We start from the raw sequence: 55,762 nt of genomic DNA on the forward strand, positions 1-55,762 counted from the left end.
CACCACCACCGGCAGCGTCATCGCCGCCAGCAGCGTCCCAGCGCCACCCCCGCGCAGTACTATGCGAGCCGCTTGAGTTTCATGCGCTCTTCCGAACTCTCATATCCAAGCCGCGCGAGCGAATCGTGGGCCTGCGTTCGGCTGGACAAATTCGCCATTTGGAGTAGCCTTTCTCAGACACGGCAACATGTTAGCGGAGGTTCTCCGTGGAACATCGCGGCGTAAGCTTCTCGATCGTTGAAATGAGCTACCCGGCTGGTTGGAAGTGGACTGTCGGAAGGGGCCGAACAGTGTCGGTCGGTGTCTGTGCGACGAGGCTCGACGCGATCCGTCAGGCTCGCACCTTCATCGACGCGATCATGGACTGGGCTGCCTAGGCTCAAGTCAAAATGCTCGCCTTCGCCGACGGCAGGTCGAGCAATCTTGCCAGCACGAACGCAGCAGCCGGCATTGCCGCAAGCTGGAGCGGCACGCCTCACCAAAATGCCCGGCCGCTCGCTCTTCACCTCGCGCGAAACAAGTAGATGCCGAGCTTGATCAGCACCGTCAGCAAGCGCGAATGCGCAAAGCATGTGATGATTGTTCGGAAGACTTGCCGAGATTGCAGGTCGTGCATCAGGTAAGCCAGTCGATCTTACTCTTTGGGCCGCGCCTCAAAGTCTTTTCGACGAAGGCGAGGACGGGTGTAAGCTGTTTCACAGCAGCCGGCTTGCTGCACTCTTAGGATCGTTCTGCACTTCTACGTTCTTGCGCGGCTCGTCCGTACAAGATGTCGCTCTCTGTTGAAACAACGAGGAGCATGAAGATGAAGACGTTTCTTGCAACGAAATCTCCATTTCTGATCGTCGCCACTCTTGCAGTCTGCATCGGCACTGCGCGTGCCGATGTCATCATGGACTGGAACGCGAAAGCAGATGCGATTGCCGCTGAAAAGAAGGTCCTGCCTGTGCCGCAGGCCCGGACAATGTCGATGCTGCACGTTGCCATGTTCGAGGCCGTCAACGCGATCGACAGGCGATACACTCCATACAAGCTGGATCTCGTGGCAGACCGCTCTACGTCCAAGGAAGCCGCAGCGTCGACTGCGGCTTACAACATTCTACTGACGATCTATCCGGACCAGAAAGCTGCCCTCGATGCGGCATTGATTGCATCGCTTTCCGGCATTCCGGACACGGAGGGAAAGGCGACCGGAATCGAGCTTGGAAAGATGGCCGCTTCCGGTGTGATAGCATTGCGCAGGGATGACGGCAGTGACGTCCAGGAGACTTATCGTCCCTATACAGCCCCGGGGGCCTATGTGCCGACCGTGGTGCCGATCGGCTCGACGGCTGGAAGAATGACCCCTTGGGTCATGACATCGGTCTCACAATTCCGTCCAGCGCCACCACCGGCGCTCGATTCCGAGACCTGGACCAGAGACGTCAACGAAATTCGGGAGCTCGGCGCTCGCAACAGCACCACCCGAACGGCAGAGCAGACCGGGATCGGACGAGTCTGGTTTCTGGTCGGGCCTCCCAGCTTCAATCCAATCGTCCGGCAGGTCGCCTTGGCCAAGCACATGGACGTCGTTGACTGCGCTCGTCTCTTCGCCCTCGCGGAGATCGCGGGGAACGACGCAATCCTTGCCGTCCTTGATGCGAAGTATCACTACAATTTTTGGCGGCCAATGACGGCCATACGCAACGCGGACATCACGCAGAACCCGATGACGCCACGCGAACCGTCCTGGTTGCCGCTGGGTGAAACGCCGATGCATCCCGAATACCCCTGCGCCCACTGCATCGTATCGGCGGCGGTTTCCACGGTTCTCCGGTCCATCGCCGGCGACGAGGTCGGAGAGCTAACGATGACCAGCCCCACTGCGCCGGGGGTGACTCGTAAATGGACCAAGCTCCAGGATTATAGCGATGAGGTCGCAAATTCCCGCATCTATGCCGGTTTCCATTACCGTTTCTCGACGGAGGTCGGAAAGGAAATGGGCCGTAAGATCGGTGACTTGACTATCGGGACGCAGCTTCGCGGGCTGGAAGCGCGAGCTGAACCGAAGCAGTAAGCCGGCGTGCAGGTAAACCGCGAACACACAGAGGTCGAGAAGCGCTCGACATCGAGGCATCCAGGCTTGAGATAGCGGAACAAGTCGACGTTCGAACATGGTGGGCAGGCAGCCAGTGCTCTGCCCACTTATTTGGTGGCTTGCTGCCCGCTCTGAAGCAAATCGAACCTCATCGTCCGTCAGGAGATCATCGCCTTGATCTGCGCCGTATCCGCAAACTCGATCAGCTCCGCGATCTTGCCGTCCTGAAATGTGAACAGGTCCACGATCTCGGTGCTGACCGCTTTCCCGGTCGGGTGGTATCGCACGGTGACGCGGGAGTGGATGGCGACGCGATCACCGTCGACCAGCTCGGCGAGGATCTCGCGGCCTTCGAAGCCGAAGCCCTTGGTGAATTGGCCGAAAGCTTCGCGCAGGGTCGGGTGGCCCTGCATGCGTCCTGTCAATTCGAGCGCACTCTTGTCGCCCATCAGAGTGAACGCGCCCTCGGGATGAAAGGCCGTCACCAGGCTATCGGTGTCGCCGCCGTCGCGCGCGGCGTAGCCGGCTCTGATCAATGCGAGCATGTCTTCGCGGTTCGCCATGTGCCCCTCCCTGCAATGTGTATCACGCCAGTCTAGCCACCTTTGCGTGCAAAGGCAAAAAGATCGCGCGGCTCCAGCGCGACGAAGCAGGACGGTTCGTCTTCGTTCCCCGATTGTGGAAGAAAACGGTGGCCAGCAGCGCCGGACCTTTTCATAGCCTCAGGTGTTTGTAGCTGCGGCAGGACAGACAACGCTGAGGGAGCTGAGCTATGAACGGTATCATCTATATCATCGGGCTAATCGTCGTAATTGCCGCGGTGCTCTCGTTCTTCGGCCTGCGCTGATTGGCAATTCGGCGGGGAAGCCGTGCGGCGTCGCCCCCCAAGCTTCCGACGCCTAGCCCGTCACCACCCACACCACCACCGGCAACGTCACCGCCGCCAGCAGCGTCCCCAGTGCCACCGGGTTCACCAGCCGCTGACACTGCACGGCAAAAATGTACGCATTCGCCCCGGTCGGCATCGCCGCGAGCAGCACGATGACCCCGGCAGCCACCGGCGGCAGTCGAGCAGCTTGGCCAGCACGAACGCGGCTGCCGGCATCGCCGCCAGCTTCAGCGCGCACATCACCAGGATGCTCAGCTCCTTGCCCTTCACCTCGAAAGCGGGGCAGGTTGATGCCAAGCGATTAGTGTGGCTCGAAGCGGGGCCTATCCGCAACGTTGCTCAAAACCAGCTTTGTCCGCCGCCACCGTAGCTCCTCCATTCGCAATGCGCTATCGGTAGCGAGCCAATGACGTTTGATGGACAAGCAAGCAGGCGGAAAAGATCGTGAGTTTTTTCGAGCGTCTCAAGACAGCCGCGTCCACTGAGTGGCGGGCCTATACGGAGCATCCCTTCACGAACGGATTGGCGGACGGCTCGCTCCCTGAAGCTGCGTTTCGTCACTACCTCGTTCAGGACTATTTGTTCCTCATCGAGTTTGCTCGCGCCTACGCGCTCGCGGTGTACAAGTCGCCCAGGCTTGCCGACATGCGTGAAGCCACGGCCGGCCTGTCGGCCATCCTCGATGTCGAGATGAACCTGCATGTGAAGCTCTGTGCCGAATGGGGCCTGTCCCCGAGCGACCTTGAACGAGCCCCTCCGGCGGCCGAGATGCTGGCCTATACGCGCTACGTGTTGGACGCGGGAATGCGCGGCGATCTGCTGGCGCTCAAGGTCGCGCTTGCGCCTTGCGTGATCGGATACGCGGAGATCGCAACGCGGCTCGCCTCGCGGCCCGGTGCGGATGCTGCGACGAACGCCTATCGGGTCTGGATCGACGAATATGCCGGCGCGCCATACCAGGAGGTCGCTGCCAGGGCGCAGGCGCACATGGAGCATCTCGCCGACCTCTACGCCACGCCGGCCCGCGAGGCCGAGCTGATTGCGATCTTCAAGGAAGCCACCCGCCTGGAGGCCGACTTCTGGGAGATGGCCTGGCGCGCCGGCCAGGCTGTCGCATAGCGGTGTCGGCAAACGACAGGCCGCCTACTTCCCTCCCGCCACCACCCACACCACCACCGGCAACGTCAGCGCCGCCAGCAGGGTGCCGAGCGCCACCGCGCCCGACACCGGGTTTACCAGGCGTTGATACTGCACCGCGAAGATGTAGGCGTTTGCGCCGGTCGGCATCGCCGCGAACAGCACGACGACGCCCGCGGCGATGGGTGGCAGGTCGAGCAGTCTGGCCAGCACGAACGCCGCGGCCGGCATGGCGAGCAGCTTGAGCGCGCACATCACCAGGATGCTCAGCTTCTCGCCCTTCACCTCGAAGCGGAACAGGTTGATGCCGAGCGCGATCAGCGCCGCCGGCGAGCCCGCCTGCGCCAGCAGCTCGATCGTCTTGTCGACGACGGGGGTGAGGCCGAGTCCGGCAAGGCGCCAGACCACGCCGAAGCCGATCGCCAGCATCAGCGGGTTGCGTGCTAGGTCGGCGATCACGGGCCAGATGATCGCGAGCGGTGAGCCCGTCTGCTTGCGGCTGACCAGCTCCATCTGCAGGATGCCGCAGAGCCAGAGCAGCGGCGTGTTCACCGACAGAATCAGCGCCATGGGTCCCGCCGCCTCGTTGCCGAGCGCGGAGAGCACGAGGGGAATGCCGAGCATCACGATGTTGCCGTAGACCGAGCCGATCGCGAACACGACGCCGTCCTCGCTGCTGCCGCGCCGCCCGCGCAGGAGTGCGGAGATCATGAGCGCCGCGATCCAGGTCAGCGCCAGCGCGCCGTAATAGGCGCCCCACATTCGCCAGGGGCCGACGTCGGAAAATTCCGAGATGACGATGGTGCGGAACAGAAGCGCAGGGATCGCGATGCTGAAGGCGAACTCGCTGATGCCCTTGTGTGCGCCCTCCGAGACGAAGCGAAACAGCACAGCGGCGTAGCCGGCCGCGATCAGCGCGAACACCGGCGCGACGATCAGCAAGGTGGCCATGCGCTGCTACGATCCCAGCTCGATGATCCGCCGCGCCATCCGCACATTGGCATAGTCGATCATCTTGCCATCCAGCGTCACCGCGCCCTGGCCCTGCGCCTCGGCCCGCTCCATCGCCTCGACCACCCGCCGCGCCTGGGCCAGCTCCTCGTCCGAGGGCGTGAACGCGCGCAGCGTCGGCTCGATCTGGTCGGGATGGATCACCTGCTTGCCGTCAAAGCCCATCGCCGCGGCCTTCTGCGTGCTGGCCTCAGTCAGCCTAGCATCGCGGAACGCGCCGCAGGGGCCATCGATCGCCCGCAGGCCGTGCGCGCGGGCGGCTACCAGCAGGCGCATCATGGGATAGGCGAACAGGTCGAGCGGCGCTGTGGCGTAGCCGCTTTGCCCGGAGCCGACGTGGCGATAGCCGTCCGGCGAGATGCCGATGTCGGCGGTGCGGGCGCCGAGCGAGGCTGCGAGGTCGCCGACGCCGAGATGCAGCGCGGCCACGCTGTCGTGGCACGCGGCGAGGGCATCGACATTGACGAGGCCGAGCGCGGTCTCGATCAGCAGCTCCAGCGTAACAGGTGCGGCGCGATCGGACGCGGCTGCGCGCAAGCGATCGGCCATGGCGACGATGTCGCTCACGCGCTCCGCCTTCGGCACGATCACAGCATCCAACCGGGACAGGGCCGCCAGAGCGCGGATCTCCTCTGCGATGAACGGGCTGTCGACGGCATTGAGCCTGACCGCGACGTGCTTGCTGCCCCAGTCGAGCGAGGATAGCGCGCGGGCGGCCTCCGCCAGCGCAACGCCCTTCTCGGCGGGCGGCACGGCGTCTTCGAGATCCATGAACACCGCGTCCGCCGATGATGCCGCCGCCTTGGCGACGAGACGGGCGCGATGCGCGGGAACGGCGAGATAGGCCCGCGTCGGCCGGAGCGAGACCATTGTCACGCCTCCTTGCTGAGGCCGAGTTCGCCGAGGATCGACGCGTTGTGCTCGCCGACATCTGGCACCGGATCCATGCGCGGCGTCACGCCGGGAATGGTGAGTGCGGGCAGGAAGCTCATCACCGGTCCGCAGGGCGAGCCGACGCTTTGCACCCGCGCGCGGGCATGCAGCTGCTCATGCTGCAGGAAGGCCTCGACCGAGTTCAGATGCGCATTGGCGATCGCGGCTTCGTCCAGCAGCCGCAGCACCTCCTCGCTGGTCATGGCTGCAAAGCGCTGCTCGATATGCGCTTGCAGCTCGTCGCGGTTCTGCATGCGCAGCGGATTGGTGCGGAACTTCGGATGATCGGCGAGGTCGGCATCGCCGAGCACGATGCGGCACAGCGAGCGCCATTCCCGGTCGTTCTGGATGCCGAAGAAGACGGTCGTTCCGTCGCCGACCCGGAACGGGCCGTAAGGCGCGATCGTCGCGTGCCTGGCGCCGGTGCGCGGCAGCGGCCGGCCGGTACTCTCAGTGTAGAACGCGGGATAGCTCATCCAGTCCGTGATGGAATCGAACAGCGAGGCCTGGAACGCCGTACCCTTGCCGGTCCGCTCGCGGGCGTACAGCGCCATCAGCACGCCGTTGAGGATGTACATGCCGGTAGCGATATCGACCACGGAAAGCCCGACCTTGGCCGGCTCCGCCTCGGTGCCGTTGATGGCGAGCACGCCGGCCTCGCACTGCACCAAGAGATCATAGGCCTTCTTGCCGCTGTAGGGGCCATCAGTGCCATAGCCGGAGACGTCGCAGGCGATGAGGCGCGGAAATCTGCGCAGCAGCGAAGCGGCATCGAGGCCGAGCCGCTCCGCCGCGCCGGGCGCGAGGTTCTGGATGAACACGTCGGCCCGCGGCAGCAGGGCGTCGAGCACCTTGCGGCCCTCGGGACTCTTGATGTCGATCGCAAGGCTTTCCTTGGAACGGTTGGTCCAGACGAACTGGCTCGACATGCCGTTCATGACGTGATCGTAGTCGCGGCAGAAATCGCCGCTGCCCGGCCGCTCGATTTTGATCACCCGCGCGCCCCAATCCGCCAGGTGCCGGCTCGCCAGCGGCGCCGCCATCGCCTGCTCCAGCGAAACCACCGTCACACCCGACAGCGGCAGCTCCGCTTCATTCCCCGTCATGTCGCCTTCACTCCCGCTAGCTTTTGATCGGCGCAGGAGAACGAGCCGGCCACCCACGCGCATTTTTGACGGTGCCATCATGCCCCTGTTTTGCCCGACGAGTCAAATTTGACTTCGAAAAATCCTAAGATTGGGGATGCCGAGTGTTTGCAGTGACTTGGCTACTGTGCATGGGGTTGTTTTCGCGATTTGTGTTTGGAAGGCCAGGCTCTCCCCGCCCACTGCTGTAATCCCCGCCTTCGCGGGGATGACAGCGGTGGAGATGGCGGCCACCCCGCCCTGTTGCCGAGACCGCACAGCTCCGACCTTTCGCACTCCCCCTCGGTTGCCAACGAACCGCCGTTCACCCACTATTCCCTCCTGTTCGACATTTGGGGGAATCGATGCCGGCGTTTCGCTTCAAGACATCCGTGGCGGTTGCAGCCCTGTCGCTTGCCCTCGCCGTCCTGGCGCTGCCGCGCGCCGGTTTCGCCTACACCCAGGAGGAACAGCAGGCTTGCACGCCGGATGCGATGCGGCTGTGCGGCGAGTTCGTTCCCAACGTCGATGCCATCACCGCCTGCATGATCAAGAAGAAGGCGCAGCTCTCGCCGCCATGCGCAGTGTTCTTCCGCCGCGGACCGGCGCCGGCCGAGCAGCGGGCCGGCAAGCCGACCAGCATCGCGCCCAAGAAGGCGTCCACGACCGCAAAGAAGAGCGCCAAGCCGGCGGCGAAGAAAAAATCCAGCCAAGGCTGAGCCCCCAGCACCTAAAGGCTGAGCGCCCAGCGGCCAAGGGGCTGAGCGCCGGGCGGCGCTGTTCCTGTTTTGAAACTCAGAAGGCGCGCCATCGCGCCTTGCTCGTTCCGGCCCCGACATCGGCTTGGTGACGACTTGCGGACTCGTTTTGTTCGCACGGCGCCGGAAGGCTTGCGTCGATTGACGGGCGCGCACGCCCGAAAAAAGCCCGCGGGAAGGTTTGCGCGGCAAGGTTGCAGTCCGCTTTGCCCCGCGCGTTGCTCAAAAAGCGCACAGACGGCTGGCACGAGCGGCATTGCGATGCGGCTCGTGTCTGCCTCCTGCGGAGCAGTGTGACTCAAAAGCCAACACGTCTTGTTATTTCGTGGCTGTCGCGCAGCTCCCGACAAATTTTTCTTTCACGAATCAGCGCGCTGATTCATTTTCGCAGCCTGGGGTCAATCTGGAGGCCGAAGGTATGAACGTTATTGTTTTTGCATCACGTAAAGGCGGTTCGGGCAAGAGTACCCTCGCCGCGCATCTTGCCGCGCAAATCAAGGCGAGCAAGCAGGTCATGCTGGTGGACGCGGATCCGCAAGGCTCGCTCACGCTGTGGCACAAGCTGCGCGGCACCAACGAGCCGCCGATCAAGGCTGCCGTCAACTCCGTCAGCGGCATCGTCTCCGCGGCCAAGCGCGACGGTTATGAATGGGTGTTGATCGACACGCCGCCGAATCTGTCGGCCGTCGTCGACGACGCGATCAAGAACGCCACCATGGTGGTCATCCCGGCGCGTCCCGGCGTGTTCGACGTCAACGCCGTGCAGGAAACCATCCAGATGTGCCGCGCCGCGCGCAAGCCCTACGCGGTCGTGCTCAACGGTGCCCCGGCCAAGCGCGACGAAGCCGAAAGCCCGATCGTCACCATCGCCCGCGAAGCACTGGCGAAATTCCGCGCTCCGGTGTGGGGCGGCCAGATCACCAATCGTTCGGATTTGCTGATGGCGCTCAGCCACGGCGAAGGCGCGCGCGAGTATCAGGCCGAGAGCCGTGCGGCTCAGGAAATCGCCAGGCTCTGGGCGGCGATCGAGCGTTCGGTGAAGGCTATCCGCGGCACCGCATCGGCCTCCGGCGCAATGCACAAGCAGGCAGCTTAATTTTCATTGGTCATTCCGAACGGCGAAAAACGCGCGGGAATGTCCGCGCGTTTTGCGCTTCTAAGCTTGTCCTCACGCCACCATCAGCATGTAGAACACGATGACCGGCGACAGGGTCAGGATCACCGACCAGATGCCGACGGCCCAGAGAATATCCTCGGTGCTGAAGCCCTGCTGTTCGGCGTCGAAATGCGACGCCATTTCATTCTGACTATTCACAAACGCCCCCGCGATTTCTTCGCTTATGGGCGTCAGTGATAGCTGCGATGTTTTAAGATCCGGATCGCATCTGCCCGTGCATTTTGAACACAGGTGCTACCACGGATTAACCATCCCGCGCGCGCAGCTTCAGCCGACCAGCCAGACGCGAAACAGCAGCACCGGCATCAGGCCGAGCATCACGGCCCAGAACCCGAACGACGAGACGACGAGAATTCCCTTCAAGAGATCGGCGGGCGCGAACTGGCTCGCGGCCGTAGGCCGGGTGCGATACCCCATGGTCATTTCCCCTTCGGTAACTTTGGACACAACGATAGGCGCAGTCACGTAAACGAGACGTGGATACGGATTGCGGCAGCTGCGAAGGCCGTTGGGGCGCGGTTAACCACGGTGCCGCGCGCTCCCACCGCCGTCATTCCGGGGCGCGACGAAAGTCGCGAACCCGGAATCCATCGGGCGGTTGAGTTGGCAGATTGATGGATTCCGGGTTCGCGCTGCGCGCGCCCCGGAATGACACGGAGGTGGCGTGAAGAGAAAGCCGCTACGCCGCGATCGTCATCCGTCGCTCGATCTCGCGATCGATCGTTGCCGCGAGCTCGCTGCTCACTTCCACCATCGGCAGGCGCACCTCGGGGCTGTCGATCAGGCCGCATCGCCATAGCCAGTACTTTGCCGGCGCGGGGCTCGGCTCGGCAAACAACAGCCGCGTCAGCCCGGCGACCTCGTGCCAGCGCGCCAGAGCCGCATCGTGGTTGCCGCGCTTGTGCTCGCTATAGATCGCCGCGAAGGTCGCGGTCTCGACATGGGCTGACAGCACGATGCCGCCATCGGCGCCGTCACTGAGTGCCTCGAAGTAATTGGCGTCCTCGCCGGTGAGCACGCGAAAACCCTTCGGCCGGTCGCGCAAGAGCGCGATCGATTGCTCCCGGCTCGCGCCGCAATCCTTCAGCCCGACGATGTTCTTGTGCTCGGCCAGCCGCAGCATGGTCTGGTTGGTGATGTTGACGGCGCAGCGATAGGGAATGTTGTAGAGCGCCATCGGCCAGGCCGCACGGTCGGCGAGCGTCTCGAAATGCGCCAGCAGGCCGCGCTGCGACGGCCGCACATAATAGGGGCTGGCGATCAGGTAGCCGTCGATCGGCCAGTCCGCGGTCTCGTCGAGCCGCTCCTGCAGACGCGAGGTGTCCGCGCCCGACAGTCCGAGGCAGATCGGCAGGTTGCGGCCGGCGGCCGCCATCTCCTCGCGCACCACGGCGACGAGACGTTCGAGCTCTGCCGCGCGCAGCGTCATGCCTTCACCGGAGGTCGCGCCCAGGATGAGGCCGTCGATGCCGTGCGTGCCGTAGTGCCGGGTCAGCCGCCGCAGCGACCTCTCGTCCAGCGCGCCGTCCTGGAACGGCGTCACCAGCGGCAACCACAGCCCGTGCAAGTGATCTCGTAGTGCGGTCATGTTTCCATCTCCTTCTCGGGAAAAATGCCTGAGACGGAGGGCACATGAAAAAACCCCGTCCAGACGGCGGGGTTTTCGGAATTGGCTCGCGATGACGAAGTCAGCTTAGCGCGCGCAATATTCCGAGGCCCCCGGATGGGGGCCTTTTTTCAAAACGATTGCGCACGACTTCGTGATCATGGGCGAATGATGCGGGGTATGCGCGGAACTGTCAACACACGCGGAGAGCGAAGCACATTTTGACGAAAAAAAGCCGGACCCGAGGGCCCGGCTTAGGTATTGGCCACGTGAGGCCGACACAATCACCTTCCAAGAGGGATTACTGAACTCCCGCGCCACTGGAGGAGGGGGACAAATGCGCAACGCGAAGGCTCAGCGTGCAAACATTATGGGCTTGCCGAGTGCCCTGCAGCAACAGCCGAGGCCGCATGTCAGTCATGCGGAAATCAGGACGGCCAGCGTTGCGCCTTGCTCACCACGAAGTCACGGAACACCTGCACGCGCGCGACCGTCTTCAACTCCTCGGGATAGACGAAGTAGGTGTCGAGCTGGATCGAGTCCGACTCGCCGAACAGCTGCACGAGCTTGCTCTGCTCTTCGACCAGGTAATCGGGCAGGGCGGCGATGCCGAGGCCCTGCGCGCAGGCGCGCACGAGACCGAGGATGTTGTTGACCTTGAAATAGGCCTCGCGCGGACCCGAGCCGTTGCGCCCGGCCTCGATCAGCCAGTTGCGGTTCTGCAGGTGCGGCGCGAAGTTGCCGTCCGAGAGCGTGATGATGCGGTGGGAGTCGAGCTCCTCCAGCGTGCGCGGCGTGCCGAAGCGCTTGATGTATTCCGGCGAGCAATAGGCGTGGAAGCCCATCGCGAACAGCTTGCGCTGGATCAGATCCGGCTGCGTCGGCTTGCGGGTGCGGATCGCGACATCAGCCTCGCGCATCGACAGATCGAGCTCCTCGTCGGTGACGATCAGCGAGATGCGGATCTCCGGATAGAGCGCGGTGAATTCGCCGAGCCGCGGGATCAGCCAGTTGATGCCGACGCCGGGCGTGGTGGTGATCTTGAGATCGCCGCTCGGCCGTTCGCGGCTGTCGGTGAGCTTGGCGCGCGCCGCCTGCAGCTGCATGAACACGTCATGCGCGGTGCGGAACAACAGGTCGCCCTGCTCGGTGAGGATCAGGCCGCGGGCGTGGCGGTGGAACAGCGAGACCGAGAGCTCCTGCTCCAGCGCCGAGACCTGGCGCGACACCGCCGATTGCGACAGGCCGAGCTGCTCGCCCGCATGCGTGAAGCTGCCCGCTTCCGCCGCGGCGTGAAACACCTTCAGCTTGTCCCAGTCCATATCCGTAAATCCGTCGCGTGTTCGGGGCATGATTCTATTCCGCTGCCGCGCGCTCGCTGGCGCGAAGGGCCAAGAAACGTTCGGCTTCGAGTGCGGCCATGCAGCCGAGGCCGGCGGCCGTCACGGCCTGGCGATAGGTTTCGTCGGCGACGTCGCCGGCGGCGAACAAGCCGGGCACCGAGGTCGCGGTCGAGTTCGGGGCGACCTCGATATAGCCGGAGGGTTTCAGCTTGACCTGATCCTTGACGAGTTCGGTCGCCGGCGCATGCCCGATGGCGATGAAGATGCCGTCGGCCTTCACGTCCGTGAGCGCGCCGGTCTTGACGTTCTTGAGCCGGACGTGGGTGACCTTGTTGGGGTTCTCCGTGCCGCAGATCTCGTCGACCGCGGCGTCCCAGATCACCTTGATCTTCGGATGCTTGAACAGGCGCTCCTGCAGGATGCGCTCGGCCCGGAAATGATCGCGACGATGCACGATCGTGACCTGCGAGGCATGGTTGGTGAGGTACAGGGCTTCCTCGACCGCGGTGTTACCGCCGCCGACCACGATCACCTCCTTGCCACGGTAGAAGAAGCCGTCGCAGGTGGCGCAGGCCGACACGCCGCCGCCCTGGAACTTGGCTTCCGACGGCAGCCCGAGCCAGCGCGCCTGCGCGCCGGTGGCCAGGATCACGGTCTCGGCGAGATAGACGTCGCCAGAGTCGCAGGTGAGGCGGAACGGCCGGTGCGCCGTCTCCAGCTTGGTGACCAGGTCGGAGACGATCTTGGTGCCGACATGGACCGCCTGCTTCTCCATCTGCTCCATCAGCCAGGGGCCCTGGATCACGTCGGCGAAGCCCGGATAGTTCTCGACGTCGGTCGTGATGGTGAGCTGGCCGCCGGGCTGGATGCCCTGGATCAGGATCGGCTCAAGCATGGCGCGCGCGGCGTAGATCGCGGCAGTGTAGCCAGCCGGGCCGGAGCCGATGATGACGACCTTTGCATGAACAGGAGCGGACATTTCGATGGACGCCTTTCACGGGGGATTTGCAGCGCGAGCGCGGAATGTGCCGGGAGGCCTAGCGGAGGCGCTGAAATATCAGAGCTAATCTAAGCAATCTGGCGAGCCATGCAAGAATTGCATTCCCTATCGGCGGATTTTTCCAACAGGGAACGAAAGTCGATTGCGCTGCACGCGCAATAAAATTGCGCTGGCGGTGCGGGTTGGGTTATGAGGATTCCGACAAATCACCGGATACCGCCGCAAAGGCCAGGAGTTCCAATCACGTGTCGCGGAACCTAGACGAGATCGACCTCAAGATTCTCACCGAGGTCCAGGCCGACGGTCGAATCACCAATGTCGAGCTGGCCAAGCGCGTCGGCATCTCGCCGCCCCCCTGTCTGCGCCGCGTCAGGGCGCTGGAGGAGGAGGGTTACATCCACGGTTATCGCGGCCTCCTGGACGCACGCAAGCTGGGCTTCGACGTCACCGTTTTCGCCGCCGTGCACCTGTCCAGCCAGGCCGAAGCGGATTTGCGCGCGTTCGAGGAATTCGTCCGCGCCGAGCCCCTGGTGCGGGAATGCTGGATGCTGTCCGGCGAGGTCGATTTCATCCTGAAATGCGTCGCACCCGACATGGCGACCTTCCAGGATTTCGTCACGCACCTCACCGCGGCCCCGCATGTCCGCAACGTGCGCACGTCATTGGTGCTGCACAATTCGAAGCACGAGGCGGCGGTGCCGCTCGAGGTTAAGGGGCGACGGTAGGGGTCTTCTCCCTCTCCTCGTTCTTACGGGAAGAGGGAATACCAGTCCACGGTCCTCTCCGTCATTGCGAGCGGAGCGACGCAATCCAGAGCTTCGCCGCAGAGGCAGTCTGGATTGCTTCGCTCCGCTCGCAATGACGTGTGATGAGAGCGTGTGTCCGCCACAACTCCAGCAACATGCCAAAACAGAAGGCCGCGCATGGCGCGGCCTTCTCGAAACGTCGGCAGGCGCAGCGGCAAGTCCTTACCGCCACTCCACCTTGGTGATCTCGTACGCCTTGGCGCCGCCCGGCGTGTTGACCTCGACCGTGGCGCCCTTCTTCTTGCCGATCAATGCGCGTGCGAGCGGCGAGGTGATCGAGATCCGGCCCTTCTTGGCGTCCGCCTCGACCTCGCCGACGATCTGCCACACCGTCTTCTTCTCGGTGTCCTCATCGACCAGCGTCACGGTGGCGCCGAACTTGATGGTGTCGCCGGAGAGCTTGGAGATGTCGATGATGTCGGCGCGCGCGAGCTTGTCCTCGAGCTCGGCGATGCGACCCTCATTGTGCGACTGCTCTTCCTTCGCGGCATGATATTCCGCGTTCTCCGACAGGTCTCCGTGCGAGCGCGCCTCGGCGATATGCTCGATGATCCGCGGACGGTCCACGGACTGGCGCTGCTTCAATTCTTCCCCGAGCGCGACAAAGCCGGCCTGGGTCATCGGAACCTTTTCCATCGTCTCTCTCGTCCTTCGATCGTGCGCCCCAGAATGCGGATGGGCGCCGCAACCTTGATTCGTCAGTTCTCCAGAGCCCAAAGAGGGGCTTCCGGACCTTGACAGATATGGGCTTTAGCGCCGGAACAGAACTGCCACCTGGCCGGACAGTTCCTCCGGCCATTGTGGCTTCATTGCCAATCACTTAGCGGAAGCTTCGCTGCCGCTAGCGATCAGGTTTCCGAAAAGTAGCTCTGCAGGGTACGAACCTCAAGGTCCCCGCCCAAATAGGCGCGGATGCCCTGCGCGGCCGCCACGGCCCCGGAAAGAGTGGTGTAATATGGCACTTTATGCAAGAGGGCCGCGCGCCGCAGCGAGCGGCTGTCGGCCAGCGCCTGCGGGCCTTCGGTGGTGTTGAAGACGAGCTGGACGTCGCCATTGGTGATGGCATCGACGATGTGCGGCCGCCCTTCCAGCACCTTGTTCACCTTCTCGGTCGGGATGCCCTGGTCGGTCAGGAAGCGCGCCGTGCCCGAGGTCGCCAGCACCTTGAAGCCGAGCGAATGCAATTCGCGCACGGCATCCGCGATGCGCGTCTTGTCGCTTTCGCGCACCGAGACGAACACAGTGCCCTTGCGCGGCACCCGCGTGCCGCCGCCGAGCTGACTCTTGGCGAAGGCGACCGCAAACGAGCGGTCGATGCCCATGACCTCGCCGGTCGAGCGCATCTCGGGGCCGAGCACGGTATCGACGCCGGGGAAGCGTGCGAACGGGAAGACCGATTCCTTGACGCCGACGTGCTTGAGCGCCGCCTTCTTCAGGTTGAAATCGGCGAGCTTCTCGCCGGCCATGATGCGCGCGGCGATCTTGGCGACCGGCGTGCCGATCACCTTCGCGACGAACGGCACGGTGCGCGAGGCGCGCGGATTGACCTCGAGCACGTAGATCTCGCCGTCCTTGATCGCGTATTGCACGTTCATCAGGCCGATGACGTCGAGGCCGAGCGCGAGCTCGCGGGTCTGCCGCTCCAGCTCCTCGATCATCTTCGCATCGAGCGAGTGCGGCGGCAGCGAGCAGGCGCTGTCGCCGGAATGGATGCCGGCTTCCTCGATGTGCTCCATGATGCCGACGATGAAGGTGTCCTTGCCGTCGCAAAGGCAGTCGACGTCGATTTCCGTGGCGTCCGACAGATAGCGGTCGAACAGCAGCGGATTCTTGCCGAGCACGGTGTTGATCTGCCCGGTCTTGTCGTTCGGATAGCGTGCCTTGACGTCGGCCGGCACCAGCTCCGGCAGCGTGCCGAGCAGATAATCGTTGAGCTGGTTCTCCTCGCGGATGATCTGCATCGCGCGGCCGCCGAGCACGTAGGACGGGCGCACCACCAGCGGCAGGCCGAGATCGGCGGAGACGAGGCGGGCCTGCTCGACCGAATAGGCGATGCCGTTCTTCGGCTGCTTGAGGCGAAGCTTGTCGAGCACGCGCTTGAAGCGGTCGCGGTCCTCGGCGAGGTCGATGGCGTCGGGCGAGGTGCCGAGGATCGGCACTTCGGCGGCTTCCAGCGCGCGCGCCAGCTTCAGCGGCGTCTGGCCGCCGAACTGCACGATCACGCCGTGCAGCGTGCCCCTGCTGCGCTCCTTGGCGATGATCTCCAGCACGTCCTCGGCGGTGAGCGGCTCGAAATAGAGCCGGTCGGCTGTGTCGTAGTCGGTCGACACCGTCTCCGGATTGCAGTTGACCATGATGGATTCGTAGCCGGCGTCGTGCAGCGCGAAGCAGGCGTGACAGCAGCAATAGTCGAACTCGATGCCCTGGCCGATGCGGTTGGGACCGCCGCCGAGAATGATGACCTTCTTCTTGTCGGACGGCGCGCTCTCGTCCGCGGGCAGGCCGGCGAACGGCGCCTCATAGGTCGAATACATGTAGGCGGTCGGCGAGGCGAACTCGGCCGCGCAGGTGTCGATGCGCTTGTATACCGGGTGAACGCCGAGCGCGTGGCGCTTCGCCTTGACTTCGGCCTCGGTCGTCTCGGCCAGCACGGCGAGCCGCGCGTCGGAGAAGCCCATGGCCTTCAGCGTGCGCATGCCGAAGGCGTTGCCAGGCAGGCCGTTCTTCCTGACCTTCTCCTCCATCTCGACGATGCCGCGCATCTCGGCGAGGAACCACGGATCGATCTTGCAGGAGTTGAAGATGTCCTCGTTCGACCAGCCGAGCCGCATGGCCTGGGCGACCTGGAGGATTCGGTTCGGCGTCGGAGTGCCGAGCGCGGCGCGGATCGCGTTCTTGTCGTCGTCGCGGCCGAGGCCCTCGATCTCGATCTCGTCGAGGCCGGTCAATCCCGTCTCGAGCCCGCGCAGCGCCTTTTGCAGGCTTTCCTGGAAGGTGCGGCCGATCGCCATGACCTCGCCGACCGATTTCATCGAGGTGGTCAGCGTGGTCGAGGCGCCCGGGAATTTCTCGAAGGCAAAACGCGGCACCTTGGTGACGACATAGTCGATGGTCGGCTCGAACGAGGCCGGCGTCGCGCCGCCGGTAATGTCGTTGGCGATCTCGTCGAGCGTGTAGCCGACCGCGAGCTTGGCGGCGACCTTGGCGATCGGAAAACCGGTGGCCTTCGAGGCCAGCGCGGAGGAGCGCGACACGCGCGGATTCATCTCGATGACGACCATGCGGCCGTCTTCGGGATTGACGCCGAACTGAACGTTGGAGCCGCCGGTCTCGACCCCGATCTCGCGCAGCACCGCCAGCGAGGCGTCGCGCATGATCTGGTATTCCTTGTCGGTCAGCGTCAGCGCCGGCGCCACCGTGATGGAATCGCCGGTGTGCACGCCCATCGGATCGAGGTTCTCGATCGAGCAGACGATGATGCAATTGTCTTTCTTGTCGCGCACCACCTCCATCTCGTACTCTTTCCAGCCGAGCACGGATTCCTCGATCAGCACTTCGTTGGTGGGAGACGCGTCAAGGCCGCGCTCGATGATGTCGAGGAACTCTTCCTTGTTGTAGGCGATGCCGCCGCCGGTGCCGCCCATCGTGAAGGAGGGCCGGATGATCGCAGGGAGGCCGATCTCGGACAGCGCCATCATGGCCTGGCCGAAGGCGTATTCCTGGTAACGCTTGCGACGCTCGCTCTCGCCGAGCGTCCATTGCCGGTCGAGCTCTTCGAGCGCGGCGCCCGACAGCTTCTCGCGTTCGGCCTGGTATTTCTCGCGGAACGACTTCTTCAGCTCGGAGGCGTTGGCGAGCCGAGACTTCGGCGTCTCGAGCCCGATCTTGGTCATGGCCTCGCGGAACAGCTGGCGGTCTTCGGCCTTGTCGATGGCATCGGCGGTGGCGCCGATCATCTCGACGTCGAACTTCTCCAATGTGCCCTGGCGGCGCAGCGACAGCGCGCAGTTCAGCGCGGTCTGCCCGCCCATGGTCGGCAGCAGCGCGAAGCCGCCGGGGACGACGTGACGTTCCTTCTCGATGATCTTGGCGACGATCTCGGGCGTGATCGGCTCGATATAGGTCGCATCGGCCAATTCCGGGTCGGTCATGATGGTGGCCGGGTTGGAATTGACGAGGACGATGCGATAGCCCTCTTCCTTCAGCGTCTTCACCGCCTGGGTGCCCGAATAGTCGAACTCGCAGGCCTGGCCGATCACGATGGGACCGGCGCCGATGATCAGGATGGTCGAGATGTCGGTTCGTTTGGGCATCACCGCTCACGGGCTGGGATCTGGGCACAAAAAAAGGGCGCGCTTGCCGCGCGTCCCCATTTGGCGAGAGCGCGGGGTCTCCCTCGCGCGCGGGTGGGTCTTAGACCAGTTTTTGGAGCGGCGAAACCCCGAAAAACACCCATCAACCGCCAATTTTCAGGGGGTTGGGACAAACTGCCGAGCGCGCCCGGCTTCGCACTTCGGGCTTCGCCGCGGCAGCCTTCGCCACGACGGGCTTGCCGAGCCGAAGCTGGCGGAGCCAGCGAAGGCTGGAGACCCGGCCTGGATTTGAACCAGGATGAAGAGCGATGCACCGCCCCCGCGTAGACATTTCCGCCACCGGGCCATCAGGATTATTCCCGATCGGCGTGCGCCAGGCCACCTCAGCTGATCGTTATGCTTAACGGACCAGAGGCGGCCTCGCGATGAAGGTCATACGCCAGCGGTTGTGCCCGATATTGCTGTGGGCGCGCTGGACCGCGAAGCCCGCCGCCTTCAGCTTGGCCGTGATCTCGTCCTCGCTGTAGCGCTGCAGTCCGATCTTCGAGCGCAGCTGGCGATAATCCGACAGCGCGGTGCTGATCAGCCCGATCAGCGCGTCCTTCAGAAATCCGTGACGCAGGCCGAACCCGAGCAGCGCCATCACATCCCTGACCATGCCGACATTGGGCTGTAGAATGTCGCCCAGCACCAGCTTGCCGGAGGGTTTCAGGATGCGGCGGGTGTTCAATAGCGCCGCATCGAGCTCGTCCGGCGTCATGTATTGTGCGACCGAGTTCATCACGACGAGATCGATCGACTGATCCTGCATCTTGCGGACGTCCTCGAGCGAGCGGACGCGGATCTTGGTGTTTGGGGCAAACCGCGCGATTAGCCGGCCGCGCACGCCCGGCGCGGGCTCGGCCAGGATCAGCATGCCGCAGGCGGCCGCCACCTGGGTCGCCGACAGCGCTTCGCCGCAGGCATAGTCCAGCACCGTCGCATCGGGCGAGGGGATGTAGCCGATGATGTCCCGCGCAATGATCTGGAAGTGCAGGTCGCGATGCAGCTTGCTGACATAGATCGTATGCGTCGAGTCGTAATAATCGATCCAATCGTCCATGGTATTCGAAGGTCCCGGCCAACGGTTCCGGAAGAGGAACCGGCGCTGCCCGCCTTGCGTTAGGGGTGCGGCGGCGCGCCGTCAATGTCCGCGTCCTAACAGGAAGGTCTCCCGTGAGCAAAAACAACAAGGTCTCGCCCGAACTCGATACCCCCACCGATCTGTCGCCCGACGGGGTCAAGAAAGTCTCTGAGGCGCTCAACGTTCTTCTGGCCGACGCGTTCGCGCTTTATCTCAAGACCAAGAATTTCCACTGGCATATCAGCGGGCGCCACTTCCGCGATTACCACCTGCTGCTCGACGAGCAGTCCGACCAGATCTTCGCCACCACCGACCAGCTCGCCGAGCGCGTCCGCAAGATCGGCGGCACCACGCTGAAGTCGATCGGCCAGGTCGCAAAGCTCCAGACCATCAAGGACAACAACGAGGACTACGTCCCGCCGCGCGAGATGCTGCGCGAGCTGATGCAGGACAACAAGCACGTCGCAGCCGCGATGCGCAAGGCGCACGACGTCTGCGACGAGGCCGGCGACGTCGCCAGCGCCAGCATTCTGGAGAACTTCATCGACGAGACCGAGCGCCGCACCTGGTTCCTGTTCGAAGCCACCCGGCAGGAAGGCGCCAACGAAGCGTAGGCCGAGCTTTCGTGGCTTTCGTAGGGTGGGCAAAGGCGCGCTCTTCGCGCGCCGTGCCCACCGTTTATCCTTCGGATTGATTGTTGGTGGGCACGCTTCGCTTTGCCCACCCTACCGCATCGCGCTCGTCGTTACCGCCACAGCCTCATCAATGCCCCGTCCTTCCCAGTTACGGGATCGGCCGGCGGCAGCGCCACTTGCGGAATCGTCTTCAGCGCTTTCGCATGGTTCTCCGGCGTTGCGCGCGTGATCTCCATCTTGGCGCCTGGCGGATAGGCGCCGATCACGCAGAAATCAGCGCTGGCCTTGATGCATTGATGTCCGGTGCCGGCGGGCAGGATCGCAACGTCGCCGGCCTTGATGTCCAGCTCCTGACCGTGATCGCCGCCGAAACGCACGCGGGCGCTGCCGCGCGCGACGCCGAGCACCTCATGCACCGTCGCATGATAGTGCAGATAGTCGTAGACGCCGTTGCGCCACGTCCCGCCCCAGCCGTTCGCTTCGAACAGATTCTCGATGGTCTCTTCCGGGCGCTTTGGGTCGAGCTTCACCGCGCCCTGGTAGACCAGGAACGGAAGGATGTTGTTCGGCACGAGCCCGTCATCCTCGAAAACAATGGCGAGCGGCTCGGCCTTGTCGCGGACGACGGACATGGCTGTGCTCCTGTGTCAGGGTAGCAGGAATCAACGAGAGGAGTGAGGCGGCGTTCCTGGGTTTGTCATTCCGGGGCGACGCGCAGCGTCGAGCCCGGAATCCATCGCGCTGCAGAGTCCGTTGCCAGATGGATTCCGGGCTCGCGCTGCGCGCGCCCGGAATGACGAAAAGCCCGGGGCGAGCCCGGGCTTTTGTCGTGAAGTATTCGTGATGAACGGGTCTTACGCGCTCTTCCTCTGCCGCATCAGATCGGCGAAGCGCTGGAACAGGTAATGCGAGTCGCGCGGGCCGGGCGAAGCCTCCGGGTGGTACTGCACCGAGAACACCGGCTTGCCGTCGAGCTGGATGCCGCAGTTGGACCCATCGAACAAGGAAATGTGGGTCTGCGTCGCGCCCTTCGGCAGCGTCGTCTCGTCCACGGCAAAGCCGTGGTTCATCGAGGTGATCTCGACCTTGCCGGTGGTCTCGTCCTTCACCGGGTGATTGGCGCCGTGATGGCCCTGATGCATCTTCTTGGTCTTGGCGCCGACGGCAAGGCCCAGCATCTGGTGACCGAGGCAGATGCCGAAAGTCGGCGTGCCCGACTTGATCACGTCGCGGATCACGGGCACGGCATATTTGCCGGTCGCGGCCGGATCGCCCGGACCGTTGGACAGGAACACGCCATCCGGCTTCATTGCCAGGATGTCCTCGGACGATGTCGTCGCCGGCACCACCGTCACCTTGCAACCGACGCCGGCGAGCAGGCGCAGGATGTTGCGCTTGATGCCGTAGTCGATGGCGACGACGTTGAACTCGGGCTTGTCCTGCCTGCCAAAGCCCTTGTCCCAGGCCCAGGGCGTCTCGTCCCAGGTGAAGCGCTGGCCGCTCGTGACCATCGGCACGAGATCCATGCCCTCGAGCCCCGGCCATTCGCGCGCCTCTTCCTTGAGGCCATGCAGATCGAACTCGCCGGTCCTGGAATGCGCGATCACGGCGTTGGGCATGCCCTTGGAGCGGATCAGCGCGGTCAGCGCGCGGGTGTCGATGCCGGAGAGACCGATGATGCCGCGCGCCTTGAGCCAGGCGTCGAGATGCTTGGTGGCGCGGTAGTTCGAGGGATTGGTGATCGCGGTGCGCAGGATCACGCCGCGCGCGCCGGGCGTCGCGGCCATGTTCACCGTCTCGATGTCGTCGTCGTTGGTGCCGACATTGCCGATATGCGGGAAAGTGAAGGTGATGAGCTGGCCGGCATAGGAAGGATCGGTCAGGATCTCCTCGTAGCCGGTCATCGCGGTGTTGAAGCAGACCTCGCCGACGGCGTGGCCCTCGGCGCCGAGACCAAAGCCCTCCAGCACCGTGCCGTCGGCAAGCACGAGGAGCGCGGTCGGTTTGTGGTCCGGCCAGGCGGGATCGTTGTCATGTTGTGTCATGAGCCCGCTTCATAAGCCCCCCGCGTGTGCACGTCAAAGCGAGAGAGGGCCGATTCACATGCGTTTTTGCATATTTGACAGGCCTCTTCCCACCCTTAAGCTCGGCCGCACAATTTCCGGCAATTTCCTGGGCTTGCGAGGCAATAATGGATCAGACAACCCCAATTGTGCTGGTTCCGGGGCTGGCGTCCTCGGCCCGGATCTATGCGCCCGTGATCCCCGCGCTCTGGCGTTTCGGGCCGGTGACGGTCGCCAACCACATCCGCGACGACAGCATGGCGGCGATCGCCCGCCGCATCCTCGCCGAGGCGCCGCCGCGCTTCGCCCTCGCCGGCCATTCCATGGGTGGCTACATCGCCTTCGAGATCATGCGCCAGGCCAGCGAGCGCGTGACAAAGCTCGCGCTGATCAACACGCAGGCGCGGCCCGACACGCCGGAGGCGACCGCACGCCGCCGTGCCCAGATGGCGCGGGCCAGACGCGGCGAGCTGCGCGCCGTGCGCGAGGAGAGCTTTCCGGAGCTCGTGCATCCGTCCCGGCGTGACGATGCCGGGATTCTCGCGCTCGTGCATGCGCAGGACGAGGACGTCGGCATCGAAGGCTATCTGCGGCAGCAGACCGCGATCATCGCACGGGCGGATTCGCGGCCATTGTTGGCGACGATCACATGCCCGACGCTGGTGCTGACGGGCGATGCCGACAACACCATCCCCAATGCCTTCTCCAAGGAGATGGCCGAGGGCATCGCCGGCGCCAGGCTCGTGATCCTCAATCGCTGCGGACACCTGCCGCAAGCCGAACAGCCGGAGGCGACGGTGCGGGCGCTGACCGAATGGCTGGAGAGCCAGGTTGTGCGAGGGCCGCAAAGGGCCTAGATCAGGCGTCTATATCGAAGGGATCACGGTCATGCTGCGCGACGACATCAACAATGCGGTCAAGGAGGCCATGAAGGCCAAGGACGAGCGCAAGCTGTCCACGCTGCGCATGGTCAACTCCACCATCAAGAACGCCGACATCGACGCGCGCGGCAGCGGCAAGCCGCCGCTGTCGGACGCCGACATCCTCGCGGTGCTGCAGAAGATGATCAAGCAGCGCCAGGAGGCGGTCGAGCTCTACGACAAGGGGGGTCGCGCCGAGCTTGCCGCGCAGGAGCGCGAGGAGATCGCGGTGATCTCGGCGTATCTGCCGAAGCAGATGTCCGAGGACGACGTGAAGAAGGCGATCGCGGATGCGATTGCCGAGACGGGCGCGGGCGGCATGAAGGACATGGGCAAGGTGATCGCCGTGCTGCGCGCGAAATACGCAGGACAGATGGATTTCGGCAAGGCGAGCGGCTTGGTGAAGGCGGCACTGTCCAGTTGAGCTGTCATTCCGGGGCGACGCGAAGCGTCGAGCCCGGAATCCATCGCGCTGCTGAATCCGTTGCTCAATGGATTCCGGGTTCGCGCTACGCGCGCCCCGGAATGACAAGAAAAGAGGGGAGGCATGATGACTGGCGCCGTCAACCCATTTCGCATCGCCATCGGCGACGACATCCTCGCCGACCTGAAGTCGCGCCTTGCCCGCACGCGCTGGCCGGATGCCGAGCTGGTCGACGACTGGAGCCAGGGGGCGCCGCTGAAATGGATCCAGGAGATCTGCGTCTATTGGGCCAACGAGTATGACTGGCGCTCGCGCGAGACAAAGCTCAATCGCTTCGCGCAGTTCACCACCGAGATCGACGGGCTCGACATCCACTTCATTCATGCGCGCTCGAAGGAGCCTTCGGCGCTGCCATTGATCATCACCCATGGCTGGCCCGGCTCCATCGTCGAGTTCCAGAAGGTGATCGCGCCGCTCACCGATCCCGCCGCGCATGGCGGCGATCCCGCCGATGCCTTTCACGTGATCTGTCCCTCGCTGCCGGGTTTCGGCTTCTCGGGCAAGCCAAGGACCACGGGCTGGGGAGTCGATCGCATCGCCGCGACCTGGGCCAAGCTGATGGACCGCCTGGGCTACGCGCGTTATGGCGCGCAAGGCGGCGACTGGGGCTCGGCGGTGACGACCTCGCTCGGAGCGCAGGACCCCACTCATTGCGCCGGCATCCACATCACGCTCGCCTTCAACGCGGCACCGAAGGTCGAGGGCGAGCCGACGCCAGAGGAGAAGCGGGCGCTGGCCGGCCTCAAGCATTATGTCGATCTCGATTCCGGCTATTCCAAGCAGCAATCGACGCGGCCGCAGACGCTGGGCTATGGCCTGACGGATTCGCCGAGCGGGCAAGCGGCCTGGATCCTGGAAAAGTTCTGGGCCTGGACCGATTGCAATGGCCACCCCGAAAACATCTTCAACAAGGACGAGCTGCTCGACAACGTCATGCTCTATTGGGCGACGCAGACGGCGACCTCGTCGGCGCGGCTCTATTGGGAGAGCTTTGGCAAGCGCCGCACCACGCCGGTGGTGAAGGTGCCGACGGGCGTCGCGGTGTTTCCAAAGGAGATCATCACGCCGGTGCGGCGCTGGATGGAGCCGAACTTCCATGCCATCACGTATTGGAGCGAGATGGAGAAGGGCGGCCACTTCGCCGCCTTCGAGCAGCCGGAGCTGTTCGTGCAGGACGTCAGGAAGTTCTTCGCGACGGTGCGGTGATCCACCGCTGTCATTCCGGGGCGCCCGCAGGGCGAGCCCGGAATCCATCGGGCCGCAGCAAATGGGGTATGATGGATTCCGGGCTCGATGCTTCGCATCGCCCCGGAATGACGGAGAGATGGACTGTCTCGGCCGTCACGCCCGGGCTTGTCCCGGGCGTCCACGGCCTTAGACTGACCGCCAAGAAGAACGTGGAAACGCCAAGCCCATGCTCACCGAAGCCGCAAGCTACGACGAACTCGTCCGCAACTTCCGTTGGGATATCCCCGCGCGCTTCAACATCGCGGAAGCGTGCTGCGATCGCCATGCCGACGGCACCGGCCGGCTTGCGCTGATCTATGTCGACGACACCGGCGCCACCAGCCGCACCACCTTCGACGAGATCGCGGAGATGTCGCGCCGTTTCGCCAATGTGCTGAAGGCGGACGGGCTTGTCCGCGGCGACCGCGTCGCGGTGTTCCTGTCGCAGTCGCTGGAACTGCCGATCGTGCACATGGCGGCGTTTCGCTCCGGCCTGATCTCGATCCCGCTGTTCGCCCTGTTCGGCGAGGACGCGCTGGAATTCCGTCTGTCGAATTCGCAAGCCAAGGCGATCGTCACCGACGAAGCCGGCTGGGAAAAGCTGTCCAAGATCCGCGACCGCCTGCCGGAGCTGAGCAACGTCTACATCGTCGGCGCACGCGTGCCCGCCGGCACGACATCGTTCTGGGATGCGGTGAAGGCCGCTTCGCCCCACTTTACGCGCGCGGACACCTCGGCCGACGATCCCGCCCTGATCATCTACACATCGGGCACGACGGGTAACCCGAAGGGCGCGCTGCATGCGCATCGTGTCGTGCTCGGCCATCTGCCGAACGTGGAGATGTGCCACAACTTCTTGCCCAGGTCCGGCGATCTCATGTGGACGCCGGCGGATTGGGCCTGGATCGGCGGGCTCATCAACGGTCTGCTCGCGTTCTGGTACCACGGCATTCCCCTGGTCGGCCATCGCGCGCGGAAATTCGAGCCGCAAGCGGCGATGCAGATGATGGCCGATCTTGCCGTCCGCAACGTCTTCCTGCCGCCGACGGCGCTGAAGCTGATGCGGCAGGCCGGCGTCAAGCATTCCGGCGTCAAGCTGCGCAGCATCTTCACCGGCGGTGAATCGCTCGGGGGTGAATTGCTCGGCTGGGTGCGCGAGACGTTTGCTGTCGACGCGCATGAGGTGTTCGGCCAGACCGAGTGCAATCTCGTGATCGGCAGCAACGCGAACCTGTTTCCGATCCGCCCGGGTTCGATGGGCAAGGCAACGCCCGGCTTCGATGTCCGCATCGTCAACGACAAGGGCGAGGAATTGCCGCGGGGTCAGCGCGGCATCATCGGCGTGCGCCAGCCGTGCCCCGTCACCATGCTTGAATATTGGCGCAACAAGGAGGCGACCGCGAAGAAATATGCCGGCGACTTCCTGCTCACCGGCGATCTCGGCGTGCAGGACGAGGACGGCTATTTCTGGTACGTCAGCCGCGAGGACGACGTCATCACCACCGCCGGCTATCGCGTCGGGCCTTCCGAGATCGAGCACACGCTGATGAAACATCCGTCGGTGGCGATGGCTGCGGTGGTCGGCATTCCCGATCCGATCCGCACCGAATCGATCAAGGCCTGGATCGTGCTGCGTCCGGGCTTTACCGGCAGCGACGCGCTGGCGCGCGAGATCCAGGACTTCGTCAAGGTGCAGCTCGCCGCGCACGAATATCCGCGCTTCGTCGAATTCACGGAGACGCTGCCGATGACGGCGACGGGCAAGGTGCTGCGGCGCGAGCTGCGGGCCAAAGGCTGACTTCTTACAAGGGCTGGCTTCCGACCATGGCAAAGACGTCTCAAGCCGCGGGGCTTCACCGCGCCTCGCTTGCAAAGCTGCACGAGCTCGATACGGCGCTGGAGCTCATGTATTACGGCTGGCGCGGCATGACGCTTGAGGCCGACGCATATCTGGCCAAGCAGGGCCTGTCGCGTCCGCACCATCGCATCCTCTACGTCGTGGCGCGCCGGCCCGACATCGCCATCGGCGCGCTGATCGAAATCCTCGGCATTTCCAAGCAGGCCCTCAACCGGCCGCTCAATCTGCTGCTGGAGCGCAAGCTCCTGACCTCAAAGCGCGCGCCGGAGCAGCACCGCTCGAAATTGCTGCGCCTGACGGAAGCGGGACGGCGCATCGAGCGCCGGGCCTCGGATCACGAGCGCCAGGTCCTGCGCGAAGCGTTCGCGCGCGTCGGGGCGAGCGGTGCGGCGGGATGGATCGGCGTGATGGAGGCGATCGCCGACAACAACTGACCGAAATCTCAAGTCAACATAGTTGACATGAGGCGCGCGCTTTGCCACCTTCCTGGCCACAAGCCGAAGGGAGGATACGTGTCTTGAGCGGACAGGCAATGAACCGCGCGGCCGCCGCAAGCTTCGTCGCGGCATGGTGCGCGAACTGGTGCAAAGTGGACATCGACGCGGTCGTCGCCCATTTCGCCGACGATGCGCAGATGCGCAGCCCTCTCGCGCTCACCCTGACGGGGTCTCCGACCGTCACCGGCGCCGAGAACATCCGCGGCTACTGGCGGAAAGCCTACGGCCACATCGAAAGCGCCGACCTGAAGATCCTGGACTGGAGCTGGGACGAGACGATCGCGCGACTGACGGTGTGGTGGCAATTGGGCGATACGCGCGCCAGCGAATTCATGGACTTCGACGATGCGGGCCGTGTGGTGCGCAGCGAAGCCTTCTACGGGAAATGACCATGCGATTTTCGGATATTGTCCTGCTTCTCAACACGCTCTGGTTCGTGGGCGCGTTCATCCAGTTCAGCATCGCGCAAACCAACACGTTGAAGATCCTGCTGCCGCGGGAGGAGCGCAGCAATCCGATCGCGCCGACCCTTGCGGCGAGCGTCGCGTTCCTCGGCGGCATGAATCTGCCGATCGGGCTCTTGTCGCTCTATCTTCTGGCCGCCCGTCCGTCCTTTTTCCAGCCCGTCGAAGCGCAGCTCGCGCTGTTCCTGTTCTTTGCCGCCTGCCATTTCAGCCAGTTCGCCTACAACGTCCCGGTGCTGATGCGCGGCGGCCGCGTCGGGGTGGCCTATTGGCCGGTGTTGAAGGGCCCGATGCTCCGGATCTTCGTCATCGATGCGGCTCTGTTCGCAGCCAATCTTGCAGTGGCGCTGCAGCTCACGATCGCGTCCTGATCTAGCGCGGCGGCTCCGAGAGGGCCGCGCGCAGCATCGCGGCGAGCTCCTTGCGCCGGAACGGCTTGGTCAGAATGCGCGCGTCGATCCCGTCGGGTGTCTTGACCGGATCCTGACTGTAGCCGGAGGTGAAGAGCACCTTGAGGCCGGGCCGCAGTTGAACGGCCTGCCTTGCCAGCTCCGGACCGAACATGCCGCCCGGCATCACGACGTCGGTGAACAGCAGCTGGATGTCCCCGGACCGGCGCAGCACCTCGAGCGCCGCGGGTCCGTTCGACGTCGTGATGACGCGGTAGCCGAGCGCCTTCAGCTCGTTTTCGACATAGGCGCGCACCATGTCGTCGTCCTCGACGACGAGGATCGTCTCGTATCCCTCGGGTGCGGCGACACGCGCTGCCGGTGACGGCTCCTCGCTCGACGACGTCGCGAGGCGCGGAAAGAACAGCCTGACCACGCTGCCTTGACCCGGTTCGGACTGCATCTGCACCAGTCCGCCCGATTGCTGCGCAAACCCATAGACCATGCTGAGGCCAAGCCCGGTCCCCTTGCCGACCTCCTTGGTGGTGAAGAACGGCTCGAATGCGCGCTCCAACACCTCGCTGCTCATGCCGGACCCGGTATCCTTCACGGCCAGCATGACGTAGTCGCCGGGCCGCGGCTCGCCGTTGACGTCGAGGTCGGATTCACCGAGCGATGCGTTGCGCACCTCGACCGTCAGCTTGCCGCCGTCAGGCATCGCGTCGCGCGCGTTGAGAACGAGGTTGAGCACGGCCGTCGCCAATTGGCCGGGATCGACGCTGGCGAGCCAGAGATCCGGCGCGAACGTGAAGCTGGATTCGATGTGCTCCCCCAGGGTCCGCTGCAGAAGCTGCTTCATGCCGGTCACCTGCTCGGCGATGTCGATCTCGCGCGGCCGCAGCGGCTGCTTGCGCGCGAAGGCGAGCAGGCTCCGCGTCAGGTCGGAACCGCGCTCGGCGGCGGTCGCAATGTCGTCGGCGATCCGGTGCAATTCCTCGTTGCCCGCAAGCCTGTCGGCGAGGTGCTCGGAATTGCCGAGAATGACGGTCAGGAGATTGTTGAAATCGTGCGCCACGCCGCCCGTGAGCTGGCCCATGGCTTCCATCTTCTGCGACTGGCTGAGCTTGTGGCTGAGATCGGCGATGGCGGCGCGCTGCTGCTCGAGCGATTCGGCCGTGCTGTTGAGCAGCGTCATCAACCCGCCGAGCTCGCCCCCCGGGTGGGGCTCCGGAATGCGCGCGCTGAGATCGCCGCGCCCCAGGCTCTTCGCCATGGCGGCGAGCCGCCCGACTTGCCGTCCGATGCTCACGGTCGTGAGGATCCAGAGGCCGGCGAGGAGCAGCAGCGAGGCCACCGCCAGGATCGCCATGTCCTCGTAAAGCCGGCGGTTCGCGGCCGCAATCAGTCCGTCCTTGGACCGCCCCACCAAAATATAGAGTCCGGCCTTGCGGATCGCGGGCGAGCGGGCAACGCCCCAGATCTGCGTACGGCCTTCTCGATCGGCGATCTCCCGGAATGGTTCGCCGTCGGGGTCTGCCGCGAAACGGAACAGGTCGGAGCCCGCAATGGAGCCGCCGATGGGTACGCTCCAGCCGCCGCGCTTGGGGGCGGCCAGGACCGTGCCCTTGGCGTCGACGAGCAGGATGTCCTTCTCGGCGAGCAGCCGCTTGTCGTGAAACTCCGCGAATTTGTTCAGGTTGAAGGATGCCAGCAGCACGAATTTCAGCGCGCCTGTATCCGATCGCACCGGATAGGCGATCTGCAGCACCGACAGTCCGGTGAGGCGGCCGAACACCGGTTCCACCGCGACGAGGCCGTGAAGAGTCTTGACCTCTTTGAAATAGCTGCGGTCGTTCAGGTCGAGCGTGCGGTTGGTCTGCAGCGAGTCGCAGAACAGCCTGCCGTCGGGATCGATGGTCAGGATACCCGTGAACTGCGGATATTCCTCGCGGACATCCGACAGAAACGCCGAGCATGCCGCCTTGTCGCGCGTGTCGAGGTCGCGGGCACGGGCGAGCCCGTAATGAAGCTGGGCAGTCCCCTGGATCTTCTCGCCGAGATCGCTGGCGATGTCGTCGGCGGATGCGGCGAGATTGGCCAGCGCCGCGTCGATCTCGCTCGTCCGGTTCTGCACGAAGCGCAGCCCGACCAGAATCGCCGGCACGAGCATGGCCGCGATGACGAGGATAAGTAACCGGGTACGCAGGCTCATCGGTGGGCGATCGGCTCTCGGGCGACGGTATTCGGAGGTGCAATTTGCGGCACGATCATCTGCCCCGTCCATAGCGGTCGGTGCAAAATCGCGCGAAAGGCTAACGATTCGCCGTGCGAGCATCGTGCTTCGCTGCTACCCTTCGCGCCGGCCGGCATGAAGTTGCGCCGCCGCGCGGCGGCGCTAATATCGCGGCATGCGCGCGACGAAGATCGCGCCGATGTGCGGAGGAAGCTGATGTCCATCTCGGGCAAGGTCGATCCGGTGGTGCGTCCGGTGGCGGCGGTCGACATCGCCGAGGCGCTGGTCGAGGGGCTGCGCGATTTCCAGGCGCTGCCGCTCTACGGTCTCTGCTTCGGCGCGCTCTATGCCGCCGGCGGCATTGTCATCATGCTCTGTCTCACCGCCTTCGGCATGGTCTACCTGGTCTATCCCCTCGCTGCCGGTTTTGCGCTGATCGGACCATTCGTTGCGATCGGCCTCTACGAAGTCAGCCGGCGCCGTGAGCGCGGCGAGCCGGTCTCGTTCGCTGCGATCTGGTCCGCGATCCGCTCGCGCAGCGAGATCGGCTGGATGGCCTTCGTGACATTGTTCGTGTTCGTGGTCTGGATGTACCAGGTGCGGCTCCTGATCGCGCTGCTGCTCGGCCTCAACGCCTCGTTCTCGAGCTTGCAGGAGTTCATGACGGTGGTGCTGACGACCAGCGAGGGCCTGTTGTTCCTGGCCATCGGCAATGCGGTCGGGGCCGCGCTGTCGCTGATCCTGTTCTCGCTGACCGTGGTGTCGTTCCCGCTGCTGCTCGATCGCGAGGTCGATTTCGTCACGGCCATGGTGACGAGCGTGCGCGCGGTGGTGACGAGCCCGCTGCCGATGATCTCGTGGGCCGCCGTGATCGTGATGCTGCTGGTCGTCTCGGCGCTGCCCTATTTTCTCGGGCTCGTGGTCACGCTGCCGGTGCTCGGGCATGCGACCTGGCATCTGTACCGGCGGCTGGTGGCGCCGGTGTAGGTCGTCGCCCCCGCGAAGGCTTATTATGGGTCCCGGGCTCGCGCTTCGCGCGCCCCGGGACGACAGCGGTCGCCTACGGCACCTTGATCCCCATCGCCTTCAGCGCCTCCAGCAACCGCACCGGCGGGGACATCTCGATATGCGGCGCCTTGCCGGTCTCCAGCAGGCTCTTCAATCCGGAGAGGATCGCGGGCCAGCCGGTGCGGCCGCCGGAAAGGATGTCGTCGCTGAGCTCGCGGTCGTGGCGTTGGCTCAGGGTGAGGCGGACGGCTTCGCCGGCCTGCTCGATCTCGTAGGTGACGATGGTGGTGCCGAGCTTTTCCACGAGGTCGGGCCAATTGACGTTCCAGCTCACCGTGAGCCTCCTCGGCGGATCGTATTCGAACACTTCGCCGCGGATGTGCTCGGAGCCGTCGGGCGCGTGCACGACGAAGCTGCCGCCGAGCTTCGGCTCCATCTCAACCGCAAAGCCGGAAAAATATTTGCGGCTGAACTCGGCGGACGTCAGCGCCTCCCACACCTTCTCCGGCGTCGAGGCAATGTAGATGGTGTAGACGGTGAGAGGCTTGAACTGGTCGAGGTTCATCGTGCATCGATCCTTTGAGCGAACTTACTCATCGCGTTTCTCCAACTGGCGCTTCAGCTCGCTGAGCGCGGCGAGCTTGCCCCGCTCGAACTTCCTGATCCAGCGTTCACCGATCTGATGGATCGGCACCGGGTTGAGATAATGCAGCTTCTCGCGGCCCTGCCTGATGGTCGTCACCAGGTTGGCCTCTTCCAGAATGACGAGGTGTTTCGTGACGGCCTGCCGCGTCATGGCGAGGCCCTCGCAAAGTTCGTTCAATGTCTGGCCGTTCCTGGCGTGAAGCCTGTCGAGCAGCGAACGTCGCGAGCCGTCCGCGAGCGCCTTGAAGACCTCATCCATGGCGGCGATAATAGGCAACTAAATGGTTGCATGTCAAGCGGCGTGGAGCGACTGACGCGTCTTCCGTTCCAGCCCTCGTCATGCATTAATGCGGCGAAACCGCCTTCAGCGAGTCCCTCCCATGATGTCCATGCAAGCCTACCTCGCCTTCGTCGCCGCCTGCATTGCGCTGGCGCTGTTGCCGGGGCCGATCGTCACCCTTGTCATCGCCAATGGCCTGCGCCACGGCACGCGTGCGGCGCTCATCAACGTGGCCGGCGCGCAGGCCGGGCTTGCCATCGTCATCGGCATCGTCGCGATCGGCCTGACCTCGCTGATGGCGACCATGGGCTATTGGTTCGACTGGGTGCGCTTTGCCGGCGCCGCTTATCTCATCTGGCTCGGCATCAAGCTGATCTGGGAGCCGGTCGAAGGCGTCGATGTCGACGCGCCGCCTCCGCCGCCCCGCGGCGGCTTCTTCCTGCAGGGATTCCTGGTGCTGCTGTCGAACCCCAAGGTGCTGGTGTTCTTCGGCGCTTTCATCCCGCAGTTCATGGACATGAGCCAGCCGCATTTCCCGCAGGTCGCGCTGCTGGGCGCCACCTTCATGGTGACGGCGGTGATGACCGATGCGCTCTACGCCATCGCCGCCGGCCGTGCGCGAAAATTCTTCTCGGCGCGGCGCACGCGGATGGTGTCGCGCATCTCCGGCGGCTTCATGATCGGCGGCGGCATCTGGCTGGCGCTGACGCGGGCGAAGTGACCGCTTAACTCATTCCCTGCTCGCGCAGCGTTGCCTCGATCTGGCGCAGGATCCGCGCCAGCCGCTCGGCCCATTGCTGCTGGCCGTCCTCGTCGGCGATCAGGTCCTGGCGGATCTCGATGCCAGTGTTGACGAGGCCGCGCGCCTCGCCGTGGACGGGGATGGTGTAGTCGGTGATGTCGCTCACCGCATAAGGCTGGTTGTCGCCGACGACGAGCGCGCTCTCCTTCCGCAAATGCTGCTGCATCAGCCGCGGCAGCACGGTGTCGCGGCGATAGAGCGTGCCGATGTGCCAGGGCCGCGGCTCGCCGTAAAAGACCGGCGTGAAGCTGTGCAGCGCCACCAGCACTGTCGGCCTGCCCGCCTTGATGCGCGCATCGATCGCCGCGCCAATCCGGCGGTGATAGGGATCGAAGATCTCGCGCCGGCGCATCTCCTTGGCCGCGGCCGACAGATCCTCATTGCCGGGGATGGCGGTCGCCTCGGAGATCACGGGAATCGAGCTTGCGACGCCGGGCGGGCGGTTGCAGTCAATCACCAGGCGCGAATAACGCTGCGCGATCAGATGCGCATCGAGCAGCGTGGCGAGCCGCTCGGCGACGCCGGCGATGCCGATGTCCCAGGCGATGTGCCTGACGAGATCACTGTCCGCGACGCCGAGATCGCCGAGCGCGCGCGGCATCACCCGTCCGTAATGGTCCGCGGTGAGCAGGAACGGCGATGTCCCTGCCGTATTCACCTCATGCACGGGCGGAATGTCACCCTCGCCGAGCAATTGATCGGTTGCGTCGGCTATATCCAAAGCCATCCTGATTTGCCTATGGAATGACAAACTGTGTAAACGGAGTAGCGGTATCGCACCGATGCCGCAACGTTGGAACAGCATGAGCTCCGATCGACTCTTCGTTTACGGCACCCTGATGCGCGGCTTCGACCACCCGATGGCGCGGCTGCTCGCGGGCCATGCGGAATTTATCAGTGAAGCCACCTGCCGCGGCCGGCTCGTTCTGGTGGAGCACTATCCGGGATTGCTGCTCTCCGAGGCGCCGACCGACATCGTCCATGGCGAGCTGTTTCACCTGCGTGTGCCGGACGAGCTCCTGCGCGAACTCGACATGTACGAGGCCTGCGGCGAGGGCTTTCCGGAGCCGACCGAATATCTGCGGCAGATGATCGGGGTGACGTTGCCCGACGGCACCACCGGGAAGGCCTGGACCTACGTCTACAACTGGCCGGTCACCGATCGGCCGCGCATCGAGTCCGGGCGCTTCCTCGATCGCTAAGCCGACAGCACTTCCTTCACCACGCGCACGTCGACCTCGCGCTCAACATAGCTCCACTCCTCGGTCCGCCGCAGCATCGCCACCAGCTCCTCGAACAGCGAAGCGTTGGCGGGGGCGAATTCGAACCAGGTCAGGAAGTCGAACGGGCCGCCGAGATCGCGGCAATGATAGAGCTGGCGCGCGATCGCGGGCAGAAAGCGCAAGCTGCTGGCAATGTGGTGCGACTTGTCCTCAAAGATCTTGCGGCGTTCTTCCTGGGTCAGCTCCCACCAGGCCTGCGACTTGCGGATCGGGATCAGTGCCGCGCTGGTGGCCTCCAGCCGGCCGAGGCCGGCCTGTACGGCGACGAGCTGCTGCTTCTCAGGCCTTTCGGTGTAGCGCAGGCTGCTGGCAACCCCGACCAGCCGCCAGGCACTGCGCGAGGGCACCAGCGGCAACGAGACGGCCTCGCTGTCGGTCACCGACAGCGCCGGCACGAAGGGCAGGGGCTCGCCCGTCACATGCGAGAGCGAGGTCACCCGCCAACCCCCGGTCTGGCCGCCCCGAAAGGTCCTGAACATGGCGGTATGGAAGCGTGGAACCGGGCGCGGTTCAAGCTTTCTGTCATTCCGGGGCGCGCGAAGCGCGAGCCCGGAATCCATTTCTCCCCGCATTCCGGCGGCGCAATGGATTCCGGGCTCGCCCCTTGCGGGGGCGCCCCGGAATGACGGCCCTGTGCATAGGTCGAATAAGCCGGATAAGCCCGACAAACCTGGCCTTTGACCGGGCCGTCCCTATATCCCTGATCCTTCGCCCGACTCAAACGCTCGGCTAAACTCGCCCCATGCGCTTCACGCCCCAGTTCCTCGACGAGCTTCGTGCCCGGCTTTCGGTCTCCGAGGTCGTGGGCAAGCGCGTCAAGCTGAAGAAGGCCGGGCGCGAGTGGAAGGGGCTGTCGCCCTTCCAGCAGGAGAAGACGCCGTCCTTCTACGTCAACGACCAGAAGGGGTTCTATCACGACTTCTCCTCGGGCAAGCACGGCGACATCATCACCTTCGTGATGGAGACCGACGGCCTGCCGTTCGCGGAAGCCGTGGAGCGGCTCGCCAACATGGCGGGTCTGCCGCTGCCGGCGGTGACGCCCAATGCGGCGCGCGAGGAGCAGCGACGGCGCTCGCTCTATGACGTGATGGATCTCGCGGCGAAATTCTTCGCCGAGACGCTGGCCTCGCGCGTCGGCGCGAAAGCGCGCGGCTATCTCGCCGACCGCGCCATTTCGCCGGCGACGCAATTGCAGTTCCGCCTCGGCTATGCCCCGCCCGATCGCTTCGCGCTGAAGGAGCATCTCGGCAAGCTCGGTGTTTCCGTCGAGGACATGGTCGAGACCGGCCTGTTGATCGGCGGCGACGACATTCCCGTCCCCTATGATCGCTTCCGCGATCGCGTGATGTTTCCGATCACGGATCTGCGCGGCCGCGTCATCGCCTTCGGCGGGCGTGCGCTGGAGAAGGACGTCCCGGCCAAATACCTGAACTCGCCGGAGACGCCGCTCTTCCACAAGGGCGACAATCTCTACAATCATCAGACCGCGCGCAAAGCCACCCATGACGGCAGCCCGCTGGTCGTGGTGGAAGGCTATGTCGACGTCATCGCCATGGTCACCGCGGGCTTTGCCGGCAGCGTCGCGCCGCTCGGCACCGCGCTCACCGAGAGCCAGCTCGCTTTGCTATGGAAGATGGCGGACGAGCCGATCCTCTGCTTCGACGGCGACCGCGCCGGGCAGAAGGCGGCGTATCGTGCTGCGGACCTTGCCTTGCCATTCCTCGCACCCGGCAAGAGTCTTCGCTTTGCACTGCTGCCGGAAGGGCAGGACCCCGACGATCTCGTGCGCTCGGGCGGGCGCGGCGCGATCGAGGAGGTGATCGGCGCCGCCCGTCCGCTCGCCGACATGATCTGGTCGCGCGAGCTCGAGGGCGGCAATTTCGCCACGCCCGAGCGGCGTGCCGCGCTCGAAGCGCGCATCAAGGAGCTCACCAACGGCATCCGCGACGAGGTGGTGCGGCGCTATTATCGCGACGACTTCGTCGAGCGGCTGCAGCGCACCTTCGCGCCCGAAGGCGGGCGCGGCTTTGGCGGCCGGGGCAATTTCCGCCCCGGTGGCGGCCGGCCGTTCCAGCCGCGGGGCGGGGCGAATCGATTCGGTGGCCAAGGGTTCGGCGGCCGCCGCGGCGCGCCGGGTTCCATCCCGCTGCCGTCCGGCCCCTACCAGGCGGCGAGCCCGCAGCTGGCGGCAAGCCCGATCCTGCGGGGCCAGCGCAGCGCCATCTCCCGCCGGGAGGCCCTGATCCTGCAATGCCTGATCAACCACCCCTGGCTGCTGCACGAGCATTTGGAGGAGGTCGCCGCCCTGGAGCTGGCCCATCCGGAGGCCCACAAGCTCCGGGCCGGCATCATCGCCGCCTTCGCCAACGACCATCACCACTCGCCGGACCCCGGCGAGCAGGCCGAAAAGATGCGCGGCGACCTCGCAAAGGGCGGATTTTCTCAAACTCTTCAAAGGGTTGAGAATGTCATCACGACCCAGGCGGTGTGGGCCGCCCGCGAGGGCGCGGCGCGGGATGACGTTCTTGCCACCTGGCACCAGCTGGTTGCCTTGCATCGGCAATGGCATTCACTACTTAGAGAGCTGAAAGACGCCGAGCTGGCCTTGGGGGAGGATCCCAGCGAGGCCAATTTGGCGTGGCTGCGTGACGTCAAGGCTCGGATAGGGGAAGTCGACGGTACCGAGGCCCTGATCGAGGGTTTTGGCGAGCTGTCGGGCCGGCTCCAGAAGAGCATGTGATGAAAGAATCATGCGGACGGCCGGGCTAGGTACCGCTAAAAGACTCGCCAAATCCTGGGTTTGGCGGCAAAAACAGGGTTAATCGAGGCTTAACGGTCTTGTAGCACTTTGGCCCAGAGGCGGCCGCAGGCATAACAGACGCGTCAGGAATGAATCCGCGCAATCGCTGTTGGCACTACACCTGCATCCGCCGCGACAAAGAGGCTGACGAAGCGTTAGGCAATTCCGGCGAGAGAGAGTTGGGGGTGGCGAGAGGTTTGTGCGCCGCCCTTTCCGTGTCGAGAGCTGCCGAAGCGAGAGCGTCGAGCAACAGGTTCATGTGAATTCAAGCGAAGGCGCGGGCATGCGTCTCGCATGAAGCGCGTTTAGGAGCAATGGATGGCCACCAAGGCAAAGACGCTGCAGGCGAAGGACAAGGAAAAAGACGACAAGGCAGCGGATGCGCCGGAGAAGGATTCCCAGGACGCGCCCTCGCCCTTGCTCGACCTGTCCGACGCCGCCGTGAAGAAGATGATCAAGCAGGCCAAGAAGCGCGGCTTCGTGACCTTCGATCAGCTCAACGAAGTCTTGCCGTCCGACCAGACCTCGCCCGAACAGATCGAGGACATCATGTCGATGCTCTCGGACATGGGCATCAACGTCACCGAAGCCGACGACACCGAAGGCGAAGAGGAGAAGGACGAGGGCGACGACGAGACCGATAACGAGCTCGTCGAGGTCACCCAGAAGGCCGTCACCGAGGTCAAGAAGAGCGAGCCGGGCGAGCGCACCGACGATCCCGTGCGCATGTATCTGCGCGAGATGGGCACGGTCGAGCTGCTCTCCCGCGAAGGCGAAATCGCGATCGCCAAGCGCATCGAGGCCGGCCGCGAGGCGATGATCGCGGGCCTCTGCGAAAGCCCGCTGACGTTCCAGGCCATCATCATCTGGCGCGACGAGCTCAACGAGGGCAAGATCTTCCTCCGTGACATCATCGATCTCGAAGCCACCTATGCCGGCCCGGACGCCAAGGGCGGCATGAACGCTGCGATGATCGCAGGTCCCAATGGCGAGAACGGCGAAGCGCCCGCCGAGGGCGGCGAAGCCACCGCGTCTGCAGCCGCGCCCGCGCATGTCGCGCCGCCCGCGGCGCCGCCGTCGCCGACCCCGTTCCGCGCCGCGCCTGCGGCCGCCCCCGAGGGCGAGGAGAAGGATCCGGGCGAGGCTGCGGCCGAATCCGATATGGACGACGACGAGTTCGAGAACCAGATGTCGCTCGCGGCGATCGAGGCCGAGCTCAAGCCGAAGGTGGTCGAGATCTTCGACCGCATCGCCGACAGCTACAAGAAGCTGCGCAAGCTTCAGGAGCAGGACATCCAGAACCAGCTCCAGAACGAGTCGCTCTCGCCGCACCAGGAGCGCAAGTACAAGAAGCTGAAGGACGAGATCATCGTCGAGGTGAAGTCGCTGCGCCTCAACCAGGCGCGTATCGATTCGCTCGTCGAGCAGCTCTACGACATCAACAAGCGCCTCGTCTCGCATGAGGGCCGCCTGATGCGCCTTGCCGACAGCCACGGCGTCGCGCGCGAGGATTTTCTGCGCAACTACACCGGCTCGGAGCTCGACCCGCGCTGGCTCAACCGCGTCTCGAAGCTGTCGGCCAAAGGCTGGAAGAACTTCGTCCACCATGAGAAGGACCGCATCAAGGACCTCCGTCACGAGGTGCATCAGCTCGCCGCGCTGACCGGCCTCGAGATCGTCGAGTTCCGCAAGATCGTGCACTCCGTGCAGAAGGGCGAGCGCGAGGCCCGCCAGGCCAAGAAGGAGATGGTGGAAGCCAACCTCCGCCTCGTGATCTCGATTGCGAAAAAGTACACCAACCGCGGCCTGCAGTTCCTCGACCTGATCCAGGAAGGCAACATCGGCCTGATGAAGGCGGTCGACAAGTTCGAGTACCGCCGCGGCTACAAGTTCTCGACCTACGCCACGTGGTGGATCCGGCAGGCGATCACGCGCTCGATCGCCGACCAGGCCCGCACCATCCGCATCCCCGTGCACATGATCGAGACGATCAACAAGATCGTGCGCACCTCCCGCCAGATGCTCAACGAGATCGGCCGCGAGCCGACCCCGGAAGAGCTCGCCGAAAAGCTCGGCATGCCCCTGGAGAAGGTCCGCAAGGTCCTCAAGATCGCCAAGGAGCCGCTGTCGCTGGAGACCCCGGTCGGTGACGAAGAGGATTCACATCTCGGCGATTTCATCGAGGACAAGAACGCGATCCTGCCCATCGACGCCGCGATCCAGTCCAACCTGCGCGAGACCACGACGCGCGTGCTGGCGTCCCTGACCCCGCGCGAAGAGCGCGTGCTCCGCATGCGCTTCGGCATCGGCATGAACACCGACCACACGCTGGAAGAGGTGGGGCAACAGTTCTCGGTGACGCGCGAGCGTATCAGGCAGATCGAAGCGAAGGCGCTAAGGAAGCTGAAGCATCCGTCGAGGTCGCGGAAGCTGCGGAGCTTCTTGGATAATTGATCCGATATCAATCAGAACGAAAACGGCGGGCCAACAGCCCGCCGTTTTTCTTTGACCCGGCTCTCGCCCCGTCATTGCGAGGAGCGCTTGCGACGAAGCAATCCAGGCTGCAGTTTGTACTCACCAGGCGATTGCCCGACCCATGTCCGCTTCTATTCCTACAGCAGCAAAAGAGCGGACGGTGCCCGACTTCCGAGATGGGCCCACCAGCAGACTTAAACGGTCTGCAAACCTTGTTCCTGGCGAGGCGCGAACATAGGCGACGTTGTGTTACCATGGTGAGCATGTTTCGCTTCAGAATCCCTCCCACCGTTCTGCTCGTCCTTATTGTCGGGGGAGCGTCCTGCATTTTCGTGTTTTTCGGCCTCCATCTACTGATCGCGCTGATTGCGTTGAACCTGGCTTGCCGGCTGTTGGCCCCGATCGCGAGGCGGCGCGGATGGGGCGCTGAAGGGCGGCTCACGAGATATCTCAGTCGTCCCCGGATCGAAGACGAAAGCCGCAGAGCCATTAGGCGCGAGAGCGTACGTACCCTGAAGGAAGAGGGATGACTGTTTCGGAGGAAGTCCGGGTTTGGCGGCTTCGAGTGCGCTGCTTTACGGTTGCTGGAGCTGTATGCCTCGCCTTGATTTTCTCACTGAAGATTCTCGATTCAACCGAGTTCGCGAAAATCTTCATGGGTCCCTTTATTCTGCTTCTCATCTTCCTTTGGCTGTGCGGGCTATATTGCACCTACCGGTATTGGAAAGATTTTAGAGAAGATGAAATACGGCGCGGCGGATCAGCGGAAACCGCTCGCGCAAAATGGCATAAACTGCACCCGCCCCCTGGCTAGATGCTGGTGGGCCGCTTTGGGTCAAAATGCGAAGAACTCAAGTTGGCAAATCAGGTCTGCTCTGCCCATCCTACAGACGCATCTCTGGATTGCTTCGCTGCGCTCGCAATGACGGGGATGGGGCCGAAGCCTACTTCTTCTTCGTGCTACCCTTTGAATCCGCTCGATCTGCAGGCGCCGGCCTCCCGCTCTTTTCCGCGACTCGCGATCCTGCTCCCCAATGAAGCTGCGCGCGGGCTCGTCGCCGTCGAAGCTGCCGCGCAATTCGGCGGGCCTGGGTCGGATTGCCCTTCCTTGTGGCCTTGTAACGCCATCTTCAGCCATAGGTGCTTATCCGGCTTTCTCTCGGACTATTCTTCCGACGAGAAATGCGCATCGATGCCACCCCACCTCACCGTCTACTACAACACCCGCTGCCCCGTCTGCGACGCCGGCACCGACTGGCAACGCAACAAGCTGCTCGCGCTGGTGCGTGCGGGCACGGTCGAGTTCAGGGACATCAACGAGCAGCCGGACGCGCTGGCGCACTTCGGCGCCTCGCTCGACGACATCAGGCGCCGACTTCATGCGACCGATGAGGCCGGCCGGCTCATCGTCGGTGCGGATGTCGCGATTGCGCTCTGGCGGCTGACGCCGGAGCAGGGGTGGCTTGCGACGCTGTTCGGCAATCGCGTGGCGCTGCCGGTCACGCGGTTTGTCTACGACCGGTTTGCCGATCTGCTGTTTGCCTGGAATGGATGGAGCGGGCGCTGGTGAGCGCCTGCCTGTGCCGCTCCTACTTCTTCTTCGCCCCCACCCGCTCGATCCGCTTGATCTCCAGCGCCGGCTTGCCGCTCTTTTCCGCGATCTCGCGGTCCTGCTCCATGATGAAGCCGCGGGCGGGTTCGTCGCCGTCGAGGCCGCCGAGCAGCTCGGCCGGCACGCGGCGGTTGGAGCGTTGGGAATCGTCTTCGTAGACGACGTTGAAGAAGGCGAATTCGCCTTTGGGGTTGGTTCCGGGTTTCTTGGCCATGGGCGGCTTGTCCACGATCAGGACGCCGCAGTCAAATGACTTTCGGGACCGTTGCCAGGCCCTTCAATAAACGGCGGGCCGTAAGCCCGCCGTTTATCGCTTCAGCGTCGCCCGGGGCTGGCAGGGGCGACAACCTGAGATAGAAGGCTATCGCTTGCGCTCTGCGATGGCAAGGCAAATCGTCGCGCGACGATGTCGCAGCCGGCGCATCAGCTATGCAGCTGATGGTCCTCGCGAGGTCCCGCAATTTCGAAAATCAGATGCTTCGGATCGTCGAAGTACTTTGTTCATCTTGCTCGCTCTCGCGACGCAGCGAGCGCGCGGTCGTCCACGTCTGGAGTCTTGCGATGTTGCCACTATAGCACTGTTTTGCCCGACGGTCAATGTTGTTTCGGAAAAATAGCAGAGGCGAATCGCCACCCGCTTGACGTCTACTGTGCATGGGGTTGTTTTTGCGGTTTTTGTTTCAGCGCCGACGCGCACGCTTCGCGCTGCGCTCCTTAATCTGGCCGGCGGTGTGCACCTCCTGCACGGCGAGGCGAGATCCGCGCCCGCCGCCTTTGTCGCTGCGCTCTTTCCGTCCCTGCGCCATGATCGCGCTGCCCATCGCGGCCGAGCCGAAGGTGATGAGGAAGGCGGCGAGCAGCAGCACGAGCGCAATGCCGGGCGTGCGGTCGGCGAAGATCAGCTCGCGCAGATGTCCGGGGTTGAGCCAGAGCAGGCCGCCGACCAGGAGCATTGCGGCGCAGGCGCCGATTGCGAGGTTGATGGCGAGCAGGCGAAACAGCGGGATGCGCAGGAGCGAGCGGGTTGATTGAGACTGCTGGCGGGAGGGCATGGCGGTGTCGCCTCCTTCACGCCGCCGGCGCGGCGCGCGCGGCCTGCTGCCGCTCCATCATGGTCTGCCACAGCGTCGCGATGCTCGCTTGCGTCTGCGGCGCGATCAGGCAATGGCCCTCATTGTCGAAGCCGCAGAACCGCACGGACGCGTCCTTCTTCACCTCGGTCAGGGCCTGGTTGATCATTTCGAGACACGTCATGACCTCGCCGACGTCTTGCAGGCGGGTGTGATGCAGGATGTCCATCAGGCGGAACGTCATCACCGCGGGGCGGCCGAAGCTGATGCCGGGGCGGCCGAGCTCGAACAGCACGTTGACGGCAGGAAACACCCCGCGGATGTGCTCGAGCACGCCGGCCATGTCCTCCACGCTGCAGGCGACGAGGTGGGGGACTTGCGGCGGCGCGGCCGTCGGCGTCGGCGCCGCAAGGCCGAGTGCGGCGATCACCTCCTGCTCGATCCATTGCCGCACCGGGGCGGGCGCATTGCGAATCTGCTCGGCGGTCAAGGTAATTCCGGTCATGTCCGGTTCTCCTGCTCGGCCCAGTCTAGAAAGCACGGCGTGAGACGTTTTGATGCGGATCAAGCGCCGCGCTTTGACGCTTGCGGCGTTCCCGGGCATGATCCCGCGCGCTGCTTCGCACTGGGATTCTCTGGGGGATTGCTCCACATGCTGAGACCGCTTCTCGCCGCCGCCTTCGTCGTGTCTCTGGCTGGCGGGGCAGCGCAGGCCGCCCGCTGCGGCGGCGACTTCAACAGCTTCATCGCCACCATGGCGCAGGAGGCGCAGGCCGCCGGCGTCTCGGCCAGCGTCACCCATGCGGCGCTCGGGGGCGTTGCGCCCGACCCCGCGGTTCTCGCCTTCGACCGGCGCCAGCGTTACACCTTCAACAAGACCTTCGAGCAGTACGTCTCGACCCGCGTCGGCCCCGGCCGCATCAATGGCGGGCGCGCGATGCTGCAGCGGCATGCCGCGCTGCTGTCGCGCATCGAGCAGAAGTTTGGCGTGGCCCGCTACATCCTGGTTGCGATCTGGGGGCTGGAGAGCGATTTCGGCAAGGGCGACACCGGCAAGCTGCCGGTGGTCCGCACGCTGGCGACGCTCGCGCATGATTGCCGCCGCACCGATCTGTTCCAGGGCGAGCTGCTGGCCGCGCTCAAGATCGTGCAGCGCGGCGACCTGCAGCTGCGCGACATGATCGGCGCCTTTGCCGGCGAGATCGGCCAGACCCAGTTCCTGCCGTCGTCCTACATCAAGTACGGCGTCGATTTCGACGGCGACGGCCATGTCGACCTCCGCCACAGCATCCCCGACGTGCTCGCCTCGACCGCGAACCTCCTGCATACGAGCGGCTTCAAGATGGGCCAGCCCTACGGCGAGGGCACGCCGAACTTCGAGGCGATGCGCGAGTGGAACAGGGCCGTGGTCTATCGCAAGACCATCGGCTATTTCGCGGACCGGCTGATGGGGCAGTGACTTCACCCTCCCCCTCCAGGGGAGGGTGAAGCGCCACGCTCGTTCACGTCCCCTTCGCCATCTTCTCCAGCCGCCGCTGCAGCGGCGCCCAATAGGTTGCCGGGCGGAAGCGCTGCAAGAGGTCCATGAAGCGGGCGTCGTTGCCGATCAGGATGCGCGGCTCGTTGCGCTCGATGCCCCTGATGATGCGCAGTGCCGCGTCCTTCGGCGAGGTCTTCGCCGCGTTCTCGAACCGTTCGATCGATTGCGCGCGGCGGGCATTGTCGGTGACACCGACGCCCGTGCGGGCGTTGCGCGCGATCGCGGTGGCGATGCCGCCGGGATGCACGACCGACAGCTTCACCGGGCTGCCCGCGACGCTGAGCTCGTGCCGCACGCTCTCCGAGAAGCCGCGCACCGCGAACTTCGCCGCGGCATAGGCCGATTGGCCCGGCGGGGCGATGATGCCGAAGATCGAGGAGAGGTTGACGATGTGCGCCTCGCTCATCGTCTTCAGGTGCGGCAGGAAGGCGCGTGTGCCGTGCACCACGCCCCAGAAATTGATGTCGAACAGCCAGTCCATCTGGGCCTGGTCGATCTCCTCGAACGTGCCCATCAGCGCAACGCCGGCATTGTTGACGACGATGCCGAGGGAAGGATGCGCGGCGATGGCCTCGCTTGCGAACTGCGCGATGTCGCCGGCCTCGCCGACGTCGACGCGATGCAGGCTGACCTTGCGCGTTGTTCCGATCTCCGCCGCGAGCGCCTTCAATCCGCCCTCGTCGCGATCGGCCAGCGCGAGGTCGCAGCCGCGCTGGGCGAGCTCGACCGCCAGCGCCCGGCCGATGCCGCTCGCGGCTCCCGTGATGGCGGCAGCGCCCCGAATCGTCGTCATGAATTCCCCCCGTCAAGTCCCCGACGATGGAACTATGAATTACTTTTTTTTGAAATGAAACCGAACCCTGGCCGGCTTCGGTTTTTAACATTCGTTATGGATGCAATGCATTGGGAGCCGCCGATGGGACAAGCGACGCCATTACGCGCGACAGCGCTGATCGTTGAAGACGACGCCATGCAGCGGGAGATGCTTTGCGTCCTGCTGGAGGAGAGCGGCTACCAAGTCATCCAGTGCGAAAGCGCCGAGGCCGCCGAACGCGTCCTCGACAAGAACGCCGGCGCCCTCTGTCTGATGTTGACCGACGTCCAGCTTGCCGGCCGCATGGACGGCGTCGAGCTCGCGCATGTCGCCAAGCACCGCAATCCCAAGCTCGACGTCGTCGTCACCTCGGGCCGCCCCTTGAAGCAGGCCTTGCCCGACGGCGCCAAATTCTGGGCCAAGCCCTGGGCGCCGCTCGACGTGCTGCGCGAGGCCGAGATCGCTCAGCTGTCCTGACGCGCCCGCTTTCTCGCGGCGCCCTGCGGTGATAAGGTCGGCCGATGACCTGGTCTTTCCTGCTCACCTCGCTCATCGTCGTCGCTTCCCCCGGCACCGGCGTGCTCTACACGCTGGCCGCGGCGCTGACCCGCGGCTCGCGCGCCAGCGTGGCGGCCGCCTTCGGCTGCACGCTCGGCATCGTGCCGCACATGGCGGCGGCGATGCTCGGTCTTGCCGCCGTGCTCCACACCAGCGCGCTCGCCTTCGCCGCGCTGAAATGGTGCGGCGTCGCCTATCTGCTCTATATGTCCTGGCAGGCGCTGCGTGAGACCGGGGCGCTGGCGGTTGGGGGCGAGATCAGGGAAAGATCGAGCAGCCGCGTCGTCGTCACCGGCTTCCTGATCAACATCCTCAACCCAAAACTGTCGATCTTCTTCCTCGCCTTCCTGCCGCAATTCATCGCGGCGGACGAGGCCCATGTGCTGGCGCGCATGCTGGAATTGAGCGGCGCCTTCATGGCGATGACCTTCGCGGTGTTCGTCCTCTACGGCGTCTGCGCCGCCGCGGTGCGCGAGCGGGTCATCTCCCGCCCGGTCGTCATGGCCTGGCTGCGCCGCTCCTTTGCCGCCGGCTTCGCCGCGCTCGGCGCCAAGCTGGCGTTGTCGGAGCGGTAGGTCTTCGTCACCTCTCGAAAGGTCTCGTCATGCCCGGGCATGACGCTGTCAGAGCGGGTACGTCTCGAACATTCGCGCAATAAAAAAGCGGGCCTTGCGCCCGCCACCTTCGATCGACCCGACGCCCGGGCGGAGCTCGCTCCACCCGGGCAAAGAAACAGAAGCCTCGTTACTTCTTCTTCGCCTTCTTGGCCTTTTTCGCCTTCTTCTTCGCCGCCTTCTTCGCTTTCTTAGCCATAGTATCCTCTCAAGGGTTAATGGTGGAACGCGACACGAGGGTGCTCGGCGGAGGGCCAGCCTCGCAACATCCTCGACGACAAACTCAGCAGATTCGGAGCCGGCTGCCCCGCGCCGTCACATCCGTGTCATCCTGTTATCCACAGCTCAGATGCATTTTCGGGTGATTTTGCCGCGCGAATCCGCTTCGCGGGCCTGCGGGCACGGCGCTCGTGCTTGCCGGGGCTGGCTTAACGAAGCCGAAATTCTTCGCCGGATTCATCAATCCAAAACCAATGCCCGAGATTACGCGATTGCGGTGAGACTCCATTAAGCGTGCCGCGTGCATGATGGTCCGCAAGAACACGGGGGCGGGTATGTACGGGCAATTGCCGAGCGGAGAGGGCGGGACCATGCGCGTCCCGCAGTCGCCATGCTGAGCGTGTCGACACTCTGGACCGTCATCGTCATCAACTTTCTTGCGCTGGGCCTGATCTGGGCCTACGTGGCGCGCGCTTATCCCAAATTCGAGGCGGCTCGGTATTGGACGGCGGGGGCCGTGCTGGCGGCGGCAGGCGCGGCGATCTCCATGCTTCGCGACATGATGGAGCCAGCCTTTCCGCTGATCGGCGGAGGCGGCCTGATGATCTTTTCGTCGTGGCTCGCCTGCATGGGCGTGGCCCGGTTCTATCACCGGCCGGTGTCCTGGCCGGCTGCGATCGGCAGCTCGCTGCTCGCCAGCGCCGGCCTCGCCTTCTTTCTGGTCGTCATCGACCACATGCCGATGCGGATCGTGATCTACTCGCTGGCACAATCGACGCCGATCCTGCTGATGCTGCCGCTGCTGCTCGGCCAGCAGAACGGGCGGGAAAATCCCGGTGCACGCCTCGCTGCGATCGTGGGATTGCTGCTGCTGTCCATTCACCTCGTCCGCTCCGGCGCGGCGCTGCTCGGCTATGGCGGCGCCATCACCGCCGTCAACTTCAACGGCTTGCAGACGTTGATGATCCTGCTGCTGGTGTTCCTGGCCATGGCCTGGAATTTCGCTTGTCTGTTGATGGCGATCGAGCGGCTGCGCAACGAGGTCGCCGACCTCGCGCTGCTCGACGATCTCACCGGCGTTGCCAACCGGCGGCATCTGTTGCAGCGCCTGACCGAGGAATGCGCCCGTTCGGGGCGCAGCGGTGAGCCGTTCTCGCTGCTGCTGATCGACCTCGACGGCTTCAAGACCATCAACGACACCCATGGCCATGCCGCCGGCGATGCCTGCCTGAAGCACTTCACCTTGATGGCGCAGACGCGCCTGCGGCCGGGTGACATGCTCGCCCGCACCGGCGGTGACGAGTTCTGCATCGTGCTGCCGTCCTCGTCCCTGCGCGAGGCGGCCGCGATCGCCCGCCGCGTGGTCGAAGCTTGCCGTCAGGATGCCGCCAGCTGCAGCGGCCGCGACATTCCGATCGCGATCTCGATCGGGGTTGCGGAGTGGGACCGTGGCATCGGCGAATTCCCGGACCGGCTGATGGCCAATGCCGACCACGCGCTCTATGCCGCCAAGAAGAACGGCAAGAACGATTTTGCGGTTTATGAACCCGCTCCGCCGCTGTCGCCCGAGTCCGTCGGGACGGTGAGGACATTCGCGTAAAGCCTGTTAGGCTCGCGGTCGCATTGGACCTTGCCTGATGACGTTTCGCCTGCTCGCGGCCGTGTTGGCCGCGCTTCTCCCGATCGTCCCCGCTGCGGCCACGGACGCCGAGCTCGCCCAGCTCGCGCGCGCCTCCGGCACGCCCGACATCCCCGGCCTGAAGATCGTCTGGCTGGCGCCGTGGGGCGACGTCGCTAGCGCAAGACCCTGGCGCAACATCATCGTGCACCAGACCGAGGGACCGGCGGGCTCGGCCCGCGGCGGCGCGCAGGCGCAGGCGAAGAACCCGACGCGGCGCGGCGTCACGGTCTGGGTCGAGACCGACGGCACGGTCTATTGGGCGGTCGCCGAGAACCTCGTGCCGACCCACGGCGATGGCGCCAACCGCAACGACAACAAATACATCGACAACCGTCCGACCTATCGCCAGGTGGTGCGCGACAACTCGATCGGTGTCGAGTTCGCCGGCAACTATCCCGACGTGACGACGGGGCCGACGGAGGCACAGGTTGCGGCGTGGAAGATCCTCGTCAAGGTGCTGCGCGCGCGCTACGACATCCCGCTCGAGCGGGTCTACGCGCACAATTGGATCGACTACAAGGACGCCCGCTATTGCGAAGGCTGCACGCTCGCGACGATGGCAAGGCAATGGGGGGAGTAGGCGGTGTGCCCACACGCACCGCTATCAGGTGCAGTTCGCATCACACCAATAAAAAAGCCGGCGTTGCCGCCGGCTTTTCGTCTCTTTCGATCCGCCAATCTCTGGCGCTGAACCGCCGCGCTTAATGCGCGGCTTCCAGCGCAGCCTGTTCGGCCTTTGCGATCGTGCCCTTGACCGCGGACTGCACCTTCTCGAAGGCACGGACCTCGATCTGGCGGACGCGCTCGCGCGACACGCCGAACTCGGCAGCAAGGTCTTCCAGCGTCATCGGCTCATCGGCGAGGCGGCGGGCCTCGAAGATGCGGCGTTCGCGCGGGTTGAGCACGCCCATGGCGCCGTTCAGCGCGTCACGGCGGTGATCATATTCCTCGTGCTCCGCCATCATGGCTTCCTGGTTGGGCGTGTTGTCGACCAGCCAGTCCTGCCATTCGCCGGCTTCGCCGTCGTCGCGGATCGGTGCGTTGAGCGACGCATCGCCGCCGAGGCGGCGGTTCATGTCGATCACGTCCTGATCGGTGACGCCGAGGCGCTTGGCGATCATCTTGACCTGGTCGGGGCGGAGATCGCCTTCGTCCAGCGCGTTGATCTTGCTCTTCGCCTTGCGCAGGTTGAAGAACAGCTTCTTCTGGTTCGCGGTGGTGCCCATCTTCACGAGCGACCATGAACGCAGGATGTACTCTTGAATCGACGCCTTGATCCACCACATGGCGTAGGTGGCGAGACGGAATCCCTTCTCGGGTTCGAATCGCTTCACCGCCTGCATCAGGCCGACATTGCCTTCCGAGACGACCTCGGAGATCGGCAGGCCGTAGCCGCGATAGCCCATGGCGATCTTGGCCACGAGGCGGAGATGGCTGGTGACGAGTTGGTGCGCCGCGTCGCGATCGTCATGCTCGCGCCAACGCTTGGCGAGCATGTACTCCTCCTGCGGTTCCAGCATCGGGAACTTGCGGATCTCGGCGAGGTAGCGAGAAAGGCCGGATTCTCCATTGAGGACCGGCAAAGCAGCGGTACGGGCCATAGTGCGCCCTCCAAAAGGTTCAGGCCCCCGATAGCGGCGGGCCAGGCAGACGACCGCTGTGTTAAAGCCGGCCGTAGCTGCGATGTTCCGCGTTGGTCATTTCAACGCAGACGCAATATACCCCATCGGGGGTCAAAAAGGGAAGGATTGCTGACGTCACGTCCCCGTGTGGCAGCTATAACTTTTTGTAATGTAAAGGCTTTCTGAAGCGGCCTGCGTCATGGCGCCGCCTTGAGCGCACGTTCCAGGAGAAGCAAATCCTCCGGCAAAGGCGCCTCCCAGTGCAGTAATTCTCCCGTCCTCGGGTGCTCCAATACCAGCAGGTAAGCATGTAAGGCCTGCCGCCCCAGCGCCGCCAAAGCTGCCTGCGACTCGGGGGCGAGCTGGTTGGCCTTGGTCTTGAAATGCGGGCCATAGACGGCATCGCCCATCAGCGGGTGGCCGATATGGGCGAGATGGACGCGGATTTGATGGGTGCGGCCGGTCTCGAGCTCGCAGGCGAGCAGGGCGGCGACGCCCTTGCCGTCGCGTCCACGAAAGCTCTCCAGGATTTCCCAATGCGTCACCGCCTCGCGGCCACCCTGGCGCACGGCCATCTTCTCGCGTGCATGCGGATGCCGGTCGATCGGCGCATCGACGGTGCCGCGGTGCCGGTTCGGCACGCCCCAGGCAAATGCCATGTAACCGCGCCGCATCGCACCGGTGCGGCCGTGATCGGCGAATTGCGCCGTCAATGAAGCGTGGGCGAGATCGTTCTTGGCAACCACCATCAGCCCCGTCGTGTCCTTGTCGAGCCGGTGCACGATCCCGGGCCGGCGCACGCCGCCGATGCCGGAGAGCGAGGCACCGCAATGGGCGATCAGCGCATTCACCAGGGTGCCGGTCTCGTGGCCGGCCGCGGGATGCACGACGAGGCCCTTGGGCTTGTTGAGGACGACGATGTCGTCGTCCTCGAACACGATGTCGAGGGCGATCTCCTCCCCCTTGGGCTCGGCGGGCGCCGCTTCCGGCACGTCGATTATGATCGTATCGCCGGATGCGACGTGATAAGCGGGGTCGCGGACCGCAGAGGCCTTCAGGTGCACTGCGCCCGCCAGGATCAGGGCTTTCAGCCTCGATCGCGACAGCTCCGGCAGGCGCGCCGCCAGCACGCGGTCGAGCCGGGCCGATCCCTCGGAGCCTTCGACCACAACCTCCAACCTTTGCGCTGACCCAGGGCTTTCCATGACGACGTCTGATACCGCTGTTCCCGAACCGACCCCCGAGCAGGCCGCGCTGTTCGCGCGGGTGCGGCGGATGATGCTGATCGCGGGGTTGACCACGGCGCTGGCGTTCTGCGCCGTGCTGATCGCGGTGGGCTACCGCCTTTTCAAGTCGGAGGGAAGGGCGGTCGAAGCGGCAAGCGATGTCACTGCCACCCTGCCCAAGGGCGCCAGAATCGTCTCGACCGGGGTCGCCGGCGACCGCCTCGTAGTGACGCTGGATCTCGGCGGAATCATCGAGATCCGCACCTTCGATGCCCATACCCTGAAGTCGGCCGGACGGCTGAAATTCGCCAATGAGCCGTAAAAGGCCCTCGGGGTCCTTGCGGCGGACAAATTTCGAGGCTATTGGCTAGCCCTCACGCTCCCTTCGTCTAGCGGTTAGGACATTTATATCCCCCAATGAACCTACCATCTGTGTGAGTTCAAAGGGTTAGATATAGTAGATCTACCAAGCGTAGATGCAGGACGCGCGCTGAACTAGGTCGACAAAATCGCTAATATACATGCGATTTCAATGGCTTAGCTCCCTTCGTCTAGCGGTTAGGACGCGGCCCTCTCAAGGCTGAAACAGGGGTTCGATTCCCCTAGGGAGCGCCATTTTCATCGCAAGATATCCGACCGATCAATCGATCCCGAACGCGCCAGCCGATCAGCGCGGCGTGCGGGGAGTGTCGAGAAGCCCGCCACAAAGCCGTAGCCAGAACGGCTGCAATTTCGCTACGCTACCTGTCGTTGCAAGACCGGCGAAGCGCGCACACACCCATCCGACGACATTTCCTGCGCCCGACGCCAGTGCTCTTCGATGCCCGGGGAGGCTGAATGAGTGCAGAGGAAGATGTCGCTCGTCGCGAACGACGGAGGTCGATCGGTTCGCAGCTTAACGCAGGCCTGATTGGCGTCATCCTGGGGTCTGTGGGTTTCGCCTGGTTCAATCAAGCATGGGCTCCGGACGCTCAGGCGCGGATTGCTGTACTGCTGGCTGCAGTCGGGCTGTTCAGCGGTCTCGCGACGATCACGTATGTTTGGATGGGAGGACGGGAAACGGAGAAGTCCTGGCTCTACGTTGCTCTCTTCTGCATGGCGGTCCTGGCGATCGCTGCGGCGCGGACGAACCAGCTCTCGTACGTGCAGGCGCTGCTGGTCATTGTCTTCGGCAGTGTTGCCCTGGTTGCCGCGGTCAACGCGTTGTCGCTGTTTCGGCTGGGTGAGGCGATCGAGTTCGAGAGCAGTTGGGGCGGCCTGGGCAGCGCGCTGGGGGGATGGCGATTGTCATCCGCGACGAGTCTCATTCTGTCGGCATTCCTGTTCGCCTGCGGTGCCATCGTTGTCGCTCAGGTGTCCCGTGATCTGCCGCTAACTGTCGCCGCTGAGACCAAGGCCGCAAAGGATACCGCCAGTGCGGACGCAAGCAAGGGGGCCAAACAACCGGTTGTCCAGCCATCGCCGTCTCCGACCACCCAGCCAACGCCCGGCCCGACTTCCGTACCTTCCGCGACACCAACTGCAACTGCGCCCAAAGGGCCGGGATCAACGCCATGACGTCCGGATAGGTGGGGCCGATGACCTTCACTCTCAATGAGCGCGAGGACGAAGGTGCGGTCAGGTGGGCCGGTGAATGGCCGTTTCCTGCGCGTGCACATTTCATCAAGTCAGAGGCCTACGACACGCTGCTCCGGGAGTTGACCCGCTATGTGAAGGGCGAGGTCCCCGGGCGTTCCTTCTTGATTGCAGGTCATCGCGGCGCGGGTAAGACGTCGCTCGTGCGTCAGGTTGTTGAGGACCTCAACCGCACGATCATCGACAAGGCGGTTGCCAAGGCAAAGGACGGCGACAAGGGCCGCATGCTCGACCAGCAGCGCCCCTTGCTGGTCAAGCTCCACGGACCAAGCCTGCTTGCACCCGTCAAGAAGGCAGAGCCCGCGCCGCAGGAGCCTCCTGTGCCGAAGCGCGCGACGGCAAAGACCGCACCCAAGTTAACAATCGAGATCAAGTCGACGGAAGGGCCTGCCGCGGAACACGCGGCCGCGGAGAAGCCGGCGCCGGCCGCTTCCGACGTGACGGTGACGGCCCTTGAGCAGATCACGGTCGCACTGTACCGGGCGCTCGCGGCCGAGTTCGGGCGCTCGTTCACCAATCACGCGAGGGATGAAATCTATCAAGCCGAACAGGCCGGCCGTCCGCGTGTGCAAGTCGCCGACTATCTGGAGGTCGCGGGGCAGTTCACGCTCGAACTCGACAATGTGCCCCGACCCGGGACACTCCGTGCTTTCTATCGGCGCCTCGGCCGGGTCGATGCCGGCGTGCTCTGGCCCTACGAGGTCGGCGCCGCCCTGTCGAAGTCCGGCCTGAATGACCGCGGCATTCGCGAAATCGTTGCGCTGTCGACTGCAGCGCAGGCCTTCGAGGTCTGTTCCGGTACGGTCGAGTCGAAGCAGACAGACAAGGACAACCGGTCACGCGAAAGCAGCCTGGAAACGAAGGGCGCTGCCGAGTTCAAGGACGTCTTTAGCAAGATCGCAGGCCTCGCGGTCGGTGCCGGCGCAGGCGCGCTAAGCTATCAATTCGGCCTGCCAGCAGCGATCGTGCTCGGCGTTGCGGCTTGGCTTGTTAGCACGTTGACATTCACCTGGAGCAGCAAGCGCTCCGCCAAGACCGAACGGTCGCTCGACTACACCTTTGTCCGCAACCGCGATAAGCAGTCGCTCGAACGCGATCTGCCGCTGGTGATCGAGCGCGTTCGCGGCGCAGGTCTTGCGCCTGTCTTCATGCTCGACGAGCTCGACAAGCTGGACGATGCGGCGGCGTCGATCGGGGTTCTCATCAGGAATCTCAAGCACCTGACGACGGACTTTGGATGCTTCTGCTTCCTGACCGATCGAAAGTACTATGACGAACTGATGGCTAAGGTCGAGCGTGAGGCCTTTCCTGTCGAGCATACCTATTTCAGCCATTTCCTGTTCATTCTGCCGCATCCGGATCGCTTCCTGGTCTTCCTGCGCGACATCACGACATGGACGTCGTCGGTGCCTTCGGGCTCGGCAACTCCCCCGGAGACGATCGACGAGGCTGCTCGATCGATTTTCGGCCTATTCGTGCTGCATCGCTCCAAGCTCAACATGGCGGAGGTTCTGCGCGAGCTCGCCGAGCAATGCGATGCGGACGGGCGTCTACGACAGTCGCCGGCTGACTTGAAAAGTCTTGAGTATACCTTTGCGGCCAGCATCCAGCTCGCCATTAGTCTTATCCTCAAAGAGGACGGCATCCGGCAGCGAATCAAGGCTGAGCCGCGCTTCATGCAATGGGCGATCGACGCGCTCTATTTGTTGTCGCGCGCCTGGGAAAAAAAGGAGGCGAGGGTCAAGTTTGACCGGATAGCGATCGTCAAATGTCTGCTCGAGCGCAGCGGAGCGCCACCGGCAGAGGACGAGGATGCGGAGGAGCGATTGCTGGCGACAAGAATGGGAAAGCTCGACCTCGATCTGATCGATCGCAGCGTCCAAACGTTCGCCGAATTGCTTTGCAGTTCGGCCAAGCTGAGGACCGAGCTCTCACAAGACAACAGGCCGGAAATGGCTCAAATCATTCCGCAGCAGGATTTGATCAAGCGCGTCGCAAAAACGCGCGAGTTCAAGTTCGTCTACGACATGTATGGCGAGGAGGTGTTGGTTCGCGAGAGGCTGAAGAAGGCGTTGGCGGACGCAGGTCTGCCGAACGAGATCAAGAAGCAGATCAACGATCCGTTGGCGTTCCTAGAGGAGTTTACCTCGGCTCTTGCCGGGGAGGGTTTGGAAATCCAGGATCTGGTCGCGTTGCAGATTCTGCCTGCGACGATCGACGTGGTCGAGCTCGACCGGGCCAGACGGCGGCTAGCCGCAGCCAACCAATTCGACAAACCTTATGCAGGACTGCCGAAAGATCTTCCCCTGATCGGTGCGGTCGTCGGCTTCTCACGGCAGAACGGCACAAAGCTGGCAGCCCTGTTTCGCCTAGCTTTACAGATTGCAGCCGATGCGCGCACTTCGAAGGCGGAAGACCCGGTGCCCCTCCGCGCGACCCTCAATGCGATTGCAAGGTATGTCGACCTCAGGACTTACTTTCAACAGTCGGAAACCACTGCCGCGTTTCTCAACACGATTATTGACCGCCCGCTGGATCCGAATGGGCCGGCACTTGCCGAGACTGTCCAGTCCGTGAAGGATTGGCGCGCAAGTCTCGTCGCGCTCCGTCAGAGGCTCGCTGCCGACGCTCCGTCGATCGACAAGACTCTGAACGAGGTGTTGTTGTGGGATGACTGGCGCAAGCAGGTCATGATGCACTTGACGGGTGTCTCGTCCCTTGTCGAGCCGGCAAGATACCTCAACATCGCGTTCCGGGCTGCAGATCTGGCCCCCGGACGGCTGTTCGAGCGCGATCTGTCCCAGACGAGCTTGCTTCAATGGAGCAAAATCTGCGTTTGCGGTTTTCCGAGGGCAACCGTCGCCACGGTGCCCCCCTGGGTCTTTGTTGCCGGGCTCGCAGCGCTGGGCTTCGGGCGTCGCGTGCTCGTCGAAGCGGTCGCTCTTCTTGACGAAGGCCAGCGTGCGGACTGGGGGACCATCATTTCCCACGCACCGGAGCGGAAGGAGGGCTACCTCTTGGTCATTCAGTACGAGGAAGCGTCCATCGCCGCCGAGCCGCCGAATTTGGACCGTTCACCGGCCGCCGTCCCGCTGTTGGCTCTTCCTGAAGAGGGGTTGGTGGCGTATGATGAGGTGTTCGGATGGCTGATCCAGCATAGGGCACTGGCGGGGACCATTTTCGAAGAGGCGAGACCCGATGAGTGAGAGCACGAAGAAGCCGACTTTTCACGACAAGGCCATACCGTCGTCGCTCGAAGACCTCCCGCGTTTTGGCATCACGCCGAAAAGCACGTCTTCACGCGAGGACAGCGAACGTCCGGATATCGCCTATGGTGTGCGCTCCCTGCGCGACCTCTACAACGAATTCACGCGCGGCTTTACGGATCCCGATCGGTCGAAGCCGGCCCCGAGAGGTCCCTCGAAATCGAGACGCTGATCGCCCGCGGGCCTGTTTGAGCGCCTTCGGTGGCTCCAGCCCCGGCGCAACGTGCTTTAAATCGCCTCGATCGCATTCGCGCCCGTGGCGTTGTTCTTGTGCGTCGAGCTCTGCAGGTTCATGCCGAGCTTTAACCCCCAGACGCTGTAGCGCTCGAGCCGGCACCCCCCAGATCCGCTTGCGTAGGCCTTTGGAATATGGCTCGAGGCTCGCCGCCGCTGCACGGGCTTTCTTGGCAGGCTCAGTCGGTGCAATGGCGATGGACGAGGCCAATCTCGCCTTTTTGGATAGCGGTCGCCGTCGTTGTTGCCATAGGCCCGGTGGGGCCTACCTAGATTATATAGATATTTCAATCGTATAGGAGTTCGCAGTT

54 protein-coding genes and 1 tRNA gene are annotated in these 55,762 nt (G+C 64.3%); 29 read left to right on the top strand and 26 right to left on the bottom strand.

Annotation, left to right across the window (positions count from 1 at the left end; all coding sequences use genetic code 11):
- Positions 1-805: 805 nt before the first annotated feature.
- Positions 806-2,056, top strand: coding sequence for a vanadium-dependent haloperoxidase (locus P0R31_RS34920; RefSeq protein WP_275519241.1), 1,251 nt, complete (start codon positions 806-808; stop codon positions 2,054-2,056).
- Between the two features lie 179 nt (positions 2,057-2,235).
- On the opposite strand, the gene P0R31_RS34925 is transcribed toward P0R31_RS34920, so the two are convergent.
- Together P0R31_RS34925 and P0R31_RS34930 are read right to left on the bottom strand one after the other, a co-directional pair.
- Entirely contained in the window at positions 2,236-2,640 is a 405-nt protein-coding gene (locus P0R31_RS34925) for a nuclear transport factor 2 family protein (RefSeq protein WP_275519242.1), read from the bottom strand.
- Between the two features lie 336 nt (positions 2,641-2,976).
- Positions 2,977-3,135: a hypothetical protein gene (locus P0R31_RS34930; protein WP_275519243.1), complete on the bottom strand. Its 159-nt coding sequence runs from the start codon at positions 3,133-3,135 to the stop codon at positions 2,977-2,979.
- A 275-nt stretch (positions 3,136-3,410) separates the two neighbouring features.
- On the opposite strand from P0R31_RS34930, the gene tenA reads away from it, so the two are divergent.
- Entirely contained in the window at positions 3,411-4,085 is a 675-nt protein-coding gene (gene tenA / locus P0R31_RS34935) for a thiaminase II (protein ID WP_275519244.1), read from the top strand.
- A gap of 24 nt (positions 4,086-4,109) precedes the next feature.
- Here the strand turns inward: tenA and P0R31_RS34940 are convergent, their stop codons facing one another.
- From P0R31_RS34940 to P0R31_RS34950, 3 genes are read right to left on the bottom strand one after another with little or no spacing between them, the layout of a single operon-like run.
- On the bottom strand, positions 4,110-5,054 hold the full coding sequence (locus tag P0R31_RS34940; protein WP_275519246.1) for an AEC family transporter: 945 nt from the start codon (positions 5,052-5,054) through the stop codon (positions 4,110-4,112).
- Between the two features lie 6 nt (positions 5,055-5,060).
- On the bottom strand, positions 5,061-5,984 hold the full coding sequence (locus tag P0R31_RS34945) for an HpcH/HpaI aldolase/citrate lyase family protein (protein ID WP_275519248.1): 924 nt from the start codon (positions 5,982-5,984) through the stop codon (positions 5,061-5,063).
- A 2-nt stretch (positions 5,985-5,986) separates the two neighbouring features.
- Entirely contained in the window at positions 5,987-7,153 is a 1,167-nt protein-coding gene (locus P0R31_RS34950) for a CaiB/BaiF CoA transferase family protein (RefSeq protein ID WP_275519250.1), read from the bottom strand.
- Positions 7,154-7,536: 383 nt separating this feature from the next.
- Here P0R31_RS34950 and P0R31_RS34955 point away from each other — a divergent pair, with 383 nt between their 5' ends.
- On the top strand, positions 7,537-7,890 hold the full coding sequence (locus P0R31_RS34955; RefSeq protein ID WP_275519253.1) for a hypothetical protein: 354 nt from the start codon (positions 7,537-7,539) through the stop codon (positions 7,888-7,890).
- Between the two features lie 457 nt (positions 7,891-8,347).
- A complete protein-coding gene (locus tag P0R31_RS34960; protein WP_025032179.1) occupies positions 8,348-9,025 on the top strand; it encodes a ParA family protein in 678 nt (225 codons plus the stop codon).
- Between the two features lie 72 nt (positions 9,026-9,097).
- Here P0R31_RS34960 and P0R31_RS34965 read toward each other — a convergent pair whose 3' ends face one another.
- The 5 genes from P0R31_RS34965 to trxB all read right to left on the bottom strand — a co-directional run bounded on the left by P0R31_RS34965 (position 9,098) and on the right by trxB (position 13,034).
- Positions 9,098-9,280, bottom strand: coding sequence for a hypothetical protein (locus tag P0R31_RS34965; protein WP_246510516.1), 183 nt, complete (start codon positions 9,278-9,280; stop codon positions 9,098-9,100).
- A gap of 93 nt (positions 9,281-9,373) precedes the next feature.
- Positions 9,374-9,523, bottom strand: a complete 150-nt coding sequence (locus P0R31_RS34970) for a hypothetical protein (protein ID WP_167361666.1) — start codon at positions 9,521-9,523, stop codon at positions 9,374-9,376.
- 262 nt (positions 9,524-9,785) lie between these two features.
- A complete protein-coding gene (locus P0R31_RS34975) occupies positions 9,786-10,694 on the bottom strand; it encodes a 4-hydroxy-tetrahydrodipicolinate synthase family protein (protein ID WP_275519255.1) in 909 nt (302 codons plus the stop codon).
- Positions 10,695-11,140: 446 nt separating this feature from the next.
- On the bottom strand, positions 11,141-12,064 hold the full coding sequence (locus P0R31_RS34980; RefSeq protein ID WP_025032176.1) for a LysR family transcriptional regulator: 924 nt from the start codon (positions 12,062-12,064) through the stop codon (positions 11,141-11,143).
- Between the two features lie 4 nt (positions 12,065-12,068).
- On the bottom strand, positions 12,069-13,034 hold the full coding sequence (gene trxB, locus P0R31_RS34985) for a thioredoxin-disulfide reductase (RefSeq protein ID WP_275519257.1): 966 nt from the start codon (positions 13,032-13,034) through the stop codon (positions 12,069-12,071).
- A gap of 266 nt (positions 13,035-13,300) precedes the next feature.
- Here trxB and P0R31_RS34990 point away from each other — a divergent pair, with 266 nt between their 5' ends.
- Complete coding sequence (locus tag P0R31_RS34990; RefSeq protein WP_275519259.1) at positions 13,301-13,780, top strand: Lrp/AsnC family transcriptional regulator; 480 nt, start codon at positions 13,301-13,303, stop codon at positions 13,778-13,780.
- Positions 13,781-14,023: 243 nt separating this feature from the next.
- On the opposite strand, the gene greA is transcribed toward P0R31_RS34990, so the two are convergent.
- The 3 genes from greA to P0R31_RS35005 form a co-directional block, all read right to left on the bottom strand.
- Entirely contained in the window at positions 14,024-14,497 is a 474-nt protein-coding gene (gene greA, locus P0R31_RS34995) for a transcription elongation factor GreA (protein WP_036009537.1), read from the bottom strand.
- 212 nt (positions 14,498-14,709) lie between these two features.
- On the bottom strand, positions 14,710-18,174 hold the full coding sequence (gene carB, locus P0R31_RS35000; RefSeq protein WP_275519261.1) for a carbamoyl-phosphate synthase large subunit: 3,465 nt from the start codon (positions 18,172-18,174) through the stop codon (positions 14,710-14,712).
- A 400-nt stretch (positions 18,175-18,574) separates the two neighbouring features.
- Positions 18,575-19,276: a class I SAM-dependent methyltransferase gene (locus tag P0R31_RS35005; RefSeq protein ID WP_275519263.1), complete on the bottom strand. Its 702-nt coding sequence runs from the start codon at positions 19,274-19,276 to the stop codon at positions 18,575-18,577.
- A gap of 113 nt (positions 19,277-19,389) precedes the next feature.
- Here P0R31_RS35005 and P0R31_RS35010 point away from each other — a divergent pair, with 113 nt between their 5' ends.
- Positions 19,390-19,911, top strand: coding sequence for a Dps family protein (locus P0R31_RS35010; RefSeq protein ID WP_275519265.1), 522 nt, complete (start codon positions 19,390-19,392; stop codon positions 19,909-19,911).
- A gap of 131 nt (positions 19,912-20,042) precedes the next feature.
- On the opposite strand, the gene P0R31_RS35015 is transcribed toward P0R31_RS35010, so the two are convergent.
- Together P0R31_RS35015 and carA are read right to left on the bottom strand one after the other, a co-directional pair.
- Positions 20,043-20,564: a hypothetical protein gene (locus P0R31_RS35015; RefSeq protein ID WP_275519267.1), complete on the bottom strand. Its 522-nt coding sequence runs from the start codon at positions 20,562-20,564 to the stop codon at positions 20,043-20,045.
- A gap of 222 nt (positions 20,565-20,786) precedes the next feature.
- Positions 20,787-21,977: a glutamine-hydrolyzing carbamoyl-phosphate synthase small subunit gene (gene carA / locus P0R31_RS35020; protein WP_275519269.1), complete on the bottom strand. Its 1,191-nt coding sequence runs from the start codon at positions 21,975-21,977 to the stop codon at positions 20,787-20,789.
- Positions 21,978-22,123: 146 nt separating this feature from the next.
- Here carA and P0R31_RS35025 point away from each other — a divergent pair, with 146 nt between their 5' ends.
- The 7 genes from P0R31_RS35025 to P0R31_RS35055 all read left to right on the top strand — a co-directional run bounded on the left by P0R31_RS35025 (position 22,124) and on the right by P0R31_RS35055 (position 27,816).
- A complete protein-coding gene (locus P0R31_RS35025; protein ID WP_275519271.1) occupies positions 22,124-22,852 on the top strand; it encodes an alpha/beta fold hydrolase in 729 nt (242 codons plus the stop codon).
- A gap of 31 nt (positions 22,853-22,883) precedes the next feature.
- The gene (locus tag P0R31_RS35030) at positions 22,884-23,339 is read left to right on the top strand and encodes a GatB/YqeY domain-containing protein (RefSeq protein WP_275519273.1); all 456 of its coding nucleotides are present in this window, start codon (positions 22,884-22,886) and stop codon (positions 23,337-23,339) included.
- 126 nt (positions 23,340-23,465) lie between these two features.
- Positions 23,466-24,605 carry an epoxide hydrolase family protein gene (locus tag P0R31_RS35035; RefSeq protein WP_275519337.1) on the top strand — a complete coding sequence of 380 codons (1,140 nt, stop codon included), beginning with the start codon at positions 23,466-23,468 and terminating at the stop codon, positions 24,603-24,605.
- Between the two features lie 208 nt (positions 24,606-24,813).
- The gene (locus P0R31_RS35040) at positions 24,814-26,424 is read left to right on the top strand and encodes an acyl-CoA synthetase (RefSeq protein ID WP_275519275.1); all 1,611 of its coding nucleotides are present in this window, start codon (positions 24,814-24,816) and stop codon (positions 26,422-26,424) included.
- 26 nt (positions 26,425-26,450) lie between these two features.
- A complete protein-coding gene (locus P0R31_RS35045) occupies positions 26,451-26,918 on the top strand; it encodes a MarR family winged helix-turn-helix transcriptional regulator (protein WP_275519277.1) in 468 nt (155 codons plus the stop codon).
- 98 nt (positions 26,919-27,016) lie between these two features.
- Positions 27,017-27,370 carry a nuclear transport factor 2 family protein gene (locus P0R31_RS35050; RefSeq protein WP_275519279.1) on the top strand — a complete coding sequence of 118 codons (354 nt, stop codon included), beginning with the start codon at positions 27,017-27,019 and terminating at the stop codon, positions 27,368-27,370.
- A gap of 2 nt (positions 27,371-27,372) precedes the next feature.
- The gene (locus P0R31_RS35055; protein ID WP_036030342.1) at positions 27,373-27,816 is read left to right on the top strand and encodes a hypothetical protein; all 444 of its coding nucleotides are present in this window, start codon (positions 27,373-27,375) and stop codon (positions 27,814-27,816) included.
- A 1-nt stretch (position 27,817) separates the two neighbouring features.
- On the opposite strand, the gene P0R31_RS35060 is transcribed toward P0R31_RS35055, so the two are convergent.
- Positions 27,818-30,046 (bottom strand): ATP-binding protein, encoded by a 2,229-nt coding sequence (locus P0R31_RS35060; protein WP_275519281.1) that lies wholly within the window; start codon positions 30,044-30,046, stop codon positions 27,818-27,820.
- Between the two features lie 237 nt (positions 30,047-30,283).
- Between P0R31_RS35060 and P0R31_RS35065 the strand changes: the two genes are divergently transcribed.
- Positions 30,284-31,054, top strand: coding sequence for a DUF2189 domain-containing protein (locus tag P0R31_RS35065; RefSeq protein ID WP_275519283.1), 771 nt, complete (start codon positions 30,284-30,286; stop codon positions 31,052-31,054).
- Between the two features lie 73 nt (positions 31,055-31,127).
- On the opposite strand, the gene P0R31_RS35070 is transcribed toward P0R31_RS35065, so the two are convergent.
- Both P0R31_RS35070 and P0R31_RS35075 read right to left on the bottom strand, forming a co-directional pair.
- A complete protein-coding gene (locus P0R31_RS35070) occupies positions 31,128-31,640 on the bottom strand; it encodes an SRPBCC family protein (protein WP_036009564.1) in 513 nt (170 codons plus the stop codon).
- 24 nt (positions 31,641-31,664) lie between these two features.
- On the bottom strand, positions 31,665-31,979 hold the full coding sequence (locus P0R31_RS35075; protein ID WP_275519339.1) for an ArsR/SmtB family transcription factor: 315 nt from the start codon (positions 31,977-31,979) through the stop codon (positions 31,665-31,667).
- Positions 31,980-32,100: 121 nt separating this feature from the next.
- Here P0R31_RS35075 and P0R31_RS35080 point away from each other — a divergent pair, with 121 nt between their 5' ends.
- A complete protein-coding gene (locus tag P0R31_RS35080) occupies positions 32,101-32,721 on the top strand; it encodes a LysE family translocator (RefSeq protein WP_081494564.1) in 621 nt (206 codons plus the stop codon).
- 4 nt (positions 32,722-32,725) lie between these two features.
- Here the strand turns inward: P0R31_RS35080 and P0R31_RS35085 are convergent, their stop codons facing one another.
- The gene (locus P0R31_RS35085; RefSeq protein WP_275519285.1) at positions 32,726-33,529 is read right to left on the bottom strand and encodes an N-formylglutamate amidohydrolase; all 804 of its coding nucleotides are present in this window, start codon (positions 33,527-33,529) and stop codon (positions 32,726-32,728) included.
- A 76-nt stretch (positions 33,530-33,605) separates the two neighbouring features.
- Here P0R31_RS35085 and P0R31_RS35090 point away from each other — a divergent pair, with 76 nt between their 5' ends.
- Positions 33,606-34,004 (top strand): gamma-glutamylcyclotransferase family protein, encoded by a 399-nt coding sequence (locus P0R31_RS35090; RefSeq protein WP_275519287.1) that lies wholly within the window; start codon positions 33,606-33,608, stop codon positions 34,002-34,004.
- Here the strand turns inward: P0R31_RS35090 and P0R31_RS35095 are convergent.
- On the bottom strand, positions 34,001-34,564 hold the full coding sequence (locus P0R31_RS35095; RefSeq protein WP_275519289.1) for a chlorite dismutase family protein: 564 nt from the start codon (positions 34,562-34,564) through the stop codon (positions 34,001-34,003). The two genes, P0R31_RS35090 and P0R31_RS35095, sit on opposite strands and share 4 nt — an antisense overlap.
- A gap of 263 nt (positions 34,565-34,827) precedes the next feature.
- Between P0R31_RS35095 and dnaG the strand changes: the two genes are divergently transcribed.
- The 3 genes from dnaG (at position 34,828) to P0R31_RS35110 (ending at position 40,930) form a co-directional block, all read left to right on the top strand.
- The gene (gene dnaG, locus P0R31_RS35100; RefSeq protein WP_275519291.1) at positions 34,828-36,825 is read left to right on the top strand and encodes a DNA primase; all 1,998 of its coding nucleotides are present in this window, start codon (positions 34,828-34,830) and stop codon (positions 36,823-36,825) included.
- Positions 36,826-37,203: 378 nt separating this feature from the next.
- Positions 37,204-39,339 (top strand): RNA polymerase sigma factor RpoD, encoded by a 2,136-nt coding sequence (rpoD, locus tag P0R31_RS35105; protein ID WP_275502537.1) that lies wholly within the window; start codon positions 37,204-37,206, stop codon positions 39,337-39,339.
- Positions 39,340-40,552: 1,213 nt separating this feature from the next.
- The gene (locus P0R31_RS35110) at positions 40,553-40,930 is read left to right on the top strand and encodes a thiol-disulfide oxidoreductase DCC family protein (RefSeq protein ID WP_275519293.1); all 378 of its coding nucleotides are present in this window, start codon (positions 40,553-40,555) and stop codon (positions 40,928-40,930) included.
- 19 nt (positions 40,931-40,949) lie between these two features.
- On the opposite strand, the gene P0R31_RS35115 is transcribed toward P0R31_RS35110, so the two are convergent.
- The 3 genes from P0R31_RS35115 to P0R31_RS35125 form a co-directional block, all read right to left on the bottom strand.
- The gene (locus P0R31_RS35115; protein WP_025032150.1) at positions 40,950-41,186 is read right to left on the bottom strand and encodes a hypothetical protein; all 237 of its coding nucleotides are present in this window, start codon (positions 41,184-41,186) and stop codon (positions 40,950-40,952) included.
- Positions 41,187-41,652: 466 nt separating this feature from the next.
- Complete coding sequence (locus P0R31_RS35120) at positions 41,653-42,024, bottom strand: hypothetical protein (protein WP_275519295.1); 372 nt, start codon at positions 42,022-42,024, stop codon at positions 41,653-41,655.
- 16 nt (positions 42,025-42,040) lie between these two features.
- Positions 42,041-42,547: a hypothetical protein gene (locus P0R31_RS35125; protein WP_275519297.1), complete on the bottom strand. Its 507-nt coding sequence runs from the start codon at positions 42,545-42,547 to the stop codon at positions 42,041-42,043.
- Positions 42,548-42,694: 147 nt separating this feature from the next.
- Here P0R31_RS35125 and P0R31_RS35130 point away from each other — a divergent pair, with 147 nt between their 5' ends.
- Positions 42,695-43,501 (top strand): lytic murein transglycosylase, encoded by an 807-nt coding sequence (locus P0R31_RS35130; RefSeq protein WP_275519299.1) that lies wholly within the window; start codon positions 42,695-42,697, stop codon positions 43,499-43,501.
- Between the two features lie 43 nt (positions 43,502-43,544).
- On the opposite strand, the gene P0R31_RS35135 is transcribed toward P0R31_RS35130, so the two are convergent.
- Positions 43,545-44,375 carry an SDR family NAD(P)-dependent oxidoreductase gene (locus P0R31_RS35135; protein ID WP_275519301.1) on the bottom strand — a complete coding sequence of 277 codons (831 nt, stop codon included), beginning with the start codon at positions 44,373-44,375 and terminating at the stop codon, positions 43,545-43,547.
- 123 nt (positions 44,376-44,498) lie between these two features.
- Between P0R31_RS35135 and P0R31_RS35140 the strand changes: the two genes are divergently transcribed.
- The 4 genes from P0R31_RS35140 (at position 44,499) to P0R31_RS35155 (ending at position 48,048) form a co-directional block, all read left to right on the top strand.
- Positions 44,499-44,873: a response regulator gene (locus P0R31_RS35140; RefSeq protein WP_275519303.1), complete on the top strand. Its 375-nt coding sequence runs from the start codon at positions 44,499-44,501 to the stop codon at positions 44,871-44,873.
- Between the two features lie 44 nt (positions 44,874-44,917).
- Positions 44,918-45,529, top strand: coding sequence for a LysE family translocator (locus P0R31_RS35145; protein ID WP_275519305.1), 612 nt, complete (start codon positions 44,918-44,920; stop codon positions 45,527-45,529).
- Between the two features lie 649 nt (positions 45,530-46,178).
- On the top strand, positions 46,179-47,387 hold the full coding sequence (locus tag P0R31_RS35150) for a GGDEF domain-containing protein (RefSeq protein WP_275519307.1): 1,209 nt from the start codon (positions 46,179-46,181) through the stop codon (positions 47,385-47,387).
- Between the two features lie 37 nt (positions 47,388-47,424).
- Complete coding sequence (locus tag P0R31_RS35155) at positions 47,425-48,048, top strand: peptidoglycan recognition protein family protein (RefSeq protein WP_275519308.1); 624 nt, start codon at positions 47,425-47,427, stop codon at positions 48,046-48,048.
- A 121-nt stretch (positions 48,049-48,169) separates the two neighbouring features.
- Here P0R31_RS35155 and rpoH read toward each other — a convergent pair whose 3' ends face one another.
- On the bottom strand, positions 48,170-49,069 hold the full coding sequence (gene rpoH / locus P0R31_RS35160; RefSeq protein ID WP_157285013.1) for an RNA polymerase sigma factor RpoH: 900 nt from the start codon (positions 49,067-49,069) through the stop codon (positions 48,170-48,172).
- A gap of 218 nt (positions 49,070-49,287) precedes the next feature.
- Complete coding sequence (locus tag P0R31_RS35165; protein ID WP_275519310.1) at positions 49,288-50,295, bottom strand: RluA family pseudouridine synthase; 1,008 nt, start codon at positions 50,293-50,295, stop codon at positions 49,288-49,290.
- On the opposite strand from P0R31_RS35165, the gene P0R31_RS35170 reads away from it, so the two are divergent.
- From P0R31_RS35170 to P0R31_RS35190, 5 genes are all read left to right on the top strand, one after another.
- Positions 50,294-50,638, top strand: coding sequence for a hypothetical protein (locus P0R31_RS35170; RefSeq protein ID WP_036009606.1), 345 nt, complete (start codon positions 50,294-50,296; stop codon positions 50,636-50,638). The genes P0R31_RS35165 and P0R31_RS35170 overlap by 2 nt on opposite strands.
- Before the next feature lie 218 nt (positions 50,639-50,856).
- Positions 50,857-50,931 (top strand) — tRNA-Glu (locus P0R31_RS35175).
- Between the two features lie 222 nt (positions 50,932-51,153).
- A complete protein-coding gene (locus P0R31_RS35180; protein ID WP_275519312.1) occupies positions 51,154-51,873 on the top strand; it encodes a hypothetical protein in 720 nt (239 codons plus the stop codon).
- Positions 51,874-51,893: 20 nt separating this feature from the next.
- Positions 51,894-55,157, top strand: a complete 3,264-nt coding sequence (locus P0R31_RS35185; protein ID WP_275519314.1) for a hypothetical protein — start codon at positions 51,894-51,896, stop codon at positions 55,155-55,157.
- Entirely contained in the window at positions 55,150-55,389 is a 240-nt protein-coding gene (locus P0R31_RS35190; protein ID WP_275519316.1) for a hypothetical protein, read from the top strand. Before P0R31_RS35185 ends, P0R31_RS35190 begins: the two co-directional genes overlap by 8 nt.
- Positions 55,390-55,762 lie beyond the last annotated feature (373 nt).

Origin of the sequence: Bradyrhizobium yuanmingense (assembly GCF_029167105.1) — a bacterium.
GTDB lineage: Bacteria > Pseudomonadota > Alphaproteobacteria > Rhizobiales > Xanthobacteraceae > Bradyrhizobium > Bradyrhizobium yuanmingense_A.

Bases quoted from the DNA above. Each gene is read 5' to 3' on its own strand.
- P0R31_RS34920 (WP_275519241.1), top strand. From the start codon at position 806: ATGAAGACGTTTCTTGCAACGAAATCTCCATTTCTGATCGTCGCCACT.
- P0R31_RS34925 (WP_275519242.1), bottom strand. From the start codon at position 2,640: ATGGCGAACCGCGAAGACATGCTCGCATTGATCAGAGCCGGCTACGCC.
- P0R31_RS34940 (WP_275519246.1), bottom strand. From the start codon at position 5,054: ATGGCCACCTTGCTGATCGTCGCGCCGGTGTTCGCGCTGATCGCGGCC.
- P0R31_RS34945 (WP_275519248.1), bottom strand. From the start codon at position 5,984: ATGGTCTCGCTCCGGCCGACGCGGGCCTATCTCGCCGTTCCCGCGCAT.
- P0R31_RS34950 (WP_275519250.1), bottom strand. From the start codon at position 7,153: ATGACGGGGAATGAAGCGGAGCTGCCGCTGTCGGGTGTGACGGTGGTT.
- P0R31_RS34955 (WP_275519253.1), top strand. From the start codon at position 7,537: ATGCCGGCGTTTCGCTTCAAGACATCCGTGGCGGTTGCAGCCCTGTCG.
- P0R31_RS34960 (WP_025032179.1), top strand. From the start codon at position 8,348: ATGAACGTTATTGTTTTTGCATCACGTAAAGGCGGTTCGGGCAAGAGT.
- P0R31_RS34970 (WP_167361666.1), bottom strand. From the start codon at position 9,523: ATGGGGTATCGCACCCGGCCTACGGCCGCGAGCCAGTTCGCGCCCGCC.
- P0R31_RS34975 (WP_275519255.1), bottom strand. From the start codon at position 10,694: ATGACCGCACTACGAGATCACTTGCACGGGCTGTGGTTGCCGCTGGTG.
- P0R31_RS34980 (WP_025032176.1), bottom strand. From the start codon at position 12,064: ATGCCCCGAACACGCGACGGATTTACGGATATGGACTGGGACAAGCTG.
- trxB (WP_275519257.1), bottom strand. From the start codon at position 13,034: ATGTCCGCTCCTGTTCATGCAAAGGTCGTCATCATCGGCTCCGGCCCG.
- greA (WP_036009537.1), bottom strand. From the start codon at position 14,497: ATGGAAAAGGTTCCGATGACCCAGGCCGGCTTTGTCGCGCTCGGGGAA.
- carB (WP_275519261.1), bottom strand. From the start codon at position 18,174: ATGCCCAAACGAACCGACATCTCGACCATCCTGATCATCGGCGCCGGT.
- P0R31_RS35005 (WP_275519263.1), bottom strand. From the start codon at position 19,276: ATGGACGATTGGATCGATTATTACGACTCGACGCATACGATCTATGTC.
- P0R31_RS35015 (WP_275519267.1), bottom strand. From the start codon at position 20,564: ATGTCCGTCGTCCGCGACAAGGCCGAGCCGCTCGCCATTGTTTTCGAG.
- carA (WP_275519269.1), bottom strand. From the start codon at position 21,977: ATGACACAACATGACAACGATCCCGCCTGGCCGGACCACAAACCGACC.
- P0R31_RS35025 (WP_275519271.1), top strand. From the start codon at position 22,124: ATGGATCAGACAACCCCAATTGTGCTGGTTCCGGGGCTGGCGTCCTCG.
- P0R31_RS35030 (WP_275519273.1), top strand. From the start codon at position 22,884: ATGCTGCGCGACGACATCAACAATGCGGTCAAGGAGGCCATGAAGGCC.
- P0R31_RS35035 (WP_275519337.1), top strand. From the start codon at position 23,466: ATGACTGGCGCCGTCAACCCATTTCGCATCGCCATCGGCGACGACATC.
- P0R31_RS35040 (WP_275519275.1), top strand. From the start codon at position 24,814: ATGCTCACCGAAGCCGCAAGCTACGACGAACTCGTCCGCAACTTCCGT.
- P0R31_RS35045 (WP_275519277.1), top strand. From the start codon at position 26,451: ATGGCAAAGACGTCTCAAGCCGCGGGGCTTCACCGCGCCTCGCTTGCA.
- P0R31_RS35050 (WP_275519279.1), top strand. From the start codon at position 27,017: ATGAACCGCGCGGCCGCCGCAAGCTTCGTCGCGGCATGGTGCGCGAAC.
- P0R31_RS35055 (WP_036030342.1), top strand. From the start codon at position 27,373: ATGCGATTTTCGGATATTGTCCTGCTTCTCAACACGCTCTGGTTCGTG.
- P0R31_RS35060 (WP_275519281.1), bottom strand. From the start codon at position 30,046: ATGAGCCTGCGTACCCGGTTACTTATCCTCGTCATCGCGGCCATGCTC.
- P0R31_RS35065 (WP_275519283.1), top strand. From the start codon at position 30,284: ATGTCCATCTCGGGCAAGGTCGATCCGGTGGTGCGTCCGGTGGCGGCG.
- P0R31_RS35070 (WP_036009564.1), bottom strand. From the start codon at position 31,640: ATGAACCTCGACCAGTTCAAGCCTCTCACCGTCTACACCATCTACATT.
- P0R31_RS35075 (WP_275519339.1), bottom strand. From the start codon at position 31,979: ATGGATGAGGTCTTCAAGGCGCTCGCGGACGGCTCGCGACGTTCGCTG.
- P0R31_RS35080 (WP_081494564.1), top strand. From the start codon at position 32,101: ATGATGTCCATGCAAGCCTACCTCGCCTTCGTCGCCGCCTGCATTGCG.
- P0R31_RS35085 (WP_275519285.1), bottom strand. From the start codon at position 33,529: ATGGCTTTGGATATAGCCGACGCAACCGATCAATTGCTCGGCGAGGGT.
- P0R31_RS35090 (WP_275519287.1), top strand. From the start codon at position 33,606: ATGAGCTCCGATCGACTCTTCGTTTACGGCACCCTGATGCGCGGCTTC.
- P0R31_RS35095 (WP_275519289.1), bottom strand. From the start codon at position 34,564: ATGTTCAGGACCTTTCGGGGCGGCCAGACCGGGGGTTGGCGGGTGACC.
- dnaG (WP_275519291.1), top strand. From the start codon at position 34,828: ATGCGCTTCACGCCCCAGTTCCTCGACGAGCTTCGTGCCCGGCTTTCG.
- rpoD (WP_275502537.1), top strand. From the start codon at position 37,204: ATGGCCACCAAGGCAAAGACGCTGCAGGCGAAGGACAAGGAAAAAGAC.
- P0R31_RS35110 (WP_275519293.1), top strand. From the start codon at position 40,553: ATGCCACCCCACCTCACCGTCTACTACAACACCCGCTGCCCCGTCTGC.
- P0R31_RS35115 (WP_025032150.1), bottom strand. From the start codon at position 41,186: ATGGCCAAGAAACCCGGAACCAACCCCAAAGGCGAATTCGCCTTCTTC.
- P0R31_RS35120 (WP_275519295.1), bottom strand. From the start codon at position 42,024: ATGCCCTCCCGCCAGCAGTCTCAATCAACCCGCTCGCTCCTGCGCATC.
- P0R31_RS35125 (WP_275519297.1), bottom strand. From the start codon at position 42,547: ATGACCGGAATTACCTTGACCGCCGAGCAGATTCGCAATGCGCCCGCC.
- P0R31_RS35130 (WP_275519299.1), top strand. From the start codon at position 42,695: ATGCTGAGACCGCTTCTCGCCGCCGCCTTCGTCGTGTCTCTGGCTGGC.
- P0R31_RS35135 (WP_275519301.1), bottom strand. From the start codon at position 44,375: ATGACGACGATTCGGGGCGCTGCCGCCATCACGGGAGCCGCGAGCGGC.
- P0R31_RS35140 (WP_275519303.1), top strand. From the start codon at position 44,499: ATGGGACAAGCGACGCCATTACGCGCGACAGCGCTGATCGTTGAAGAC.
- P0R31_RS35145 (WP_275519305.1), top strand. From the start codon at position 44,918: ATGACCTGGTCTTTCCTGCTCACCTCGCTCATCGTCGTCGCTTCCCCC.
- P0R31_RS35150 (WP_275519307.1), top strand. From the start codon at position 46,179: ATGCTGAGCGTGTCGACACTCTGGACCGTCATCGTCATCAACTTTCTT.
- P0R31_RS35155 (WP_275519308.1), top strand. From the start codon at position 47,425: ATGACGTTTCGCCTGCTCGCGGCCGTGTTGGCCGCGCTTCTCCCGATC.
- rpoH (WP_157285013.1), bottom strand. From the start codon at position 49,069: ATGGCCCGTACCGCTGCTTTGCCGGTCCTCAATGGAGAATCCGGCCTT.
- P0R31_RS35170 (WP_036009606.1), top strand. From the start codon at position 50,294: ATGACGACGTCTGATACCGCTGTTCCCGAACCGACCCCCGAGCAGGCC.
- P0R31_RS35165 (WP_275519310.1), bottom strand. From the start codon at position 50,295: ATGGAAAGCCCTGGGTCAGCGCAAAGGTTGGAGGTTGTGGTCGAAGGC.
- P0R31_RS35180 (WP_275519312.1), top strand. From the start codon at position 51,154: ATGAGTGCAGAGGAAGATGTCGCTCGTCGCGAACGACGGAGGTCGATC.
- P0R31_RS35185 (WP_275519314.1), top strand. From the start codon at position 51,894: ATGACCTTCACTCTCAATGAGCGCGAGGACGAAGGTGCGGTCAGGTGG.
- P0R31_RS35190 (WP_275519316.1), top strand. From the start codon at position 55,150: ATGAGTGAGAGCACGAAGAAGCCGACTTTTCACGACAAGGCCATACCG.